The 54,546-nt window shown below is 70.5% G+C and carries 57 protein-coding genes, 2 tRNA genes and 1 pseudogene (1 of these 60 only partly in view); 27 read left to right on the top strand and 33 right to left on the bottom strand.

The genetic code is table 11. From position 1 onward, the window contains the following. On the top strand, positions 1-694 hold the 3' portion of the coding sequence (locus DP107_RS14430; RefSeq protein WP_144262840.1) for an aldo/keto reductase. 371 nt of this gene lie to the left of the window's left edge; the window shows 694 of its 1,065 coding nt (coding positions 372-1,065); its start codon lies beyond the left edge, outside the window; it ends in the stop codon at positions 692-694. A gap of 125 nt (positions 695-819) precedes the next feature. Here DP107_RS14430 and purQ read toward each other — a convergent pair whose 3' ends face one another. Together purQ and purS are read right to left on the bottom strand one after the other, a co-directional pair. After that, positions 820-1,497 (bottom strand): phosphoribosylformylglycinamidine synthase I, encoded by a 678-nt coding sequence (purQ, locus tag DP107_RS14425; RefSeq protein ID WP_144262839.1) that lies wholly within the window; start codon positions 1,495-1,497, stop codon positions 820-822. 52 nt (positions 1,498-1,549) lie between these two features. Beyond that, entirely contained in the window at positions 1,550-1,801 is a 252-nt protein-coding gene (gene purS, locus DP107_RS14420) for a phosphoribosylformylglycinamidine synthase subunit PurS (RefSeq protein ID WP_144262838.1), read from the bottom strand. Between the two features lie 141 nt (positions 1,802-1,942). Between purS and DP107_RS14415 the strand changes: the two genes are divergently transcribed. After that, a complete protein-coding gene (locus DP107_RS14415) occupies positions 1,943-2,923 on the top strand; it encodes a formyltetrahydrofolate deformylase (RefSeq protein WP_144262837.1) in 981 nt (326 codons plus the stop codon). Positions 2,924-2,941: 18 nt separating this feature from the next. Here DP107_RS14415 and DP107_RS14410 read toward each other — a convergent pair whose 3' ends face one another. Next, positions 2,942-4,048, bottom strand: coding sequence for a phosphoribosylaminoimidazolesuccinocarboxamide synthase (locus DP107_RS14410; RefSeq protein ID WP_144262836.1), 1,107 nt, complete (start codon positions 4,046-4,048; stop codon positions 2,942-2,944). A 108-nt stretch (positions 4,049-4,156) separates the two neighbouring features. Here DP107_RS14410 and DP107_RS14400 point away from each other — a divergent pair, with 108 nt between their 5' ends. From DP107_RS14400 to DP107_RS14345, 12 genes and pseudogenes are all read left to right on the top strand, one after another. After that, positions 4,157-4,801: a hypothetical protein gene (locus tag DP107_RS14400; protein ID WP_238330887.1), complete on the top strand. Its 645-nt coding sequence runs from the start codon at positions 4,157-4,159 to the stop codon at positions 4,799-4,801. An 87-nt stretch (positions 4,802-4,888) separates the two neighbouring features. Continuing rightward, complete coding sequence (locus tag DP107_RS14395) at positions 4,889-6,436, top strand: HPP family protein (RefSeq protein WP_144262835.1); 1,548 nt, start codon at positions 4,889-4,891, stop codon at positions 6,434-6,436. Between the two features lie 327 nt (positions 6,437-6,763). Further along, complete coding sequence (locus DP107_RS14390; protein ID WP_144262834.1) at positions 6,764-7,312, top strand: Lrp/AsnC family transcriptional regulator; 549 nt, start codon at positions 6,764-6,766, stop codon at positions 7,310-7,312. Then, on the top strand, positions 7,309-8,505 hold the full coding sequence (locus DP107_RS14385) for a pyridoxal phosphate-dependent aminotransferase (protein WP_185977329.1): 1,197 nt from the start codon (positions 7,309-7,311) through the stop codon (positions 8,503-8,505). The genes DP107_RS14390 and DP107_RS14385 overlap by 4 nt, the downstream gene beginning before the upstream one ends. A 168-nt stretch (positions 8,506-8,673) precedes the next feature. Beyond that, on the top strand, positions 8,674-11,037 hold the full coding sequence (locus DP107_RS14380) for a type II/IV secretion system ATPase subunit (protein ID WP_144262833.1): 2,364 nt from the start codon (positions 8,674-8,676) through the stop codon (positions 11,035-11,037). Then, complete coding sequence (locus DP107_RS14375; RefSeq protein WP_144262832.1) at positions 11,034-13,061, top strand: type II secretion system F family protein; 2,028 nt, start codon at positions 11,034-11,036, stop codon at positions 13,059-13,061. The genes DP107_RS14380 and DP107_RS14375 overlap by 4 nt, the downstream gene beginning before the upstream one ends. 76 nt (positions 13,062-13,137) lie before the next feature. Beyond that, positions 13,138-13,878: pseudogene (locus tag DP107_RS14370) on the top strand (DUF7287 family protein); the annotation flags it as partial. A 64-nt stretch (positions 13,879-13,942) separates the two neighbouring features. Continuing rightward, entirely contained in the window at positions 13,943-14,545 is a 603-nt protein-coding gene (locus DP107_RS14365) for a DUF7288 family protein (protein WP_144262830.1), read from the top strand. After that, a complete protein-coding gene (locus tag DP107_RS14360) occupies positions 14,542-15,903 on the top strand; it encodes a DUF7261 family protein (RefSeq protein WP_144262829.1) in 1,362 nt (453 codons plus the stop codon). Before DP107_RS14365 ends, DP107_RS14360 begins: the two co-directional genes overlap by 4 nt. A gap of 66 nt (positions 15,904-15,969) precedes the next feature. Further along, entirely contained in the window at positions 15,970-17,139 is a 1,170-nt protein-coding gene (locus tag DP107_RS14355) for a DUF7261 family protein (RefSeq protein WP_144262828.1), read from the top strand. Positions 17,140-17,145: 6 nt separating this feature from the next. Beyond that, entirely contained in the window at positions 17,146-17,601 is a 456-nt protein-coding gene (locus DP107_RS14350) for a DUF7266 family protein (RefSeq protein ID WP_144262827.1), read from the top strand. Between the two features lie 22 nt (positions 17,602-17,623). Further along, on the top strand, positions 17,624-18,448 hold the full coding sequence (locus DP107_RS14345) for a DUF7289 family protein (RefSeq protein WP_144262826.1): 825 nt from the start codon (positions 17,624-17,626) through the stop codon (positions 18,446-18,448). Positions 18,449-18,463: 15 nt separating this feature from the next. On the opposite strand, the gene DP107_RS14340 is transcribed toward DP107_RS14345, so the two are convergent. From DP107_RS14340 to DP107_RS21155, 6 genes are all read right to left on the bottom strand, one after another. Beyond that, on the bottom strand, positions 18,464-20,185 hold the full coding sequence (locus DP107_RS14340) for a DUF7289 family protein (RefSeq protein ID WP_144262825.1): 1,722 nt from the start codon (positions 20,183-20,185) through the stop codon (positions 18,464-18,466). A gap of 899 nt (positions 20,186-21,084) precedes the next feature. After that, positions 21,085-21,720 carry a hypothetical protein gene (locus tag DP107_RS14335; protein ID WP_144262824.1) on the bottom strand — a complete coding sequence of 212 codons (636 nt, stop codon included), beginning with the start codon at positions 21,718-21,720 and terminating at the stop codon, positions 21,085-21,087. Between the two features lie 61 nt (positions 21,721-21,781). Continuing rightward, complete coding sequence (locus tag DP107_RS14330) at positions 21,782-23,647, bottom strand: hybrid sensor histidine kinase/response regulator (protein WP_185977328.1); 1,866 nt, start codon at positions 23,645-23,647, stop codon at positions 21,782-21,784. 381 nt (positions 23,648-24,028) lie between these two features. Beyond that, positions 24,029-24,113: transfer RNA gene (locus DP107_RS14325), tRNA-Leu, on the bottom strand. Positions 24,114-24,259: 146 nt separating this feature from the next. After that, positions 24,260-24,601 (bottom strand): ferredoxin, encoded by a 342-nt coding sequence (locus DP107_RS14320; RefSeq protein WP_144262822.1) that lies wholly within the window; start codon positions 24,599-24,601, stop codon positions 24,260-24,262. Between the two features lie 51 nt (positions 24,602-24,652). Continuing rightward, a complete protein-coding gene (locus DP107_RS21155) occupies positions 24,653-24,778 on the bottom strand; it encodes a hypothetical protein (RefSeq protein WP_272949851.1) in 126 nt (41 codons plus the stop codon). 121 nt (positions 24,779-24,899) lie between these two features. On the opposite strand from DP107_RS21155, the gene DP107_RS14315 reads away from it, so the two are divergent. After that, positions 24,900-25,727, top strand: a complete 828-nt coding sequence (locus DP107_RS14315) for an MOSC domain-containing protein (RefSeq protein WP_144262821.1) — start codon at positions 24,900-24,902, stop codon at positions 25,725-25,727. A 189-nt stretch (positions 25,728-25,916) separates the two neighbouring features. Here DP107_RS14315 and DP107_RS14310 read toward each other — a convergent pair whose 3' ends face one another. The 3 genes from DP107_RS14310 to DP107_RS14300 are packed head-to-tail and all read right to left on the bottom strand — an operon-like array spanning position 25,917 to position 27,895. Further along, on the bottom strand, positions 25,917-26,411 hold the full coding sequence (locus DP107_RS14310) for a DUF5812 family protein (RefSeq protein WP_144262820.1): 495 nt from the start codon (positions 26,409-26,411) through the stop codon (positions 25,917-25,919). Positions 26,412-26,452: 41 nt separating this feature from the next. After that, positions 26,453-26,908: a hypothetical protein gene (locus tag DP107_RS14305; protein ID WP_144262819.1), complete on the bottom strand. Its 456-nt coding sequence runs from the start codon at positions 26,906-26,908 to the stop codon at positions 26,453-26,455. Between the two features lie 45 nt (positions 26,909-26,953). Then, positions 26,954-27,895 carry an MBL fold metallo-hydrolase gene (locus tag DP107_RS14300; protein WP_185977327.1) on the bottom strand — a complete coding sequence of 314 codons (942 nt, stop codon included), beginning with the start codon at positions 27,893-27,895 and terminating at the stop codon, positions 26,954-26,956. A gap of 27 nt (positions 27,896-27,922) precedes the next feature. Here DP107_RS14300 and DP107_RS14295 point away from each other — a divergent pair, with 27 nt between their 5' ends. Next, a complete protein-coding gene (locus DP107_RS14295; RefSeq protein WP_144262817.1) occupies positions 27,923-28,654 on the top strand; it encodes a phosphoglycolate phosphatase in 732 nt (243 codons plus the stop codon). A gap of 11 nt (positions 28,655-28,665) precedes the next feature. Here the strand turns inward: DP107_RS14295 and DP107_RS14290 are convergent, their stop codons facing one another. The 4 genes from DP107_RS14290 to DP107_RS14280 form a co-directional block, all read right to left on the bottom strand. After that, the gene (locus DP107_RS14290) at positions 28,666-28,968 is read right to left on the bottom strand and encodes a putative quinol monooxygenase (protein WP_144262816.1); all 303 of its coding nucleotides are present in this window, start codon (positions 28,966-28,968) and stop codon (positions 28,666-28,668) included. A gap of 68 nt (positions 28,969-29,036) precedes the next feature. Beyond that, entirely contained in the window at positions 29,037-29,234 is a 198-nt protein-coding gene (locus DP107_RS14285) for a hypothetical protein (protein ID WP_144262815.1), read from the bottom strand. A 110-nt stretch (positions 29,235-29,344) separates the two neighbouring features. After that, on the bottom strand, positions 29,345-29,497 hold the full coding sequence (locus tag DP107_RS20170) for a hypothetical protein (protein WP_185977326.1): 153 nt from the start codon (positions 29,495-29,497) through the stop codon (positions 29,345-29,347). A 68-nt stretch (positions 29,498-29,565) separates the two neighbouring features. Beyond that, the gene (locus DP107_RS14280; protein WP_144262814.1) at positions 29,566-30,282 is read right to left on the bottom strand and encodes a helix-turn-helix domain-containing protein; all 717 of its coding nucleotides are present in this window, start codon (positions 30,280-30,282) and stop codon (positions 29,566-29,568) included. 191 nt (positions 30,283-30,473) lie between these two features. On the opposite strand from DP107_RS14280, the gene katG reads away from it, so the two are divergent. After that, on the top strand, positions 30,474-32,630 hold the full coding sequence (katG, locus tag DP107_RS14275) for a catalase/peroxidase HPI (RefSeq protein WP_144262813.1): 2,157 nt from the start codon (positions 30,474-30,476) through the stop codon (positions 32,628-32,630). 137 nt (positions 32,631-32,767) lie between these two features. Here the strand turns inward: katG and DP107_RS14270 are convergent, their stop codons facing one another. From DP107_RS14270 to DP107_RS14240, 8 genes are all read right to left on the bottom strand, one after another. Next, complete coding sequence (locus tag DP107_RS14270) at positions 32,768-33,685, bottom strand: acyltransferase (protein ID WP_144262812.1); 918 nt, start codon at positions 33,683-33,685, stop codon at positions 32,768-32,770. Next, positions 33,682-33,825: a hypothetical protein gene (locus DP107_RS20165; RefSeq protein WP_185977325.1), complete on the bottom strand. Its 144-nt coding sequence runs from the start codon at positions 33,823-33,825 to the stop codon at positions 33,682-33,684. Before DP107_RS20165 ends, DP107_RS14270 begins: the two co-directional genes overlap by 4 nt. Before the next feature lie 314 nt (positions 33,826-34,139). Then, positions 34,140-34,214: transfer RNA gene (locus DP107_RS14265), tRNA-Ile, on the bottom strand. Positions 34,215-34,249: 35 nt separating this feature from the next. Continuing rightward, complete coding sequence (locus DP107_RS14260; RefSeq protein ID WP_144262811.1) at positions 34,250-36,313, bottom strand: purple acid phosphatase family protein; 2,064 nt, start codon at positions 36,311-36,313, stop codon at positions 34,250-34,252. Between the two features lie 54 nt (positions 36,314-36,367). After that, positions 36,368-38,341 carry an alkaline phosphatase D family protein gene (locus tag DP107_RS14255; protein ID WP_185977324.1) on the bottom strand — a complete coding sequence of 658 codons (1,974 nt, stop codon included), beginning with the start codon at positions 38,339-38,341 and terminating at the stop codon, positions 36,368-36,370. 215 nt (positions 38,342-38,556) lie between these two features. After that, the gene (locus DP107_RS14250; RefSeq protein WP_144262809.1) at positions 38,557-39,093 is read right to left on the bottom strand and encodes an FxsA family protein; all 537 of its coding nucleotides are present in this window, start codon (positions 39,091-39,093) and stop codon (positions 38,557-38,559) included. A 71-nt stretch (positions 39,094-39,164) separates the two neighbouring features. Continuing rightward, positions 39,165-39,521: a DsrE family protein gene (locus DP107_RS14245; RefSeq protein ID WP_144262808.1), complete on the bottom strand. Its 357-nt coding sequence runs from the start codon at positions 39,519-39,521 to the stop codon at positions 39,165-39,167. Between the two features lie 41 nt (positions 39,522-39,562). After that, positions 39,563-40,468, bottom strand: coding sequence for a DMT family transporter (locus DP107_RS14240; RefSeq protein WP_144262807.1), 906 nt, complete (start codon positions 40,466-40,468; stop codon positions 39,563-39,565). A 222-nt stretch (positions 40,469-40,690) separates the two neighbouring features. On the opposite strand from DP107_RS14240, the gene DP107_RS14235 reads away from it, so the two are divergent. Beyond that, positions 40,691-41,731: a nucleoside recognition protein gene (locus DP107_RS14235; RefSeq protein ID WP_144262806.1), complete on the top strand. Its 1,041-nt coding sequence runs from the start codon at positions 40,691-40,693 to the stop codon at positions 41,729-41,731. Between the two features lie 20 nt (positions 41,732-41,751). Here DP107_RS14235 and DP107_RS14230 read toward each other — a convergent pair whose 3' ends face one another. Further along, positions 41,752-42,057 carry a hypothetical protein gene (locus tag DP107_RS14230; protein ID WP_144262805.1) on the bottom strand — a complete coding sequence of 102 codons (306 nt, stop codon included), beginning with the start codon at positions 42,055-42,057 and terminating at the stop codon, positions 41,752-41,754. Between the two features lie 276 nt (positions 42,058-42,333). Between DP107_RS14230 and DP107_RS14225 the strand changes: the two genes are divergently transcribed. Then, positions 42,334-42,567, top strand: coding sequence for a hypothetical protein (locus DP107_RS14225; protein ID WP_144262804.1), 234 nt, complete (start codon positions 42,334-42,336; stop codon positions 42,565-42,567). A gap of 20 nt (positions 42,568-42,587) precedes the next feature. Here DP107_RS14225 and DP107_RS14220 read toward each other — a convergent pair whose 3' ends face one another. After that, a complete protein-coding gene (locus DP107_RS14220; protein ID WP_144262803.1) occupies positions 42,588-42,770 on the bottom strand; it encodes a hypothetical protein in 183 nt (60 codons plus the stop codon). Between the two features lie 416 nt (positions 42,771-43,186). Here DP107_RS14220 and DP107_RS14215 point away from each other — a divergent pair, with 416 nt between their 5' ends. Next, positions 43,187-43,420, top strand: coding sequence for a hypothetical protein (locus tag DP107_RS14215; RefSeq protein WP_144262802.1), 234 nt, complete (start codon positions 43,187-43,189; stop codon positions 43,418-43,420). A 24-nt stretch (positions 43,421-43,444) separates the two neighbouring features. Continuing rightward, on the top strand, positions 43,445-44,536 hold the full coding sequence (locus DP107_RS14210) for a molybdopterin-dependent oxidoreductase (protein WP_144262801.1): 1,092 nt from the start codon (positions 43,445-43,447) through the stop codon (positions 44,534-44,536). A gap of 16 nt (positions 44,537-44,552) precedes the next feature. On the opposite strand, the gene DP107_RS14205 is transcribed toward DP107_RS14210, so the two are convergent. Beyond that, a complete protein-coding gene (locus tag DP107_RS14205) occupies positions 44,553-46,076 on the bottom strand; it encodes a winged helix-turn-helix transcriptional regulator (RefSeq protein ID WP_144262800.1) in 1,524 nt (507 codons plus the stop codon). Positions 46,077-46,282: 206 nt separating this feature from the next. On the opposite strand from DP107_RS14205, the gene DP107_RS14200 reads away from it, so the two are divergent. Both DP107_RS14200 and surE read left to right on the top strand, forming a co-directional pair. Next, positions 46,283-46,894 (top strand): TetR/AcrR family transcriptional regulator, encoded by a 612-nt coding sequence (locus tag DP107_RS14200; RefSeq protein WP_185977323.1) that lies wholly within the window; start codon positions 46,283-46,285, stop codon positions 46,892-46,894. A gap of 78 nt (positions 46,895-46,972) precedes the next feature. Beyond that, positions 46,973-47,908 (top strand): 5'/3'-nucleotidase SurE, encoded by a 936-nt coding sequence (gene surE, locus DP107_RS14195; protein WP_144262798.1) that lies wholly within the window; start codon positions 46,973-46,975, stop codon positions 47,906-47,908. 125 nt (positions 47,909-48,033) lie between these two features. Here surE and DP107_RS14190 read toward each other — a convergent pair whose 3' ends face one another. Next, positions 48,034-48,474, bottom strand: a complete 441-nt coding sequence (locus DP107_RS14190; RefSeq protein ID WP_144262797.1) for a hypothetical protein — start codon at positions 48,472-48,474, stop codon at positions 48,034-48,036. A gap of 143 nt (positions 48,475-48,617) precedes the next feature. Here DP107_RS14190 and DP107_RS14185 point away from each other — a divergent pair, with 143 nt between their 5' ends. After that, a complete protein-coding gene (locus DP107_RS14185) occupies positions 48,618-49,361 on the top strand; it encodes a DUF429 domain-containing protein (RefSeq protein WP_144262796.1) in 744 nt (247 codons plus the stop codon). Positions 49,362-49,507: 146 nt separating this feature from the next. Here DP107_RS14185 and DP107_RS14180 read toward each other — a convergent pair whose 3' ends face one another. After that, a complete protein-coding gene (locus DP107_RS14180) occupies positions 49,508-49,702 on the bottom strand; it encodes a cold-shock protein (protein WP_144262795.1) in 195 nt (64 codons plus the stop codon). Positions 49,703-49,998: 296 nt separating this feature from the next. Here DP107_RS14180 and DP107_RS14175 point away from each other — a divergent pair, with 296 nt between their 5' ends. Continuing rightward, positions 49,999-50,514 (top strand): hypothetical protein, encoded by a 516-nt coding sequence (locus DP107_RS14175; RefSeq protein ID WP_144262794.1) that lies wholly within the window; start codon positions 49,999-50,001, stop codon positions 50,512-50,514. Between the two features lie 50 nt (positions 50,515-50,564). After that, positions 50,565-51,314, top strand: a complete 750-nt coding sequence (locus DP107_RS14170; protein WP_185977322.1) for an SDR family NAD(P)-dependent oxidoreductase — start codon at positions 50,565-50,567, stop codon at positions 51,312-51,314. A 59-nt stretch (positions 51,315-51,373) separates the two neighbouring features. On the opposite strand, the gene DP107_RS14165 is transcribed toward DP107_RS14170, so the two are convergent. After that, positions 51,374-52,267 carry a winged helix-turn-helix domain-containing protein gene (locus tag DP107_RS14165; protein WP_202877416.1) on the bottom strand — a complete coding sequence of 298 codons (894 nt, stop codon included), beginning with the start codon at positions 52,265-52,267 and terminating at the stop codon, positions 51,374-51,376. Positions 52,268-52,524: 257 nt separating this feature from the next. On the opposite strand from DP107_RS14165, the gene DP107_RS14160 reads away from it, so the two are divergent. Beyond that, positions 52,525-52,995 carry an amphi-Trp domain-containing protein gene (locus DP107_RS14160; RefSeq protein ID WP_238330886.1) on the top strand — a complete coding sequence of 157 codons (471 nt, stop codon included), beginning with the start codon at positions 52,525-52,527 and terminating at the stop codon, positions 52,993-52,995. Positions 52,996-53,042: 47 nt separating this feature from the next. On the opposite strand, the gene DP107_RS14155 is transcribed toward DP107_RS14160, so the two are convergent. From DP107_RS14155 to DP107_RS14145, 3 genes are all read right to left on the bottom strand, one after another. Continuing rightward, positions 53,043-53,321, bottom strand: coding sequence for a hypothetical protein (locus DP107_RS14155; protein WP_144262793.1), 279 nt, complete (start codon positions 53,319-53,321; stop codon positions 53,043-53,045). Beyond that, on the bottom strand, positions 53,314-53,562 hold the full coding sequence (locus tag DP107_RS14150) for a hypothetical protein (protein WP_144262792.1): 249 nt from the start codon (positions 53,560-53,562) through the stop codon (positions 53,314-53,316). The genes DP107_RS14155 and DP107_RS14150 overlap by 8 nt, the downstream gene beginning before the upstream one ends. A gap of 190 nt (positions 53,563-53,752) precedes the next feature. Next, a complete protein-coding gene (locus tag DP107_RS14145; protein WP_144262791.1) occupies positions 53,753-54,178 on the bottom strand; it encodes an acyl-CoA thioesterase in 426 nt (141 codons plus the stop codon). Positions 54,179-54,546: the final 368 nt, after the last annotated feature.

Genomic DNA, 54,546 nt, shown 5'->3' with positions numbered 1-54,546 from the left:
GCTCCTCCAGCTGCACAACGCCAACGCCGACGAGGTCGACGCCGACGTGCTGGAGTGGCTCGACGAGCAGCGCGAGCAGGGTCGCGTCGAGGCGGTCGGCTGGGCGCTGGGCCCCTCCATCGGCTGGCTCGCGGAGGGCGACGCCGCCGTCGCCCACGAGTTCGACGTCGTCCAGACCGTCTTCAACATGTTCGAGCAGACGCCCGGACGGCACTTCGTCGAGACCATCCGCGCCGAGAACGCCGACACGAGCCTGATGGCCCGGGTCCCCCACTCCTCGGGACTGCTGAACGAGCAGGTCACGCCGGAGACGGAACTCGAGGCCGGCGACCACCGCGGCCACCGCCCGACCGCGTGGTACGAGGCCGGCTGGGAGAAGGTCGAGAACGTCCGCTTCCTCGAGCGGGACGGCGCCCGGACGCTGGGCCAGGCGGCCATCCAGTGGCTGCTCTCGTTCGACGAGATGGCCTCCGTCACCCCGACCTTCCGCACCGAGGCCGACATCGACGAGTGGGCCGCCGCGCCCGACACCCCCGCGCTGGACGACGAGGAACTCCGGCGCGTCGAGGAACTCTCCGCCGAGAACTTCGGCGCCTCCCAGGACGACGGGATGGCCGCCGGGGACCTGCGGACCAGCGTCGGCGGCGATGACCTGCGGGACGCCGGCGTGCTGTCCAGCGCGGCCGGGGACTGAGACGGTCGCGCTCGATTACTCGGCTACGTTCCCGATTGCTCGACTGAGGCTCGCTGGGGGCTACTATCCGAACTATGAGCTACGTACAGGGTAGTCTCCCGAGATACTGGCAGTTCCGGCGGGAATCAGGCGAACGCCCGCAGCAGCCCCCGGCCGTCGGTCCCGCCGTGCAGGTCCGGGAGCGCAGCGCGCTCGGGGTGGGGCATCAGCACCGCGACGGTCTCGCGCTCGCCCAGCACCCCGGCGACCCCGCCCTTCGACCCGTTCGGGTTGGCCGCGTCGGTCACGGTCCCGTCAGCGTCGCAGTAGCGGAACAGCACGCGGTCCTCGGCGACGAGTCGCTCGTACCGGTCGTCCTCGGCCTCGAAGCGGCCCTCGCCGTGGGCGATGGGAAGGCGGACGACGTCGCCCTCGTCGAACGCGGCGGTGAAGGGTGTGTCCGCACGCTCGACCCGGCAGTGGACTTGCTCGCACTGGAAGCGGGCGCTCCGGTTGGTGGTGAACGCGCCCGGGGTCAGCCCGGACTCGGAGCCGATCTGCGCGCCGTTGCAGACGCCGAGGACGGGCGTGCCCTCGGCGGCGGCCTCGCGGACCTCCGTCATGACGGGCGAGCGCGCGGCCATCGCGCCGGCGCGGAGGTAGTCACCGTACGAGAAGCCGCCGGGGATGACGACGCCGGACGGGTCGGCGGGCAGGCCGTCCTCGTGCCAGGCGATCTCGGCGTCGACGCCGAGGTGCTCCAGGGCGCGGACGGCGTCGCGGTCGCAGTTCGAGCCACCGAACCTGATGACGGCGACGGTCACAGCGACCACCCCGTGTGGGCGTCGGGCGTCGCCGTCATCGTGGAGGCGACGGTCACTGCTCCTCGACCTCCACCGTGTAGTCGTGGATGGTGGGGTTGGCGAGCAGTCGCTCGGCCATCTCGTCGGCGCGGTCGGCGGCCGCCTCGGCGGAGTCGGCGTCGAGGTCGACCTCGAAGCGGTCCGCCGAGCGGAGGTCGCCCAACTCGAACCCGAGCCGTTCGAGCGCCTCCTGGGTGCGTTCGGCCTCGGGGTCCAGCACACCGCGCTTCAGCCGGACCGTCACGACGGCGGTGTAGGCGGTCATGTCTGAGGGCGGGTGGCGCCCGAACAAAACGGTTCTGTTCGGCGGAGCGGGGCGGGGGGACCGAATCCCGGAGCGGGCTACTTTTGCCGACCGGGGCGTTCGGAGGGGTATGAGCAGCCTCACGAGCGCGGCGGTGGTAGCGTGACCCGCCAGTACACGGAGATCGTCGTCGTCGGCGGCGACAAGAAGGGGCTCATCGCCCGGGTCACGTCGCTGCTGTTCGAGCGCGGCATCAACATCGAGGACCTCGACCAGGCGGTCCGTGACGGCGTCTTCCGGATGACGCTCCACGTCGACACGGACGAGATGATCGTCAAGGACGAGACGCTCCGGGACGACCTCCACGACCTCGGCGAGGAGCTCGGCGTCGACATCCAGGTGCGGTTCCCGAGCGACCGCCAGACCGACCGCGTGGCCGTGCTCGTGACGAAGGAGTCCCACTGCCTGGAGGCGCTGTTCGGCGCCCGCGAGGAGGGGGAACTCGACGCCGAGATCAGCGTCGTCATCGGGAACCACCCGGACCTGGAGCCGCTGGCGGCCGAGCGCGGCGTCGACTTCCACGACGTCGGCGACGAGAAGGGTGTCCCCGACGAGAACCGCCTCCTCGACCTGCTCGCCGAGTACGAGATCGACCTGGTGGTGTTGGCGCGGTACATGCGCATCCTCAGCCCGAACGTCGTGTTCCGGTACGAGAGCCGCATCATCAACGTCCACCCGTCGCTGCTGCCCGCCTTCCCCGGCGCCGAGGCCTACCGACAGGCCCGCGAGGAGGGCGTCCGCGTGGCCGGGGTCACGGCACACTACGTCACCACGGACCTCGACCAGGGGCCCGTCATCACCCAGCGCGCGTTCGACGCGCCCGCCGGCGCCGACGTGGAGACGCTGGAGCGCCGCGGCCAGCCACTCGAGGCCGAAGCGCTGGTCGAGGCCGTCCGCCTCCATCTGGACGACGCGGTGTCGGTCTACCACGGCCGGACGGAGTTCCGCGACGAGGTCGACCGGTCGCAGTACCAACTCGGCCTCCCGGACGAGGCCCAGTCGCTCCGACCGAGCGAACCCGTCGACGGGGACGGACTGGAGGAGTACGGCGCCGACGCGGAGGCGCCCGCCGAGGACGACTGAGCCCGTCCCAGGAGTCGATCAGATCCCTCGTGCGCGCTCGACGGCGTCGGCCAGCGACGGCGCGTCGAACAGGTCCCGGTCGAGATAGGCGTTCGCCCCCGCCGTGTAGAGGTCGCTCATCGCTTCGACCACGCCCTCGGGGAGCGGCTCGGGGTCGCGCTCACAGCGGTCGCGCCAGTCGGCCACGTCCTCGCGCTTGGCGCGCTCCTTTGCCTCGTCGACGGCCGCGACCCACTCGGGCTGCTCGCGCTTGTGGTACTGCCGGACGACTTCCTTGGAGACCTGCTGGCCGTCGTGGGAGAACCGGTTCTCGTCGAACGTGCCGACCACGTCGGCGACCCGAACCTCCCCGCTCACGGCGTCGCCGTTCGCTCGGGGCGTCTCCGACGCCCCGCTCTCGACGTAGATACACTCGATCTTCCCGTCCTCGTGTTTCAGCCCGGCCTCGTCGGCGCGCTCGGTGACGAGCCGGTTGACCTGGCGGGCGACCCGCTCCAGTTCGTCGATGTCGGCAGCGCCGGCGATACGGTCGGCCTCTGCGCGGTCGAGGTAGCGGTCGGACTCCTCGAACTTCGTCGAGAACTCGACGAGGGGTGTGGGCAGGTCGACCGGCTCGTCGGGCCACGACCCGGAGAGGCCGAACTCCGAGGGGTCAGCCCGGGACCGGAGCGACGACCCGACGGGGATCGTGTTCCGGAAGACGATCTCCAGCGGGACGACGTAGTTCCCGCCGGCCGCGTCGTGGAACGCGTCGTAGTCGTAGGTGCGACCCTCGTGGGGGAGGTCGGGTACCCGCGAGAGGTCGATGGCCATCTGGCGGGGTGGCTCGTCGGCCTCGGCCAGCGGGACGACCTCGCCGGCGCTGTCCACGGCTTCGCCGTTCGCTCGGGGCGTCCCCGACGCCCCGCTCACGACCCCGCGGTAGTGCGTGGGGACGCCCTCCGCCTCGAGCAGTTCGAAGTTGGCGGCCCCCATCGCGCAGAGCGAGGCGCCCTTGCCGGGGATGGGGTCGGGCATCTTCCCCCAGTCGAAGACGGAGTAGTCGTCCGTGAACGCGAACCGGCCGCGGCCGAGCGCGGACGGCGTCGCGGCCGCTTCGATGACGAACTCCTTGACGCTGGTCATGCCCGGCGGGTGGCGGGCGGCCGGCAAGGGGTTTCCCCTTCGGCGCCGGGCCGCGGGGTCCTCGCGACACCGGACGGCTTTTCGACCCACCAGCCGTATCAGAGGGTGATGACCGATCCCGAGGCGTCGCCGCCCGACGCGGCGGACGCAGGGACCGCCACGACAGGCGAGGCGGCCCCCGCGGGCGAGACGGAGTCGGCGGCCGACCCAGCGGCGGCGGAGTCGGGCCCGGCCGTGGCCGACGAGGACGCCTACTCCGGACTGCTCGGGACGTTCCCCTTCGCCTTCCGGCGGACCGAGTCGCGTCTCTGCAAGGCCTACGTCGCCATCGGCGGGCTGCTCGGGGCCGGTCTCGCCCTCTTTTTCACCATGGCGCTGGTAGTCCAGGTGTTCGCCACGCTCTCGGGGACCGGCGGGCTGTTCACCTTCTCCCGGGCGCTGTTCATCCTCGTCGGCCTGTTCGTCGTGGGGCCAGTGCTGGCACCAACCCTCCTCGTCGCGCGGCGGCACCGCCGGACCGGTAGCAACGCTGGCTACGACCGGCTGCTCGCGGCCTCCGGGTTCGGCTTCCTCGCGTCGCTGTACCTCCTCGCCGTTGGCGCCGCGTCGCCGGACCTCCGGGACCCGGCGACGGCCGCGGGCCCGCTCGAACCGCTGGTGGCGGCCCTCTACGCGCTCCCGCCGGCCGCCGCGCTGGTCTTCCCGCTGGCGGCGGCGGCCGCCATCGCCGCCGCGCACCGGTACGCGCGCTGAGGGGCGGGCGGCGGTCACGTCCCGGTCGCCCCGGCGGGCCGGGGGCCGGCGGAACGGTTTAACGCCTCGGGCTGCTCTTGCCGTTCGATGCAGGACGGGTTGCGGGGGCGGATCCGGTCGACCTGGCGCCGACTGCGGCGGCTGGAGCGCCGGGAGGTCCGGAGCTTCCGCGCCTGGCTGGAGCACACGAACAACCTCATCCACCTGTCGGCGCTGCTGTTCGTCCCGCTACTGATGGCGGCGGTCACCTTCCTCTCCGGGCAGGTCCGACAGCTCTCCTTCCTGCTGTTCCCGCCGCTGGCGGCCGGGGCCTACACGCTGTTCCATGATCCCGACGGGCAGTTCGCCTCGCCGCGCCGGTTCGTCGGCGGCCTCACCTTCGGCGCGGTGGCCGGGCTCGCGGCACTGAACGTCGCCGCCGCACTGCAGGGGACCGCCGCGAACGCCCTGCAGGTCACCCCCGGGAGCGCCGCGCTGGCGGTCCTCATCACCGGCGCGGGGACGTGGGCACTCGACCTCGAGGAGCCGGCGGCGTTCTCGACGGCGCTGCTGGTGCTTGTCACCCGGACCGACCGCCTGACCTACGTCCTGAGCGTCGCCACCTCTAGCCTGCTCGTCGCCGGCGTCTTCCTGCTGTGGCGCGAGCGGTTCTTCGAGCGCCGGGCGCGCTACCTCTACGCCTCGACCCGCGGCGACGACCGTGTCCTCGTCCCGGTTCGCGGCACCCACCCCGAGGAGACCGCCCACCTCGGCGCCCGTATCGCCGCCGCACACGAGGGAGCGAAGGTGGTACTGCTCGGGCTGATCGACCCCGGGGAGGCCGCCACGGCCGACGGGTCCTCGGGCGACCACGCCGAGGGGTCCGGTGAGGAGTCGGTCGCCGCCCTCGGCGGCGACGACGGCCCGACCCCCAGCCCGGACGGCGGCAACCCCCCCGACCACGTGACCGTCGAGCCCTCGGCCGAGACCGCCGCCGAGCAGCTCGCGACCGCGGCCTCGGCGATGGACCTGGAGTCGCGCGCCGCGGAGATAGAGGCGAGTTACGACGTCCCGACGGAAGTGCTGGTCGCCGAGAGCACGCCGGAGTCCCCCGGCACCGCCATCATCCAGGCCGCACACGACACGAGTTGCGACCTCATCGTCACCCCCTACGAGCCCGACGACGACCGACTGGCGCCGCACGTGCGTGAGCTGTTCGGCAGCGACACGGACACGCTGGTCCACCGATGTGCCGACCCCGATGCCCCCGACACGACGGCGTGGCGCGACGTGCTGGTGCCCGTCCGGCAGGCCGGCGACGTGGCACACAAGATGATCGACTTCGCCATCCGACTGGCCGGCGACCGAGGGCGGATTTCAGTCTGCCACTGCGTCGGGAGCGAGCGCGACCGGCCCGACGCCGAGCGGATGCTCGGCGATCTCGCCGAGACCGCGAACGGCGCCGTCGAAACCCGCGTCGCCCGCGGGGAGATCGTCGACTTCCTGACCAGCGCCGCCCCCAGCTACGACCTCATCATCATCGGTTCCTCGGCCGACCGCTCGGCCGCGTCACGGTTCATCTCGCGCCCGACGTTCGAGCGCGTGGACGAGCTCGACTGTGATTTCGCGATCCTGGACCGCAATTTCAAGCTGTAGGGGGTTATCGCTCGAAGGTTCCGATCGGGGCTGTGGAATGCGGTGTCGGTGGATAATCAGTCCCTCAGATGGAACGACAACGGCGACGCCGGAGCCCCCCGGCCGTGCTCCCGGCGGCCTCGGATGTGAGCCGAGCGCGGTGCGGCGACCACGGAGACGAGCACAGTGAGTCCCTCGGAGGCCGAGCGCCGGAGCGGAGACGTCTCCGTGGTCGCCGTTATCATAGGAGCGGGGTGGAAGCGGTCCCGGATCCGGCGGTTGGGACCCCACGCGCACACCTGCCACGGACTCGCAAGCGTTTAGTCCGCGCTGGCCCGGAGAGGAGACATGAGTGACCAGTCGGACGACACCGCGACCGACGGGGGCCACGACGATGCCGCGGCCCGCGCGGAACTGCTGGACCTCCTCTGTGAGAACGCCCGCTACGCCACGGCGGATCTGGCGCGGATGACCGGGCTCGACGCCGAAGCGGTCGAGGCGACCATCGCGGACCTGGAGGCATCGGGCGTGGTCCAGGGGTACGCCGCGGTCGTGGACTGGGAGCGGGCCGAGTCGGTCACGGAGTCCGAGCACGTCCACGCGCTGGTCGAACTGAACGTGTCGCTGGACCGCGAGACGGGGTACGAGGACATCGCCGACCGGCTGGCGCAGTTCCCGGAGGTGCAGGCGCTGCGGCTCGTTTCCGGCGACTACGACTTCGCGCTGGAGGTCGAGGAGGAGTCGATGGGGAAGGTGTCCCGCTTCGTCAGTGAGAAGGTGGCGCCGGTCCCCGAGATCACGCAGACGGTGACCCACTACGTGATGGACACGTACAAGGAGGCGGGCCATCGCTTCGAGGAGACCGGTGACGACGACCGGCTCTCGGTCACGCCATGAGCCTGGACGACCCGGGGGCCGAGACCGAGGCGGAGGAGCCGCTGACCCCCTCCCGGCGGGTGCAGGAGACGCCGCCGTCGGGCATCCGGCGCTTCTTCGAGCTGGCCGAGGAGATGGACGACGTCATCTCGCTGGGCGTCGGCGAGCCGGACTTCACGGCGCCGTGGAACGCCCGCGAGGCGGCCATCGCCTCGCTGGAGCGGGGCCGGACCTCCTACACCGCGAACCGGGGGATGCGGGAACTCCGCGAGCGTATCGCCGACGACGCCGAGCGGTGGAACCTCTCGTACGACCCCGACGAGGAGGTCATCGTCACGGCGGGCGCGAGCGAGGCCATCGACGCGGCCTTCCGGGCGCTGGTGAACCCGGGGGACCCGGTCGCGGTCGCGGAGCCGTGCTACGTCTCCTACGACCCGGGTGTCCGGTTCGCGGGCGGGGAGCCGCTGCCGGTGCCGACCCGCGCCGCGGACGAGTTCAAACTGACCCCGGAGGTGCTGCGCGAGGCCGGTGCCGAGGAGGCGGAGTTGCTGGTCTACTGCTACCCGAACAACCCGACCGGCGCGACGATGAGCATCGAGGAGCTGGCGCCGGTCGCGGAGTTCTGCCGGGAGCACGACATCGGCGTCCTCTCCGACGAGATCTACGCGGACCTCACCTACACCGAGGACCACGCCAGCATCGCCGCGCTGCCGGGGATGCGCGACCGGACGGTCGTCTTCAACGGGTTCTCGAAATCGTACGCCATGACGGGGCTACGGCTGGGCTACGCGATGGGGCCCGCTGGCGCCATCGAGGCGATGAACCGCATCCACCAGTACACGATGCTGTCGGCGCCGACGACGGCCCAGTACGCGGCCATCGAGGCGCTTGACTCCTGCGGTGACGAGGTGGCGGAGATGCGCAAGCAGTACGACCGCCGCCGCCAGTTCGTCCTCTCGCGGTTCGAGGAGATGGGGGTGGACTGCTTCGAGGCAACCGGCGCGTTCTACGTGTTCCCGGAGGTCCCCGACCCGTGGACGGACGCCTCGACCTTCGCCGAGGAGCTGCTCGAGGCCGAATCAGTCGCGATGGTCCCCGGCGACGCGTTCGGTTCCGGCGGGGACGGCCACCTGCGGGCCTCCTACGCGACGGGACTGGAGGAGCTGAAGCTGGCGATGAGCCGCCTGGAGCGGTTCGTCGAGGGGGCCCGCTGAGGCGGGTCAGCGGCCGTCGCGATTCCCGGCAAAATATGTCGGAGTACCGCCCGGTCGTCCAGTTCAGGGAAGCGGTCGGAGAGCGTCTGAGGCGGCTATAAACCGCCCCGGGCGGAGCCGGAAAAGTGGGCGTAATTTATACTCCTACTCGCGCCAACCCGTTTGGCAATGGCTATCGACGAGGCTGACGGCGGTGACCCGGAGGGGATGGAGGCCGCCGTCGATGACGTCGAGGGGGGGCCTGCAACGACCGGCCCGTACGGTTGGGAGGCGTTCAAAGAGGAGTACTACTACGACGGGAACGGGGCGCCGCCGACCGACAGGAACGGCGAGCGAATCCCGTTCGAGCCGGAGGAGCACCTCGGGTTCGACCCCGAGCGGACCGAGGGGCGGCTCGCCGCGGCCGGCGATGTCGGCGAGGCGCTCCACGGCATCATCGAGGACCGGACGGTCGACGTCCACGAGGACGTCGACGAGGACGCCTTCTTCTCCGACGCCGACGGCTCCTCGACGGTCGTCACCCGCTACGACCTGGAGAAGGCGGTCCCGCTGGTCAAGAAGTCCCACTTCCGCGAGGTGGACCGCTACTGGGTGAACAAGCCCTACGCCTTCGTCATCATCTTCCACTCCGAGAAGGAGAACGAGAAGAAGTACTACCCCATCGAGCCGCATCTCACGCCCATCGAGGCGGACCTGCGCGAGTTCCTCTCCTCGAAGCTGAAGACCGCTATCAAGTACTCCAGCGACGACGTCATCGTCGAGGGGGGTGAGGACGCCCGCGCGAACGTCATCGAGGACGAGACCCGCAACCTGCTGAAGCGGTACGACCTCTACGCGGCGGGTGCCGAGCCACGGCCGAACGGCAGCAGCGGTGGGGGCGTCGTCTCGAAGGTGAAGGGGATGCTCGGCGCGGGGGGCGACGCCGACGACGAGGGGACGCTCGTCCCCGCCCGCGAGGTGCGGGTCCGGCCGGAGCCAGCGGTCATCGAGGAGGACCCGGAGACGCTGAACCGCTACCAGATCGACAAGCTGCTCTACCTGCTGCGGCGGGACTTCATCGGCTTCGAGCGCATCGACGGTATCAAGCACGACATCAACGTCGAGGACATCTCCGTCGACGGCTACAACTCGCCGGTGTTCGTCTACCACTCCGACTACGAGCAGCTCATCTCCAACGTCTACCACGGGGAGGAGGAGCTGGACGACTTCGTCGTCAAGCTGGCCCAGCGGTCGGGGAAGGGCATCAGCAAGCGCCAGCCCCAGGTCGACGCGACGCTGCCGGACGGGTCGCGTGCCCAGCTCACCCTCGGCAAGGAGGTCTCCGACCACGGGACGAACTACACCATCCGGCAGTTCAAGAACGTCCCGTTCACGCCGGTCGACCTGATCAACTGGAACACCTTCTCGCTGGACGAGATGGCGTTCCTCTGGCTCTGCATCGAGAACCACAAGTCGCTCATCTTCGCCGGTGGAACGGCCTCGGGGAAGACGACCAGCCTGAACGCGGTCTCGCTGTTCATCCCCTCGAAGGCGAAGATCGTCTCCATCGAGGACACCCGCGAGGTCGAACTCCCCCAGCGTAACTGGATCGCCTCCGTGACGCGGCCCTCCTTCTCGGAGGGCGACAAGGGCGACGTCGACGAGTTCGACCTGCTGGAGGCGGCACTGCGGCAGCGGCCGGAGTATATCGTGATGGGCGAGATCCGTGGCGAGGAGGGCCGGACGCTGTTCCAGGTCATGTCGACGGGACACACCACCCTGACGACGTTCCACGCCGACTCCGTCGGCGAGGTCATCAAGCGGTTCACCACCGACCCTATCAACGTCTCGAAGACGATGTTCACGGCGCTGGACCTCGTCTCCATCCAGACCCAGACGCGGGTTCAGGGGCGGAAGGTCCGCCGGAACAAGTCCATCACCGAGATCAACCACTACGAGCCCGAGAACGACGAGATCAACGTCCAGGACGTCTACCAGTGGCAGGCCGAGACCGACACGTTCCTGCAGATGGGCGAGTCCAACACCCTGGAGAGCATCATGTTCGACCGCGGGTGGGACCAGGACCGGCTGAACGAGGAGATCTTCCAGCGGAAGGCCGTCCTGGCCTACCTCATCGAGAACGGGCTCAACACGTACACGCAGGTCGCGGCGACCCTGCAGGCGTTCATGAACGACCAGGAGACCATCCTGGGGCTGCTGGCGGGCGACCAGCTGGAGCGGTCGCTGGAGGACCTCCGGGAGATGGAGTCCGTCGAGATCGATATCGACCCGAACAAGGAGGAGATGGTCCCGCGGCCGGACGCGAGCGAGGAGATGCTGGAGGAGACCGGCGAGACGCTCCGGGACGCCGAGGAGATGCTTCGGGGCTACCAGGGCAGTGGGAGCGGCGACCTCGCCTCGGCGCTCGACCTGCCGGCCGATGCGGGTGGCGGCGAGCCGGCCGCGGCCGACGGCGGCGAGAGCGATGAGTTCGACTTCGGCGGCTTCGCCTTCGACAGTGACGACGAGGAAGCGGGGGGTGGATCCGAGTGAGTCTCGACACGGCGGGCGGCGCGGGCGCGGGCACGGGCGGTTCGTACGGCGAAGGCGGCACGCTGAGCGACCTGTTCTACCCGCTGTACGACCGGCTGTTCGACGACGACGGCGATTTCGTCTCGAACGTGGAGACGAAGCTGGCCGAGGCGCGGATGTCCGAGACCGTCGAGATCTACCTCTCCCGTTCGCTCGCGGTGGGGGTCGTCGTCGGGCTGGTCCTGTGGCTGCTGGGCGTGTTCACCGGCTGGTTCGTGTTCACGGTCCTGCTGAGCGACGTGCCCATCCTGCTGGGACTGCCGGTCGGGGAGTCGACGGCGGCGACGCTGAACGCGGTGAAGGTGCCGGCGTTCGTCCTCATCACCGGGGTCGTGATGGGGCTCATCGGGTTCGGCCTCGGCTTCGGGTCGATGGTCGCCCGCCCGTACATGACCGCCGGCGAACGCAAGCGCGAGATCAACGTCCTCCTCTCGGACTCGGTCTCGTTCATGTACGCCCTCTCCGTGGGCGGCCTGAACCAGCTCGAGATCCTCGAGGCGATGGCCAAGGCCGACGACACGTACGGCGAGGTGGCAAAGGAGTTCCAGTCCATCGTCCTCGAGACGGAGTACTTCGACACGGACTACCGGACCGCGGTCCGGAATCAGGCCCTGGAGACGCCCTCCGACGAACTGAGCCAGTTCCTCACGGATATGCTGTCCATCATCAACTCCGGCGGGGACATGGAGGGGTTCCTCCAGGACCAGAAGGAGAAGCAGATGCGGACCTCGAAGCAGGAGCAGGAGATGGTGCTGGAGACGCTGGAGCTGTTCGGCGAGATGTTCATGACGCTGTCGCTGTTCCCACTGTTGCTCATCATCATCCTCGTCATCATGTCGATGCTGGGCGAGGCCCAGGACTTCCTGCTGATGGGGACGGTGTACGGACTCATCCCGCTCATCGGCGCCGGCTTCCTCGTCCTCGTCTCGACGGTCGTCCAGGACGAGGTCGGCGACGGCTATCTCGAACCCGAGGACGCGGACGCGGCCGCCGAGAACTCCGCGATGTTCGACCTCGGCGTGGTCAACAACTACACCGGGGAGTACGGGCTGTTCGACCGCGTCAAGTCCCGCGAGGGCACCTACGAGCTGATGGAGATCGTGAAGGCGCCCCACCACTTCTTCCGCGACCACCCGCTGGCGGTGCTCGGCCTGACCCTGCCCATCTCGCTGGTCGTCCTGGCGTACACGGCACTGGCCGGGCTGGCGCCGACCTCCTGGGAGGGGCTCAAGGGCAACCCCATCCTCGGGACGTTCTTCTGGCTCTACGTCCCGTTGTACGTCAACTTCATTCCGCTGACGGTGTTCTACGAGTGGAACGTCCGGTCACGGCGGGCCATCACCGACAAGCTCTCCGACAACCTCCGGAAGCTCTCCAGCGCGAACGATACCGGGATGACGCTGCTGGAGTCGATCCAGGTCGTCTCGGACACGTCCTCGGGCAAGCTGGCCGACGAGTTCGAGACGATGTACGCGAAAGTGAACTACGGGACCAGCCTGAAGACCACCCTGGTCGAGTTCAACAACAAGTACCACATCCCGCGGCTGGCCCGGACGATGAAGCTCATCTCGAAGGCTCAGGAGGCCTCGTCGCAGATCACGCAGGTCCTCTCGACGGCGGCTCAGGCCTCCGAGAACCAGGACGACATCGAGCGGGACCGGAAATCCCGGACCCGGATGCAGACGGTCATCATCATCATGACCTACATGACGCTGCTGGGCGTGATGGCTATCCTCAAGGTGAAGTTCCTCGACGTGATGGCCGGCCTCGCACAGCAGGCCTCCGGCGGCGGTGGCAGCGGTGGCAGCTTCAGCGGCGGCGTGGACGTGGACCAGCTGAACATGCTGTTCTTCCACGCGGTCACCCTGCAGGCCATCATCAGCGGCTTCATCGCGGGCTACATGCGCGACGTGAGCCTCATGGCGGGACTGAAGTTCGCGGTCGTCCTGCCGACGTTCGCGCTGGTCACCTTCATGTTCCTCTGATGCGGGCCAGAGCCCCCCCGTTCGGCTCCGACCCGAGTCCGGGCCGGACGCCTCTGACGCCGGGCGCGACCGCGCCCAGACGACGCTCGATTTCGCCGTCGGCATGAGCATCTTCCTGCTCACGGTCGCGTTCGTCTTCACCTTCGCCCCCAACATCGCCGAACCGTTCTCCGACAGCGGCACGGAGAACACCGTCGTCGCGGATCGGGCCGCCAGCCAGCTCGTGGCGGGGACGCTCGCGGACCCTGACCGGCCGTACGTGCTGGACAAGGCGTGTACCATCGCCTTCTTCGCCCCGGAGAATCTCGACGGCGACCCGGACAACGACGCGGACCTGAACAGCTCGAACGACGACCAGCTGACGCGGGACCGGTTCGACATCTCCCGCGCCGACCTCTGGACGGACAGCGACTGCAACTTCGAGGTCGCCAACGGTTCCGGTGACTCGGACTACCTCCACGCGCGGCTCGGGGTCGCCGGAATCGCTGCGGACGGCAGCGTCGACCGGGCGCTCTCGCCCGGGTTACAGATCGAGATCAGGGGCGATGCCGACGACGATGGGACGCCGAACCTGCTCTGTCTCGAGGCGAACGAGGACCCGGACTCGAACCAGTACCCGAACGTCACCTCGACCATCGTCGAGTCGGCCGACGGGGCCTTCGATACCGGGGACGACTGTGGCGCCTCGGATGGCGACTACGACATCCCCTTCCAGGCCGGCGAGGACCCGCCCGAGGATAGCGGTTCGGTCGTCGTTGCCCGGCGGATCGTGACCATCGACGGGATCCGGGCGACCGTGTTCGTGAGAGTGTGGTAGCGATGGACGGTACGTATAACAACGCGACGGCCGTGGTGGCAACCGATATTCCGGTGGAACTCGCATGACCGACGACCGCGGCCAGGCACACACGCTGGAGGGAGTCATCGCGGCCATCCTGCTCCTGTCGAGCCTGACGTTCGCCCTGCAGGTGACGGCGGTGACGCCGCTGTCGGCGAGTACGTCCAGCCAGCATATCGAGAACCAGCAGCAGTCCGTCGCGGAGGGCGCGCTGACGGTCACCGCCGAGAACGACGACCTGAAGGACGCGGTGCTGTACTGGAACGAGTCGGGAGAGAACTTCCACGACGCGACGCGGGGGTTCTACGTGAGTGGCCCGCCCCCGAACGAGTTCGGTGAGACCCTCTCGATGGCGTACAGCGGGCGCGGCATCGCGTACAACGTCTACGTCTCCTACCAGACCACCACCGGCTCCTGGGTGGACCAGTCGATGCTCTACCGGGGTCGCCCGAGCGACAACGCCATCAGCGCGAGCCGGACGGTGACCATCTACGACGACGACTGTCTGGTCGATGCGGACAACACGACGGACACGGGGTCGTGTCTCGACGACCCCAGCGTCGCCGACAGCTTCTACGCCAACGACGTGTCGGACAGCGGCGTGTTCAACGTGGTCCGCGTCGAGGTGGTCGTGTGGCGCATGTGACCGGGCGCTCCCGGGGTCGCCTCCGGGGACGGGCACAGCTCCTTGTCGTCGGGGCGATACTGCTCGCCGTCGTCCTGGTGGGCCTGGCACTCGTGCTGAATTCGGCCATCTTCGCGGAGAACCTCGCGACCCGGCAGAGCGACGCCTCGGCCTCCGACGTCCGGGCCTTCCGGAGCGCGGCGGTCGCCGGGACCGGTGCGGCCATCGAGAGTTCGAACCGGGCGGCGGCCGGCGCCCCGTTCGCGCAGCTCCGTGACGACGAGTACCAGCCGCGTGTCGAGACCCTCTCCTCGCGGCTGGCGAGCCGGCGCGCACAGTCCGGGACGCTCGTCGGGGTGACGACGACCGACAGCCGGGCCGGGACGCAGCTGGTCGACGACGACGCGAGCGGTGATCTGCGCCCCCACGACGGGGGGGTGACGAACTGGACGATGGCGCCCGGGGCGCACGTGCGAGCGTTCGACCTGACCGTCACACCGGATCCGGGGACCACGCTGGGCGACCTGCTGACCGGTGGGAGCGGCGACGCGTTCGTCGTCACCCTGGACCCGGCGACGGCGCCGGCCCACGAGGTCGCCGTCTACGAGGACGGCGGCGTCCGGGTCGCCGTCAGCGAGGTCGGGTCGGACACCGTCGAGGAGTGCGACGTCTCCGGGGGGACCGTGAACCTCTCCCTGACGGGCCGGCCGACGGCCGACGGTGCCTACTGCGACGCGCTGGAGCGGGTCGCCACGACCACCGGCACATACGACGTGACGGTGACGAACGGTGACCTGGCGACCGGAACGTACCGCCTCGTGGTCGACCGGACGGACGGACCGACCGCCGCCGAGGCGGCGCTGGACGAGCAGGTCGACCGTCTCAACTACGGGACGGCCTGTGAGTCGAGCGACACCTACGCGAACGACACGGCCGACAGCCCGCACAGCGTGCCGGCAATCTACGCCGGGACGGTCGAGCTCCGGTACCAGGACGCCCAGGCCACGAGCCGGACGACCAGTCGGGTCGTGCCCTCGCAGGCCGGCGACGGCCTCACCACGCCGGTCGTGACGTCGCTCTCGGTGGCCGACGACTCCGCCGGCGATGAGGCCTCGCTCACGGTCGACTGGGCCGTCGAGGACCCGAACGGGGACCTGGATTCGGTCACGGTGGACGTCACGGACCGCAACGACAGCGACGGCCGGGCGGAGACGACCGGCGTCGCCGACGGGAGCGGCTCCGGCAGTCTGAACTTCACTGACGGCGGGGACTTCGGGGACGGGTACGAGGTGACGGTCACGGTGTCGGACGGGACGGACGAGCGGTCGCGAACGGTCCGTCATACCGCTGACGGCGACGACGCGGGGTGTCCGCCGTGAGCGACGGCCGCTTCGAGGCGCCGAAAGGTATACTCCACCCCACGCTAAATGACTGGACAGTCACGAATGCGAGACCGTACCACGGGAGGCGCCGACCGGGCGCAACTCATCCTCGTCGGCGCGCTCGCGCTCGCGGTCACACTCGTGGGTATCGCCCTCGTGCTGAACTCGGCCATCTTCGCGGAGAACCTCGCCACCCGCTCGAACCAGGGGGAGGCGGGGCAGGTGGACTCGTTCGAGCAGGCCGCGTCGCAGGGCGGTGCCGGCTCGGTCGCCTATCTGAACACGAACAACAGTTCACACTCCACGTACGGCGACCTTGAGGACGACTTCCGAACCACCATCGGGGCGTGGTCCGGACTCCAGATCCGCGACAGGGCCCGCAGGGGGCAGTACGTCGACGCGGAGTACGTCGAGGGCTCGATGGTGAACGGGACCCGCGTTATCCAGGACGATGGCGGGGAGTTCACGCCACGCGAGAGCCCGATACTGGACGACGTGGTCGACCTGGTCACCGATTCGAGCTGGGCTCTGACCCCACAGGCGTCCGACATCCGGGACTTCACCATGACGGTCCGGCGCGACGGGATCGGGGACGGGACCACGGTCTACGCCGAGGGCAACGTCCCGACCTTCCTCGGGAAGCTGACCACGTCGACCAGCCTGTCGGCCGACGACCCGAGACCGTTCACCGTAGTCTACGACGTCACCGACGACGGGTCGTACAACCACGCGGTCGCGGTATACCGGCCGGCCGACACGGACGGCGATCCGAACGACGTGAAGTTCACCTACTACAACACGAGCACCGGCTCGACGACGACTTGCGAGATCGACGACGCCCCGGCGACGTTCGACGTGGACGTCTCCGGCGCTGCCGTGGAGGGCGGGGAGGGAGCCTGCGAAGCGGTGTTCGACTTCCAGTCGGAGATGGCGGACCCGTCCCAGCTGATATTCGTCGAGAGCGAGGCCATCGAGGGCGGCTACCAGTTCATCGCGGCGGGGACGAAGGGGGAGTTCAGGAACGACTACGACAACAACCTGCTCGACTCGTTCGGCTCCTACGACTTCGAGTCGTACTACTACCGCCACTCCGACGGGCACGGCCAGAGCTACACCGAGGCCAGTCCGTACGTGGAGCCGGCCATCTACTCGGCGGAGGTCGGGCTCAACTACCGGTCCTCATCGGTCGGGTACAACACGACGGTCAGGGTCGCCCCCAACGAGCCGGAGTGATATGCCGTGCGTAGGCCGGACGACCGTGCGGTCTCCACGACGGTCGGCTACGCCCTGACGCTCGGCGTCGCGGCGCTGCTCATCACGGGCCTGCTCATCGCCGGCGGCGGGTTCCTCGAGGACCAGCGCGAGGTGACCACGGAGACGCAGCTGGAGGTCATCGGCGAGCAGGTCTCGGCGGACATCTCCTCGGCCGACCGGCTCTCGGCCTCCGACGCAGACGAGGTGAAAATCACCCGGAACCTCCCCGACTCCGTGACCGGCTCCCAGTACACCATCTCGGTGCGAACGAGCCCGCAGACCCATCTCGAACTCCGGTCGGTGGACCCGGAGGTCACCGTCCGGGTCGACGTGGCGGTCCAGGAGGCCTCCCTCGTCGCGACCGACATCGGTGGTGGGAACATCCAAGTGTCGTACAACCGAACGAGCGACGAGTTGGTGCTCCGAAATGCGGACGCGTGAGCCCGCGGCCGACGGGCGCGGTGTGAGCGAGGTCCTCAGCTTCGTCCTCGTCTTCTCGCTCATCGCGGCGACGGTGGCGCTGGTCTACGTCTCCGGCATCGGCGGCCTGGAATCCACCCGCTCGTCGGAGCGGGTCACCAACGCCGAGCGGGCGTTCGACGTGCTCCAGGACAACATCGCCGACATCCACCGGGAGGGCGCCCCCAGCCGAGCGACCGAGGTCAAACTCTCCGACGCGCAGATGACATACGGGGAGAGCACCCGGATCACCGTCCAGGTGGAGAACCTCAACGAGACGAACGCGTCGGTGTCGAACGTCTCGTCAGTCAGCATCGACCCGATCGTCTACGCGGCCGAAAGCGGCCCGGAACTGGTATACTCGAACGGGGCCGTGTTCCGACAGGACCGGAGCGGGACGGTGCTCAACACCCCTCCCGGGTTCCTGTTCACCGACGACGGCGGCGAACGGACCGCCATCGTCCCGACCGTCCAGACGCGCAACCGCGGCGTCGGGGGCGTCGGAAGTCAGGGGACGATCCTGGTCCGGACCCTGCTCGCGTCACAGGAGGTGGAGATCGCCGAGGACAACCCGTCGGCGCTGACCAGTCCGGATGCGAACCCCGACGGAAGCGGTGATGCCGAGTACAACGTGACCATCACCATCGAGACGGCCGGGCAGCGCCAGGGCGTCTGGCTCGACTACCTGAACGGGGAGATTCCCGACAGCCAGGACATCCGGAGCGGGGCCGGTGCCTGTGAACCGATCGGCGACACGACCGTCGAGTGCAGCATCGCCGTCGAGAACGTCTACTCCAGTCTGACCCGCATCGACGTCACCTACGACTGACCTGCGCCCGCCGCCTCAGTCGATGCGGACGACCACGTCGTTCTCCGTGATGTGCATGTACGTCACGAACGACGGGCCCCCGACGTAGCGCACGACGCCGTCGGACCCGGACTCGGAGACGGTGTCGCCGGACTTGTCATCGACCGTCAGGTCGAAGCCGGGGCCGAGGACCGAGAGGTAGTGGTTCACCACACGGTCGACGCTCTCGGTGTCGCCGTTCCCGGGCTCGTAGCTGTTCGTCTCCCAGCCGAACCCGTGGTCCGCCTGGTTCGCCGGGACGTACGGGTCCGTCACCGTATCGCTGCCGTCGATACCGAAATTGACGAGCGTGTTCATGCCGCTCTTGCCGACGTACTCGAGCGACGGGTCGCCGGGCTCGACTTCGTCGACGTTCCCGTCTCCATCCTCGTCGTCGACGAAGTCGGCCGTGATGACGATCTCGTCCGCGGTACCGTCCCCGTCGCGGTCCTCACACCGAGCCTCGAACACGTCGTCCCCGTGCCAGCCCTGGTATGTCGTGCCCCCGTCGTCCGAGTAGTAGACCGTCATGTCCGCCTTCAGGTCCGTTCCATCGCCGTCGTCGCATTTCTTGTCGTTCCCGCTTCCGCGCCGGAGATGCATCTCGAACCGTTCGCTGCCGTCGCTCACGTACATGGACCATTTCAGGTTGGAGAAGTCCGCGGCGTCCTGTGTGTCCGGCACCATGTCGATCTCGAACTCGCTCAGCGAGTGGTCCCCGATCCCTTGCAGGAAGAGCGAGGAGCCCTCGGGGGGCATACCGAACGGTCCGGAGAAGCCCGTCGATGCGAGCTCGACGGCCACGACGCCCTCGTCATCGCCGTCGCCCTGCGGGTCGCTGCTCCCGTCGACGAGTCCGTCCGGTGTGTCGCTGGTATCGACGGTGCCGTCCGTCCGGGCGCGGAAGTAGTCCGCCCAGGCCCGGTAGTACTCCGACTCGATGTAGACGACGACGGTCCCGTTGGTCGCCGGGTTGTCGTAGTAGCCGCCGTCGCCGTCGTTGTCGTCACCCTGTCCGCCGTAGGGGTCCCCGTTACCGTTGGCGTCGAAGCCGTCGTCGTCACCGTCGGTGTCCGGATAGCCGTCCTGCCGCGTCGAGTAGAGATCCCGCGAGTCGCCGGTCTGTGAAACCTGCAGGTCGACACGACCCGACCCGGCCTGGACGCCGTTGATCCCCGCCGGAAGCGCCGTCTCGTTGTTGACTCGAACGATCGGGAAGGTGAGCGTCGACCCGCGGTAGTGGAACTCCGGCGGCGACACCATCGTGCTCCCGGACTGGGTCCGTCGCCAGACACCGCCCGCCTGATATGCGATCTCCGTGTCGCTGCCCTCGTACTGGACGGTCCCCAGCGTCGATTCGTAGAGGACGTGGTCGTCGTCGTTCGGACCGTCGCTGACGCGGTTCCCGTCGCCGCCGGTCCCGCCGCTGAAGTTGGTATGTACGATCCTCACGTAGCCAGCGTCGGGGTCGACGGAATAGGTCCCGTCGGTCTGCCCGACACTGACCGTCTGGTCCCTGGAGTCCCCCAGCGCGACCCGCGCCGTCCGGGAGTCGAACTGGGTCATCGCCTGCTCGGCGGCACCCGCGCCCGAGGAGTCCTGGATGTCGGTGAGCGCGGTCGCTCCCAGCGCGACCACCGTGATGGTGCCGATGAGCGCGATGCCGACGACGAGGGCGTAGCCGACGGTGGCCTGGCCGCGCTGGGTGTGTCGGTGCATCGTCGGAGCCGATGGTCCCGGGGAGGATAAACTGCCCGGCCACTCCGGGTAGAACCGTCCAGCGGCGGGCTCGGGCTACCCGCCGGTCGCGGTGGTCGTCCCCTCGCAGGTGGTCCCGACAGTGGGCTCCTCGGCCACCGGCGGAGGATGTGGCCGGCGCTCCGTCCCCGCCTGACCGGTGTGAAGTCGGCAGTGAACGTCGTCGTTCCGCCGTCGCAGATCTCGGACATCTCGTCGAACTTCGGGGACGCCTCGCCCGGTGTCGTCACGGTCGCCTCCCCGCCGTCGGAGCGGGTCGCCCCGACGACCTCGCCGAGACGCAGCTGGAGGAACTCGTCGTCGATGTCGACGGTGGTGGGGTCCTCGTCGACCGGCCCGGGGAGCAGCCCCGTGACCTGCAGCCGGAGCGTCCCGACGTCACTGATGTCGCCCGGCTGGTCGCTCGCGCGAGCTTCCAGGGTCCCGGTGCTGCCCCCGCCGAGTGGGCAGCCGGCGAGTGCCGCCGCCACGGTCAGCCCGCCGTACGCGGTACGTTTTGCCGTTTCATACCCTGCGAGTTCGTCGGCGGGCCGACAGGAGGCCGCTGGCCGTCGCACACACCCCGGTCGATGCGGACTCGGCTCGGCTGTCGGGGGTCCGCGGATACCGATACTGTTCGGCCAACTACCGATGTAATGTCCTTTTCTGTGGTCAGGAGGCCATATATCTCCAGTATATCTGCAGTAAAGGGCATATTACTGGGACAGCTGAACCCTCGAACAGGTCGAGTTCATCATCCTGTGCCAGGATAGACGACGCGAACCTCGGGCTGAAGAATATCAGCCACACGCCGCCCGGCGGCGAGCCGGTCCGTCCGGGAGCGCGGTCGCGAGGCGGCCGACGGCTACCGCTTCTCGCGGTCAGTCGGGGTCCGAGTCCTCCTCACGCCCCACCAGCAGCCCGTCGCCCAGCCGGACCGGCCGCGAGAGCGCCGGGTCGCCGCGGGCCAGCAGGCCGAGCACGACGAGTCCGGCCAGTTCGAGCGTGACGGAGACGACGCCCAGCAACGTCCGGCCGCTCCCGGGCGTACCGGACCCGGCGGCACTCAGGGTCTCCAGCAGGGGGTCGACGTAGTGCGAGGCCAGCGTGGCCACGAGCCCGCCGTGGCTGTGCGTCGTCTCGGCGGGGGCGCCGCCGGCAAGTACCGTCCCGTGGTCGAACACGGTGTGCCAGGCGAGCCAGCCGACGAGATAGCCCGCGAGTATCGCCATCCCCAGCAGGTACGCCCGCCGGAGGTCGAGGCGACCGCGCGCGGTTGCGGCCATCCCTGCGAGGATGGCGACCCCGGAGACGGTGAACAGGAGCGTCCGCGGGCGCTCGAAGACGTACTCCGTGAGGTAGAGTGTCAGCAGCCCGTTCGCGAGGATCTCCAGGAAGCCGGCCAGCCCCACGACCAGGTGAACCACGGCGACCGCGCCGACGAGCTGGACCGCCAGGAAGCGGAGCCTCCGGGCCCCCGACTCCGACAGGCTCCAGCCCGGCGCGGCGAGTTCCATACGCCGACTCGAACTCGGACGCACAAGAGCGGCGCGGTCGCCCGCTCGCCGCCCGCCGGCCTCACCCGTCGGTGTGGATGTGGAACCGCGCGCCGCCGGACTCGCTCTCGCCGGCGGTCGCGGTCCAGCCGTGGGCCTCGGCGACGGCGTCGACGATGGCCAGGCCGAACCCGGTGCTGGCCGCCGTCGAGTGGCCCCGCTCGAACACCCGGTCGCGCTCGTCGGACGGGATGCCGGACCCGTCGTCGGTCACCGCGAAGCCGTCCTCGGTCCCGACGACGCTCACCGTGAGTTCATCCTCCGGGCCGTGTTCGACGGCGTCGTCGACCTCCGGCCCACTGCTCGTCGAGCCGTGTTCGACGGCGTTCTCCAGGAGGTTGGCGAGCAGCTGCTGGAACCGGGTCGGGTCCGCCCGGACGCAGCCTGGGTCGGCAACCGCCAGGGTCGCGCCGTCCGTATCGAGCGTGCTCCAGACCTCGCGGACGGCCTCGTCGACGGCCACCGGCCGCCGGTCGCCGACCGTCTCCCCCTGCTCGGCCAGGGTGAGGAGGTCCTCCGTCAGCGAGGTCATCCGACCGACGGCGGTCTCGATGGCCTCCAGCTGGGGGATGAGCTCCTCGCCGCTCGCGCCGTCGGCGGCGCGCTCGCGGGCCAGTTCGGCGTGGCCGCTCACCACCCCCAGCGGGTTCCGCAGGTCGTGGCCGACGATCTCGGCGAACGCCTCCAGTCGCTCGTTCTGTGCCCTCAGCTCCTGCTCGCGGGCCCGGCGCTCCGTGATGTCCCGGACCACGCCGACGGTGCCGGCGAACCGCTCGTCGTCCGCGGTCGACTGTAGCGTCAGGTTCAGCTCCCGCGGCACCTCCGCCCCGTCGGCGTTGCGGGCCATCACCTCGACGGTCACTGACCCGGCCGCCCCGTCGACGAGCGACTGGATGGCCGACTCGACCGTCGCCAGCCCCTCATCGGTCATCACGTGGCCGGCGTACTGGCCGAGCAGCTCGTCGCGGCCGTACCCCGTCAGCGCCGTCATCCGCTCGTTGACCATCTCGAAGCATCCCTCGGCGTCGAGCGCGTAGATGCCGTCGCCCATCGCCCCCACCAGCTGCCGGTAGCGCTCCAGCTCGCGCTCGTACGCCCGGCGCTCGGTCACGTCCCGAAGCATCACCTGGACCGCCCGGTCCCCGCCGTACTCGACCGCGCCACCGGCGACCCGGGCGTGCTTGCTGTTCCCGTCGACGTCGACGTACTCCTCGACCAGCGAGTCGACCGCCGTCTCGTCGGCGAGGAGCTTCCCGACCCGCTCGCGGACCACTTCCCGGTCGTCAGTCGCGAGGTAGTCGAGCGGGTCCGTTCCGACCAGCTCCCCGGGGTCCTCGGCCGAGAGGAACTCCGCAGCGGCCTCGTTGGCGAACAGGATCTCGTCCCCCCGGTGGACGACGATCGGGACGGGCGCGGTCTCGATGAGCCGCCGGTAGCGCTCCTCGCTGCGGGCCAGGCGCCACTCCGTGTGGTGCTTCTCGACGACGGTCGCGATGCGCTCGGCCAGCAGCTCGTACTCGCTTGCGTCGTCGGGCTTCTCGAAGTAGTCGGTCGCGCCGGCCGAGAACGCGTCGCTGGCGACCGACTCACTGCCCTTGCCCGTGAACAGGATGAAGGGGATGTCGGGGAAGGCGTCGCGGACGTCCTCGAGCAGTTCGATACCGGTCAGCTCCGGCATGACGTAGTCACAGAGGACGCAGTCGAACGTCCCCTCGTCCAGCCGGTCGAGCGCGGTGGCCGGGTCCGTCACCGTCGTCACCGCGAGCGCCTCGTCGCACCGCTCGAGGAACTGCTTCGCGACCTCGGCGAACGCCGGGTCGTCCTCGACGTGGAGCACGTCCACCTCGGCCACCGATGCCGTGACCGCCCCCTCACTGGTATCTGCCATAGCCCACCTCGAAGGATATGCCGTACCTGACGTTATCAAGCTTTGGCCGGGACCGACCCCCGTTCCGCGGCGTTGCGTCCGGGAGAGCCGGTCTCCGACCGGATCCGTTCCCCCGGCCCGGACGGGTGCCGAACCCATCGTCGATCCGCACTCACGGCTCACTAGCGGTCGCCGGAGTGCGGGGGAAGGGATTCGAACCACGGTCGCTCCGCTTCGCGCCACTCCCTGTTTCGAACCCTCCGCCCGCACTCACGGCTCACTAGCGGTCGCCGGAGTGCGGGGGAAGGGATTCGAACCGTCATCACTTCGCTCGCGCTGCTCGCTCGTGACGGGGCTCGAATCCTACGGTCAGCACTCACGGCTCACTAGCGGTCGCCGGAGTGCGGGGGAAGGGATTCGAACCCTCGAACCACTACTGGAGCGGATCTTAAGTCCGCCGCCTTTGTCCGGACTCGGCCACCCCCGCGCATCACGAGGTGGGCCCGGGCAGCGTTTGTCGGTTTCGGTCGGCCGGGCGGGCGGTGCCGTCCGGGGAATTATCGGGAAACGGACGCAGTAATCGGCAGAACGTGGGTGTTGTGGGGATACACCGCGTGTCCGCGCCGTATCGGCCTACCAGTCGACGGACAGCGTCCCGTCGCCGTGAGGGTCGGGGGCGATCTCCTCGTTCGTCCGCCGGTCCACGACGTGGATGACCCCCACGTCCTTCTTAGCCGGACAGACCTCCGCGGCCCTGATGTTGTGGTCCAGTTCGGACTCCCCGAAGAAGTACGTCTTCGGCTTCGCGATGCCGGAGGTGAGGTCCATCTCCCAGTTCGCCGAGACCTCGGCGCATTTGCCCGCGGCGATGCACTTGTTGGCCTCGAAGATGATCTTGTACGGCTTCGCCTCGACCGGGGGGGCGTCAGACTCGCCGATCTCGGCCGGGTTGACCGGCTCCTCCGCGTCGCTCATACCCCGTGTTCGGGGTGCGACGGCTAAGTGGTGTCGGTGGGAGGCCGTCGGCTACCCGGTCCCGGTGCCCCGGAGGAACGCCAGCCCCAGGCCGAACGCCGTCCCGAGGAACAACAGCAGTATGAGCGCGAGGCCGACGAGCCGACGCTTGAACCGGTCCGTTCCCTGTCTCGCCATGTGGCATCGTACCACCGATAGGGGCAAAAGTCCCCCGTACCGTTCACGCACTATCCGGTGCCGTGGCTGGCGGCCGCCGGACCCGAACCGTTCAAGCGACGCCGCCCCCACTCTCCCGTTGATGGCCGACACGTCACGGGGCGCCGACCCGCGCGTCGACCGGCTCCGGGTCTACCCGGTGAAATCGCTGGACCCGTACGAACCCGAGCGGGCCACGGTGCTCTCCGGGGGCGGTCTCTCGCTCGACCGCGAGTTCGCCCTCCTCGACACCGACGGGGAGTACGTCAACGGCAAGAACGAGCGCGCGGTCCACCGGTTGCGGTCGGCGTTCGAGCCGCCGGCCACGGTCCGGCTCCACCCGAACGGGGCCCCCGACGAGGCGCGGACGTTCGACCTCGACGACGGCTCCGAGCGGGCAGCCGCCGAGGCGTGGTTGACGGAGTTCTTCGGCTACACGGTCCGGGTCGAGCGCGACGACCGCGGCGGCTTCCCGGACGACACCCATGCCCACGGGCCGACGGTCGTCTCGACGGCCACGGTCGAGCGGGTCGCGGACTGGTTCGACCTGTCCGTCGGGAACGCGCGGCGTCGGCTCCGCGCCAACATCGAGGTCGGCGGCGTCCCGGCGTTCTGGGAGGACCGCTGCTACCCCAGCGACGACCGCGACCACGTCGTCGGGCTCCGGGTCGGCGACGCGACGTTCGAGGGGGTCAACCCCTGCCAGCGCTGTGTCGTCCCGTCGCGGGACCCGGACACGGGCGCCGAGATCGACGGCTTCACCGAACGGTTCATCGAGCGCCGCGCCGCCGAGAAGCCGCCGTGGGCCGGCGACGCCTGGTTCGACCACGAGTTCCGGCTGATGGTCAACACGCGCGTCCCGGCGGCGACCGTCGGGAGCGAGGTGGCCGTCGGCGACGCGGTCGCGGTCATAGACGAGCGGCCGCGGTGACCCGGGTGGCCGGCGGCGCCGCTCGCGGGATGGTATCGTGGCAGCACTACGGCGACGCCCGGTCGGGACCGCGACGGTCCGTCCAAAGGCGGGCGCCGCCGGTTACTGCCGACCCGGCTCTACAGCGGACCCGCGTATAACCCGTCCGGAAGCGTCCCGCGCGGGGTTCGGCGCCGCGGTCGCCCCCCGCTACGGCAGGTAGCGAACGCTGAGCACGCCCGCGTCGTCGTCGAACCGGAGTTCCACCCGACGGGCGCCGACGCGGGCCGCGACGGTCCGGGTCGCCTCGTCGGCGGCCACCTCCTCGGCGGCGGCCTCGACGCTACCGGGGTCGAGCGTGAGCACGTGGAGTTCGCCCTCCCCGGCACGCTCGCGGCGGGTGACCTCGCCGACCGGCTGGCCGTCGGCGATCTCATAGGCCAGCTCCGTCGGCGGCTCCGGGCTGCGCCCGATGTCCAGGGTGTGGCGCTCCTCGATACCGACGACGCGCCAGGTCACCTCCATCGGCGGCTCCGGCTCGATGGTTGCGGTCACCACGTCGTCGGCCGTCAGGTCGGGGTTGGACGCCAACGTGTGGACCTGGCCGCCGTCGACGGCCTTCAGCACCGCGCTGTCCTCGTCGGCGTGGCTGACCACGAACCGGTCCGTCCGCGACGCCGGGTCGGGGTCGGCGGTGTCGTCCATATCCGACGCTGGGCGCTCGCGACGGTTCACGGTTTCGCGATTCAGAGCCGACGCCGGACGGCCTCGACGAACGCGGCGGCCGCCTCGTCGTCGGGGAGCCGCCAGTCGGTCGTCGTGTCGGGCCCCGTCGCCCCCTGGAACTGGTAGTACGGCTCCCTCGAGCGGAGCCACCGGACGAAGCCTGCGAGGGCGGTGAGCCCGAGCCCCCCCGAGAGCGCCGACGCCGGGACGACGTCGACGTTCGCGAGTCCCATCAGGAGCGCGGGGACGAGCGTCGCCAGCAGCACCGCCGTCAGTGCGCCGACCAGATAGCGGACGTCGCGGCCGGCGACCAGGCTGACCCGCTCGATCTCGTCGTACGCGAGCGTGTCCGGGGCCTCGTCCGGCACCGCCGCCGGAACCCGGAGCACCCGGCGGTCCGTGCAACACCACACCCAGTCGCCCTGGTACCGGGCCTGGACGGACTCGTCACCGTGGAGGTGCGTCTCGACGGACACGGCCGACGGGACTCGGCCCGGCAGTATAAATCCGTCCGGGGCGGCTCAGTCCTCGCGCTCGCGCAGGTAGCGGATGACGCCGGCCACGTCCCGATAGGCGGTCGGCGTCTGCCAGCGCTCCCCGAGGGCGGCGAGCACCTCGCCGGCCCCGTCGTGGTCCGCCCGGAGGGCGTCGATGCGCTCGACGTACTCCGGGAGCACGTCGGCGTACGCGGCGAGTTCGTCGGCGGCGGCCCCGCGCTCGCCGGGACCGAAATGGCCGTAGCAGTTGACCGCCGGGTCCAGGGCTTGCAGCCGCTCGACCGTCGCCAGGTTCGCCTCCAGATCGAACGACGGCGGCGGCGTGCTCGGCAACACCCGGTTCTCGTAGTACATCCCCGCGGCGTCCAGCGAGAACAGCGCCCCCGACGAGCGGTCGATGGCCGCGTAGTGGTGGGGGGCGTGGCCCGGCGCGTCGACGAACCCCAGGGTTCGGTCGGCCACCTTGAGCGTCTCGCCGCCGGCGACTGACACACAGCGGTCGGCCGGTACCGGGTCCGGGTCGCCGTAGGCGTCGGGCATCCCCACGGCCTCGTCCGTGCTCTCCTTCAGCCGCGCCAGCCGGTCCGGGTCGGTGAGGTAGGGATGGCCCCGCTCGTGGACGTAGATGTCGGCCGCCGGGCAGGCCGCGGCCAACTCCCCCGCGCCGCCCGCGTGGTCGAGATGGACGTGGGTGACCAGTATCGCCTGGACGTCGCCCGGGGCGACGTCGAGCGTCGCCATCGCCGCGCGGATCCGGTCGACCGTGTCGGCCGCCCCGCAGTCGACCAGCACCGGCGCCTCGCCCGCGATGACGTACGAGGAGAGCGCGGTCGGCTGCCCGTGCAGCAGGTGGTCGACCGCGTAGGTGTCCGGACAGCCCGGTACGGCGATCGGGTCGGGGCCGTCGTCGTCCGTGCTGTGGTCGGTGGTCCCGTCCGCCGCGTCGTCCGCGTGCCGGTCTGCCATACACCCCATACGGAAGGCGGGGGCTTCATGCTCCCGGCAGGCGGACGGGCGAACGTGCTCCCGCCGCTGGCCGTCGACATCGACGGAACGTTGACCGACGACCGCCGGGCGCTCGACGCCCGGGTCATCCCCGCGCTCCGCGAGTGGGCCGCCGAGGCGCCCGTGGTCGTCGCCACGGGGAAGGCGCTGCCGTACCCGGTGGCGCTGTGCGAGTTCCTGGCGACGCCCGTCCGCGTCATCGCGGAGAACGGGGGTGCGGTCTACATCGACCGCGGGGACGCGGGTGACGGCGACCTGCGGTTCACCGGCGACCGGGAGGCCGCGGCCGCGGTCGCCCGCGACTACGAGGCGGAGGGGTACGACGTGGGCTGGGGGCGGACCGACTTCGTCAACCGGTGGCGGGAGACGGAGTTCGCAGTGGCCCACGACTCACCGCTGGAGCCGCTGGAGCGGATCGCCGCCGACCACGGGATGAGCGTGGTCGACACGGGCTTTGCCTACCACGTCAAATCACCCGACGTCGACAAGGGGCAGGGGCTCCGCGCCGCGGCCCGGGTCCTCGACCGTGACCCCGCGGAGTTCGTCGCGGTCGGCGATTCGGAGAACGACGCGGAGCTGCTGGCGCTGGTCGGGCGGTCGTTCGCGGTCGCGAACGCGGACGCCGCGGCACGGACCGCGGCGGATACGGTCTGCGAGGCCGGGTACGGCGACGGGTTCCTGGAAGCGGTCGAGACCGTCCGGACCGAGTTCGCCGACTGAGGCCCCGTGGCCTACATCATGCGGGACTTCTCGCTGACGTCGAACCGGTGGAGTTCGACGTCGCCGGCGACGAACTCCGGGATGCGGCCCTGGAACGCCTCGAAGTGGTCGCTCCCCATGTGGGACTGGACGGCCGCGTCGTCCTCGTACTGCTCGAAGACCCGGAGCGTCGCGTCGTCCTCGATGTCGAGCGCGACGCGATAGTCGATGACGCCGTCCTCCTCGCGGGAGCGCTCGGCGAGTTCGGTCGCGGCCTCGACGGCGGTCTCGTGACTGTCCGGGTCGATGGGGATGCTCGCGTTGAGTACGATCACACCGGCCGGTCGTCTGCCCCTGGCAAAAAGATACCCCGGACGTGCCGCGGTCCCCGTCCCTCGCCCGGTCAGTCGCTCGCGCCGGCCTCCTCCGCGGTCGCCCCGGCGCGGGACGTGCCCCCCGTCCCGGGTGACCCCTGCGAGCGGCTGACGTGCTCGGCCTCGAAGTGCGCCACCGCGGCCTGGAAGCGCGAGCTCTCGGCGGGCACCTGGACCTCGCTATCACAGTGCTGACACGCGATCACGTCGCCCGCAGTGTCGGCCATGCTCTGCATAGCGACGAGACACGCAAAGCGGCGTTGCCGGTACCGCCCGGGGGCTTATATCAGCAGGACGCGCGGAACGCTGCTCGGACCCCGACGACGGAGTGCCCGCGTCAGTCCCCGGTGTCCGGGTCGCCGGCCTCGCCCCGGATGTGCTCGGCCTGGAAGTGCCTCGTGAACGCCCGGAACCGTGACTGGCCCGGTGTCACCTCGACGGCGGCGCCACAGTAGTGACACGGGACCGTCTCGCCGCTGCCCTCGTCCATGCTACTCGGTGGCACGGGGCGGTCAAAACGGCACTGCCGGGGGGAGCCAGCGGTATTAATCAGGGACGCTATCCCCTGCCGACGAACGTGGAGACCACGGCGTCCTCCGCGTTGCGGAGGCGGTACTGGAGCGTCGACCGTGGGACGTCGAGGCGGTCGCTCAGCTCCTGCACCGTCGTCCGCCGGGGGCGCTCGTAGTAGCCGGCCTCGGCGGCCGCCTCCAGCGCCGCCCGCCCCTCGGGGGAGAGCGCCGCGTCGATCCGCTCGCTGGCACCCCATCGCCCGGCCGCGGAGAGGTGGCTCACCTCTAGCGACAGCCCCGGCCGAAGGTCGGCCGCGATGGCGTCGTACAGTTCGCCGACCGAGCGCTCGCTCCGGTAGAGCACCTTCCAGCGGTAGGCGTCGCCCGAACGGCGGGCCTCGAACGCGACGCCGTCGCCGACGTGCTCGTGGACCACGCGCGGGACGAAGTGGCAGGCACTCACCCCTTCCCGGTAGGTGTAGACGGTCAGCCCGTCCGCGCGCCGGTCGAGGACCTGGTACTCCCGGCTCGTATCGCAGCCGCGGTGGTCCAGGCACTCGTTGCAGCGACTCTCGTCGGTGAAGACGGGTTCGACCGCGTCGATCGCCTCGGGCGGCCCCCGGATGTGGTCCACCCGCCACATCGTCTCCGCCGTGGCCGTGCACTCCGTCGTCCGGGCGGTGAGCCGGGGATGCGCCCTGAACACGTCCATCAGGGCGCTTGCCCCCTCGTCGAACCGGACGACGAACTCGAACTCGCGCATACGTCCCTCTCGGGGTGCAGCGACATGTTACTTGTCATGTGCCAACCTCATGTCCCCGTTGGCCCACGGAGGTCGACAGTGGTAGCCATTCACGCGGTTATGGGCCGCGAGCGGTGGTACCGGAAGCGGTTAGCATACGCCAACCCAAGCTACTTATCGGCCGGGACACTTCATCCAATCACGATCCATCGATGGCAGAAAACTCCCCTCCGACGAAGCGAGGCAGCCGCGACTGGTGGCCGGACCAGCTCGACGTGAGCATCCTCGACCAGAACGCCCGACAGACCGACCCGCTGGGCGAGGCGTTCGACTACGGCGAGGCGTTCGAGTCGCTCGAGCTCGAGGAGGTCAAGGCCGACATCGAGGAGGTCATCACGACCCCGCAGGACTGGTGGCCCGCTGACTACGACCACTACGGGCCCTTCATGATCCGGATGGCCTGGCACAGTGCCGGGACCTACCGCGCCAACGACGGCCGCGGCGGCGCGGCCGCCGGGCGACAGCGGTTCGCTCCCATCAACAGCTGGCCCGACAACGCGAACCTCGACAAGGCTCGCCGGCTGCTCTGGCCGGTCAAGCAGAAGTACGGCCGCAACCTCTCCTGGGCCGACCTGATGATCCTGGCCGGTAACGTCGCCGTCGAATCGATGGGGTTCCAGACCTTCGGCTTCGCCGGCGGTCGCGAGGACGCCTTCGAACCTGACGAGGCGGTCGACTGGGGGCCGGAGACGGAGCTCGAGACCAACGAGCGCTTCGAGGAGCCCGGCGAGATCAAGGGGGGCCTCGGCGCGTCCGTGATGGGGCTCATCTACGTGAACCCGGAGGGCCCGGACGGCCAGCCGGACCCGATGGCCTCGGCGAAGAACATCCGGCAGACGTTCAGCCGGATGGCGATGGACGACAAGCAGACAGCCGCGCTCATCGCCGGCGGGCACACGTTCGGGAAGGTCCACGGCGCCGACGACCCGGAGGAGGCCCACGACTCCGAGCCCAACGCGGCCCCCATCGAGGCGCAGGGCCTGGGCTGGCAGGACGGCGAGACCGCCGCCGAGGAGGGCGTCACCACCAGCGGCATCGAGGGTCCCTGGACCTCGTCGCCGACGGAGTGGGACATGGGTTACGTCAACAACCTGCTCGACTACGAGTGGGAGCCCGAGAAGGGTCCCGGCGGCGCCTGGCAGTGGACCCCCAAGGACGGGGAGCTCGAGGGCGCCGCGCCGGACGCCCTGGACCCCGACGAGTCGGTGACGCCGATGATGCTCACCACCGACATCGCCCTCAAGCGGGACCCCGAGTACCGCGAGATCATGGAGACGTTCCAGGAGAACCCGATGGCGTTCGGGATGGCCTTCGCCAAGGCCTGGTACAAGCTGACCCATCGTGACATGGGCCCGCCGTCCCGCTTCCTCGGCCCTGAGGTTCCCGAGGAGACCATGGTGTGGCAGGACCCCGTCCCGGACGTTGACCACGGGCTGGTCGGCGAGACGGAGGTCGACGCGCTGAAGGCCGAGATCCTCGACTCGGGGCTCTCGACCCAGCAGCTCGTCAAGACCGCGTGGGCGTCGGCGTCGACATACCGCGACAGTGACAAGCGCGGCGGCGCCAACGGCGCGCGAATCCGCCTGGAGCCCCAGCGGGGCTGGGCGGTCAACGAGCCGGCCGAGTTGGAGAGCGTCCTGGCAACCTACGAGGAGATCCAGCGTGAGTTCAACGAGTCGCGCTCCGACGGCACGCGTGTCTCGCTGGCCGACCTCATCGTCCTCGGCGGGAACGCGGCCGTCGAGGCGGCCGCCGCCGAGGCCGGCTACGACGTGACGGTCCCGTTCGAGCCCGGCCGCACGGACGCCACCCAGGAGCAGACCGACGTCGACTCCTTCGAGGCGCTCAAGCCGGCGGTCGACGGCTTCCGCAACTACCTCGGTGACCACGACCACGACCGCGCCGCCGAGGAGCTGCTGGTCGACGAGGCCGAACTGCTGAACCTGACGGCCGACGAGATGACCGTCCTGGTCGGGGGGATGCGGGCCCTCGGCGCGACCTACGGGGAGTCCAACCACGGCGTCCTCACCGACCGGCCGGGGACACTGACCAACGACTTCTTCGTGAACCTGCTGGACATGGACACGGAGTGGGCCCCCGCCGGCAACGGCGTCTACGAGGGTCGTGACCGCGAGACGGCCGAGTCCCGATGGACGGCCACCCGCTTCGACCTCATCTTCGGCTCCCACGCCCGGCTCCGCGCCATCGCCGAGGTGTACGGCGCCGACGACGGCGAGGAGCAGTTCGTTCAGGACTTCGTCGACGCCTGGACCAAGGTGATGCGGCTCGACCGGTTCGACTTGGAGTAAGCCCGCTGCGCCGGTTCCCCCCCGGCACGCCGCTTTCACACCGTCGACTGCCCGTCGTCACGAGCGCTCCCTGTGTGTGGTTACGGGACGCGCATCACCAGTGCGAATCGGGGTCGCGGCCCCTGTGGCGGGAGTGTTCAGTCGGAGTTCGACCCGGAGCGTCCCGGCGGCGTCAGGTCGCGGCCGAACTCGTCGACGGACTCGAACTCGCCGGTCACCTCGTCGTCCAGCTGTCGCTCCACGCTCCGGCGCTCCAGCGGCCCCGGCTCGCGAGCGACGGTCTCCCAGCCCGGCTTCACCTTCACGCTCTCGGCGGGCGACCCGACGGCGACGTGGTGGTCCGGCACGTCACCCCTGACCATCGCGCCGGCCCCGACCATCGCGTTCCGGCCGACGCGACAGCCGGCGTTCACCATCGAATCGTAGCCCAACCGCGCGTCGTCGTCGATGACCGTGCGGTAGTTGGTCACGTCCGACTGGTCGACGACGTCGTGGCTGTGAGTGTGCAGGTGGGTGCGGTCGGCGATGGAGACGCGGTCGCCGATGACCAGCTCGCCGCGGTCGTCGAGCAGCACGTCGTTGTGGACGACCACGTTGTCGCCCATGACGATGTTGTGGCCACACTGGATCTTGATGCCGCCGAACAGTCGACAGCTCTCACCGACCTCCTCGAACAGGTGCGAGGCGAGCATCCGGCGGAACGGCAGCGCGAACGCGATGTTGTTCGCCAGCGGTGACTCGTCGAACCCGCGCCAGAGGTAGTTCAGGTACTTGGCCTCCCGGAGCTCCTCGGGGTCCTGCTCGGCCCAGTGTTCGGACTCCGTGAGCGCGTTCCGCGGGTCGTAGCTGGCGGCCCGGACCGTGGCGATGGGCTCCTCGGACCGACCCGTGAGGTAGCGCTCGTACGCAGCCCGGTCGCCGTGGAGCATGGCCAGTAGTTCGCCTACGACGGCTCCGGTCGGCTCGTCGGCGGAGAGCCGTTCGTCGGCGAACGCCACCGCCTCGTCGATACGGGCCTGGACCTCCGGCGGGAGCTCGACGTGACGCTTCGTCATCGGTCCTCCCCCGTGGACGCGCCGCACGCGACGCAGACGCTCGTCCGCCGGGTGGGGTCCCACGAGAGCGACCCCTCCGTGCAGTGGTCACAGGGCATGTACGAGGCCGACCGAACGCCAGTGTTGGTTGGGGCGGACATCTTATCACGTATCTCACGCGATTCCCGTATAAAGATTGGCAGAAAGGTACTGAAAACTGTATAAGGTGTTCAATCGCATTATTCGATTCCGATTCGAACTGCATCCGTCAACTCGGAGCCGCGGCGAACTGGTGCTGCGGAGATCGCCGTCGACCCCCCGACGGTCGGCCCCAGCGCTGGACCCGCCTCTCGGCGTAGCCGTAGCTCGGCGTTCACGATTCGGCACGTCCCCGGGAGAACGGCCGCTCCGCTGTTCGGTGTCCCGTCCGAGATGAATTGGCTGGGGAGGTCAGCGCCTCGGGCGAGGCCCGGTATGGGCCAAACCGGATTTGAACCGGTGACCTCCCGGTTATCAGCCGAGCGCTCATACCTGACTGAGCTATTGGCCCAAGTAGGCGCAACCGCCAGTACTGCCGTCGTTCGTTTAAGGATTACCTTTCCGTACGTCGTGCGCCGGGTCGGCCCCCGACCCGACGACGTACTCGGTGCTCCCCGTCCCGGGCACCGTCGTCCAGTCCCGGTCGGCGCCGCGTCCCCGGCGGGCCGCCCCGACCGGGCCGAAGGAGTACGCACCCGTCTCGTCGGCGTCGGCCGGTGCCTCGACGAAGTAGTCCGCCTCGACGACCCCGTCGTCGTCACCACCGGCCACGTCCAGGTAGACGTACTGCCGCCCGTCGGGTGCGGTGGCCGGCTCGTCGCCGTGGGGCGACCGGATATCGCCGCCGACCACGTCCCATGCCGCGGGGACGCGGTCCCGGACCGTGACGGGGGCGCTGGCGTCGACCGCGAGCTCGACGTGGTTCGTCGCCCCCCCGGTGAAGGCCTGGCCGTCGTCAGACCGGCTGCCGGACACCGTCAGTTCGGGTGGCGACGACCCGCTGCCGTCGGGCAGTTCGAGGTCGACCTGCCTCGGTCGGCCGTCGTCGGTTTTCTCGATGCGGAACGCGTCCCGGACCGCGACCGCCGGGTTGTCGAGGCTGGGGTCGAAACCAGCGGGGAGCGAGCCGTCGTCGTCCGTCACCGTGTCCAGCGGCGGGTGAGCGATATACCGGACCTCGATGGCCTCGTCGTCGATGTCCAGCCGCGTGACGCCGTAGAACGACTCGAAGGCCGTATCGATGTACAGCTCGTCGGCGCCGAGCTCGTAGTGGCTGACACCACCGGTCCCGTTGACGACGAAGGTCGTCCCGATGTCGGCGTCCTCGAAGGGGAGGTCCAGATCCGCGGCGGCCTCCGCCGGCGGCGGGGCCTGCTCGTCCGGCCGGTCGCGGGGGCGTCGGCGCTCGGAGTAGGTCAGCAGGTCCTCGGTGTGCCGGATGGGCTTGCTCCGCTCCCAGACGTGGTTGTCACCGTGGAGCACGAGGTCGACGTCGTACTCGTCGAAGATGGGGCCCCACCGCTTCTGGAGGTCCCGCCGGGGCTCGTGGTCCGGCGAGGTGGTCCAGAGCGGGCCGTGGAACTGGACGATCTTCCACTTGACGTCCTCCCGGGCCTCGGCCCGGGCCAGGGCCGACCGCATGTACGCCTCCTGGAGCTCCCCGTAGGTGCGGCCCGCCTCGGTCTCGCAGCGGGGGTCGTACAGCGGGACGAACTCCTCGGCCCGCGCCAGGTCGCCACAGGCGTCGGCGGTGGTGTTCAGCCCCATGATGAACGTGTTACCGTAGACGACGTCCCACCAGCGGCGCTTGGAGACGGGGTCGATGACGGGGTCCACGACCGGCATCGCCGCGTTGAGCCGACGGTCGTACTGGATCATCCCGGTCCCCACCTCTGCCTCGTGGTTGCCGGGGACGGTCATGAATGGCGTCCCCGCGTAGTAGTCCTCGTGGGTCTCGAAGTACAGGTCCCAGGTCGAGGGGTTCCCGTTGGAGTAGGAGATATCGCCCGACAGCAGTTGCATGACCGGGTCCTGCCGCTCGGCCAGCGCCATCGCCAGCTCCGGGTTGGCGTCGTCCGGTCGCTGGAACGGGTTCTCCGGGTCCGCGACGCCGTGGTCGGCGACGTGCGCGACGGTGAACCCGTCCGCGGCGACCTCCGGACCGACGGGTGCCGTCCGCGCGGCGTAGCGCTCGCTCGTCGTCCCGTTCAGTTCGACCTCGTAGGCGTACTCCGTGTCGGCCGCCAGCCCGGTCAGCGTGGCCGTGTACGCCACCGCGTCCCGGCCGGGGACGGGGCGGCCGCTCGGCGTGGCCGTCGTGTCCAGGTCGGCCGTCCCGGGGTCGCCGTCCGAGGGGCCGTACCGGATGGTCGCGCTGCCGGCCGCGCCGGTGAACGCGACGGCGAGGGTGCTGCTCGGCTCGGCGCCGTAGGCGACGTGGATGCCCCGTGGACCGTCCCCCGGCGCGGCCTCCGCGGCGCCCGCCGCGCTCGCGATGACGGGCGCTGCGCCCAGCGCCGCGCTCCCGCGGAGCATACCCCGTCGAGAGAGGCCACCGTCCTGCTCGTCCGTGTCGGCCCCGCCTGTCGTGGTCGTGTCGTCGTCGGTCATGGCCGGATCCGTCGTGTGGTCGCGTCGTGGTCGCTCCTCGTCCGGTCGGTCACGTCAGACCCCCCCGTCGACGTCGGAGGCGCGCTCGACGGGGTCGGGGATACCGGTCCCGTCGCCGTCCGCCCGGGTAGTCGTGCTGCCGTCATCGTCCGGGTCGGTATCCCGCCCGGCGACCGACGCGGCGACCAGGTCGCCAACCGTCTCGTCCAGCGGCGGCGAGCGGAACTCCTGGAGCTCGTACTCGCCGGCCGGGACGCGGTAGGCCCGGAGGAGTCGCTTGTCGGCGTCGGCCGAGTCGTCGGCCCGGTCGACCTCGTACGCCGTGTAGGTCAGCGCGGACCGGGTCATGTCGACCACGGTGTAGCCCCAGCGCGAGGAGTTGAACCACTCGATGTGGGGGTTCTGTGCCTGGACGGACTCGTCGATAGCGTCCTCCGTCTCGTCGGCCGGGAGGCCGCCCGCGGCGCCGAGGTTGTCGCTGGTGACACCGGGCGTCATGAACTCGACGCCGACGCGCTCGCCGCCGGCGTACTCGGACTGTTCGGGGTCCTTGTAATCCTGTTTCAGGTAGCCGGCGATGTACGTGTGCATGTCGCCGGTGAGAGTGACGTAGTTCTCCACCTCGTCGCGGGCCAGTCGGCCCATCAGGAGATCGCGTTCGGCCTCGTAGCCGTCCCAGGCGTCGTAGTTGAGGTAGACGCTGGCGGGGCCGGCCCCCGTCGTCCGCAGTGCCGCACACAGCACCTCGTTGCCGTGGAGCTTCCACTGCGCGTCCGTCCCCGTGACGCCGTCCGTGTTCGGCAGGCCGTCGGGGTTGGGACCCCCGTCGAGGAACCAGCGGTACTGCTCGGTCCCCAGCATCGTCCGGTCGAGGGCGTCCTGGTCCCGGGACGGGGGGACCGCGACGTCACGGCGCTCGCCGTCCGGACCCTCGGGCGGTCGCGACCGGTAGAGCCGCTCGTCGGTCATGAACAGCTCCGTCAGGTCGCCGAACCTGAACGAGCGGTAGAGGCCGAAGTAGTCCTGGGCGGTGTTGTCGGGGCCGTAGTCCTCACCGGGGTCGTCGTAATCGACCCGCAGCGGGAGGTACTCCAGCATCCCCGCGATGCCGCTGGCGTACAGCTCCCGCATCCGCCCGAAGTCGCCGCCGAAAGGGTGGCTCCGCGTGTCCGGCGCGTCGGCCTCGTCGTTCCACCAGCGGTTGTTGACGACCTCGTGGTCGTCCCAAGTGTGGATGAACGTGTGGCGCTCCATCGCGGCCTGCAGGAGGTCGTCGGCCCGGTAGGTGCGGTGGAGCGCCCGGAAGTCGGCCAGCGTGTGTGCCACCGACTTCCCGCTCGGGAGCTGGATGTCCCGGCCGGGCTGGCTCCCCTCGCCGGCGTACTCGTAGAGGAAGTCCCCCAGCGAGACGTGGTAGTCGACGTCCTCCTCGGCGATGCGGGCGAAGCCGCCGTAGTAGCCGTGCTCGTAGCGGTTGCACGAGGAGACCGCCAGCGACAGCCGGTCGGGGCTGGCGTCCGGTGCCGGCAGCGTCCGGAGCCGCCCGACCGGGCTCGCTGCCCGGTCGCCGTAGACGAAGCGGTAGAAGTAGAACCGGTCCGCGTCGAGTTCGCCGTCCAGGTCGGCGCTGACCGTGTAGTCGTGTGCCGCGACCGGGGTCGACACGGTGTAGGTCGTCCCCCCCGCGAAGTCGGCCGCGTCGTTCGGCGTCGCACGGTCCGGCGCCGGCGTCACCTGCAGGAACAGGTCGTCGTCGGTGAGCGCCCCCAGCTCCGGGTCCAGCCGCGTCCAGACGACGGCCCCGCTCGGCGTCGGGTCGCCGCTCGCGACCGACTGCGGGAAGGCGCCTCCGCTCCCGACGGCCGACGGCGTCGGCTCCGCGTCGGTTTCGGTCGGGGACTCCGGTTCCGCCACCGCGCCGGTGCTCAGTAGCGTTGCCGCGGCCGCGCCCGCGGATGTCGCTCCGGCCGCCTTCAGCACTCCCCGTCGTGTCGTGCGATGCTCGCCACCAACTGTCGGGTCCGTCATCGGGAGAACACAGCGATTTTCGGAGGTTAAGACTTCTAGCGAAAGCATCCAAAAATATAGACGGGTGGCCGAGAACGTCCGGGGAATAGCCGAAGGACGTAACGGACTGTCAGAGGGAGACCTATCGAGAACCAATACCGATACGTAGTGGCACGTACGGGCGGAGCTGAACGGGGTATCAGTCGGCCGGCAGGGGATACGGCAGGCGCGAGCAGTCAGTCCTGCGGCGTGTCGCCTCCGGGTGGGCCCTCCCCCTCGCCGGGCCCCTCGTCCCGGTCGTCGGCGTCGTCGAAGCGGTAGTCGGACTCGTCCATCTCGACCTCCGTCCGGGGGGCACCGCCCTCGTAGACGGCGCCGGTGGCGATGCCGCCCGTCTTGGCGTCGAGGTACGGCCCCACGACGAACTTCCGGAGGCCGACCCGGAACGGGTAGCGCGTCGGCGGCAGCACCAGCACCAGCCCGAGGACGTCGGTCAGGAACCCCGGCGTGAGGAAGAGCCCGGCGGCCACGAGGATGAGCGCGCCGTCCAGCAGCTCGTCGCCCGGGAGGTCGCCCCCGGCGAGGCTCCGCTGGATCTTCCGGACGGTGTGGCGTCCCTCGGCCCGGACCAGCAGCAGTCCGACCAGCGACGTGACCACCACCACGAGCACGCCCTGGACGACGGTCAGGGGCCCGACCGCCACCAGCCCGACCAGGAGCAGGAAGTCCAGCACCGGGACCAGCAACAGCACGGCCACGAGACGCAGGTCCATACCCCCGGTAGCCAGCCCTGCCTGAAAACCCTGAGCCTTCGCACACGCCGGGAGACCCGTCGCCCGCGGCCTCAGTACGTGATGACCTCGTAGTCGTCGCGGACGAGCGAGATGACGCTCGTGTAGTCGTCCCGGGTGCGGAGGATCCGGACCCCCTCCGCCTCGCCCACCTCGTCGGCCACGCCGAGGTTGCGCGCGCAGTCCTCGCAGGCCGCGATGTCGGCCACCTCGCGGTAGAGCGAGTGGAACTCGTGGTCGGGGTCCTCGAGCTGCGGTATCCACCTGACCCCGGCGCCGTCGAAGACCAGTCGGACGTTGTCGGTGACGCTCTCCGAGAGGGAGACGGCCGCGTCGAGCCCGTTGTACAGCCTCGCGTGATCGGCCTCGGTTTCCAGTCCCGCCATGATGATGATCGCCACGTCGGCCATACCGGGTCCCGGTGGTCGAACCCTGTTAATCGTTCTCCCGGTCAGCCGGCGGCGATGAGCGCGACGCCGCCGACCGCCAGCAGCGCGGCCAGCAGCCGCCGGCCGAAGCCCCGCTCCCGGAGGAGCAGGCCGCCCAGCACGACCGCCACGACGGCCTGCGTGTTGACCACCGGGGAGACGATGCTGGCCGGGGCCGCGTCGAACGCGAGGACGGTGAGGTGGATGCCGACGGCGAACACGCCGGAGAGCCCGACGAGTCCCGGGACCGACGCCCGGAGCCCGCTCCCCGCGAGCCGGGGGAGCGCGACGGGGAGCGCGACCAGCGAGACGCCGACGAGCGTGGCCAGCGCGAGCGCCTGCGGCACCAGGTCGGTCGTCGTGAGCGCCGCGCGGGTACCGACGTCCGCGACCGCGAACAGGACTGCGCCAGCGAGCGCAAGGCGGGCCGGGGTGTAGCCGGCCGCCCGCCGGAACGGCGCCAGGACACCGCCGCCCTCGTAGTTGGCGACGTAGATGGCCAGGGTCGCGACCAGCACGCCCGCGACCGCCGGCGGGCCGAGCCGCTCGCCCAGCAGCAGCAGCTCCAGTGGGAGGACGAAGACGGGGACGAGCTTGTTCAGCGGCGCGACGTAGGAGATCTCGCCGAGTTTGAACGCCCGGACCGAGACCAGCGACGCGGCACCGGCTGCCGCGCCGACGCCCGCGACGAGCAGCCAGTCCCCGGCCGCGAGGGTCGCCGGCAGCAGCGGCTCACCGGCGGGCCAGGTGACGGCGGCGATGACGGCGTACCAGCCGAGCGCGCCGAGTTCGTTCGCGGCGACGTAGACCGTCGCGGGGAGGCCGGCGAACGCCTGCTTGTAGGCGAAGAGGTAGCCGCCGAAGACGAGCGCCGCGGTGACCGCCAGCGCGACGCCCGCGGGGAGGGCCGGGAGCCCGGGACCGAGCACGCTATCGGGTCCGCGCGGGTGACAGGTAGCCCCTGCGGTTCCTGGCGCCTATCAGCCACCGCGGCGGTCCCGCGGTCGCCGGGACCGGCCACACGCTCGAGGGGACGCCCCGGATCCCCTGGCGGGCGCTCGCCTCCCGCACGCTGCCGGTCATCGGGGGTCGCGGGACGCGGCGCCCGCGATGGGTCAGCGACTTGTCGCTCCGGGCCCTTCATCCGGTCGATGGCACCGTCGCTCTCGGCGGGACTCCTCGTGGACGTGCTGGCCACGGTCCTGCCCCGGGTCGCGAAGATCGGCCTGTTCATCGGCCTGGGGGTGGCGCTGGCCGACCTGCTGGTCTCGTTCGGCCTGCTCGAGAAGGTGACGGGCCTCTCCCGTCGGCTCACCGGGCCCGCGAACCTCCCGGACGAGGCCGGTACCGCCATCGTCACCACCGCCGCCTCCACGACCGCCGGCTACGGGATGCTCGCGGAGTACCGCGACGAGGGCCGCATGGACGACCGCGCGACGCTCGTCGCCGTCACGATCAACACGTTCTTCGGGTTCGTCCAACACGTCCCGACGTTCTACGCGCCAGTGCTGGTCCCCATCCTCGGCCTCCGGGTCGGCCTGGCGTACGTCGCGGCGCGGGCGCTGGTGGCGCTGGTTATCACCCTGACCGGCGTCGCCGCGGGGGCACTGTTGTTGGACGCACCGACGGGGCCGCCCGCAACGGCAGGGGCCGATCCGACGGACGCCGGCGAGACAGTCGAGCCGGACGGGGGCGACCCGGTGGCCACGACGGAGCCGCCGGAATCGACCCGCGCCCGGCTGCTGGGGGCCGCACGGACGGGGGCGGAGAAGGTGCGTGATGTCCTGCCACGGCTGGCGCTGGTCTACGCGCTCGTGGTGCTCGCCACCCGGTTCTACGACCCGGCGAACCTGACATCGCTGGCCGGACCGCTCTCGACGGCCACCGGCCTCCCCGGCGCCGCGGTGCCGGTCATCGCCGTCTTCGCGCTGGACACGACCAACGGGGCGCTGGTGCTGGCGCCGCTCGTCCGGGACGGCACCTTCGGCGCCCGGGCGGCGGTCGCGACGATGCTCATCGGCGGCATCGTCTCCTTCGCCGTCTCCACGTTCAAGCGCTCCATCCCGTTCCAGTACGGCATCTGGGGCGCCGAATTCGGCTCAAAGGTGGTCGTCGTGAACACGGCGCTGAAGCTGGTCTGGATCGCCCTGGCCGTGACGGTGGTGCTGTACGCGCCACTACCGATCCCGTAGATAGCGGACGTGGGACGGTCCTACTGCGGACTGCGGTAGCGCCGGTCGACCTTCTCGACGTGGCCGAAGTACGAGAGGACGTCCAGCATGTCGCCGACCTGCTCGCTGGAGTAGCGGTTGTGGAGGCCGGCGTACTCGGCGATCTTCGACTGCTGGTTGCCGCGCCCGTTGGTCCGCTGGGTCGCGTCCTCGACGGCTTCGATGAGCTCGGCGAACACGTCGGTCGTCTCCTCGAACCGGGGGTCGTTCGGGCCGATGACGCCCTCGTTCTTCAGCGCGTTCCCGATCTCGTCCATGGACTCGCCCTCGATCGTGAACTTTGCCATAGACGATGATAGACGCGCACCTTAAATAAATATTTCGCTGCTTGCGAGGATACCTGGGCGGTTCGGGCGATACGCCCCCGATTTGGGAGTAACGCTCCCGACCGTCGACCGGTGGGGCGGGTGTGGCGCCGCCACACGCGGACAGTAACAGGAACTTTCATTATGGTTCGGCTTGTCGACACCGGTAGATGCTCACCATCGTACGTGTACGGGTCCGATAAGCCCCCTCCTCCTGGCCGACCGTACCGACGACGACCACCTCACCGCCCCCGACACATGAGCACCCAACGCACACGCACCCGCGACACGACGAACTCGAACCAGACGACCACCACCCCGACCGAACCCCGCGCCGGCCAGCGGACGGCGACCGAGCGCGACCCCTGGACCGTCACCGAGACGGAGGACCCGTTCGCGACGGCGAGGGCCCCGCGGACGTTCGACCCCTTCTCCACCCGCCGGCTCCGCAACTGCTGTGACGACCGGAACGCCGCGCAGCTCGAGGAGTGACCGGTCGACCCGGAACGCGGCTACCCGAACAGGAACCGGTGGAACGATACCAGCCGCCGGTAGGCAACCAGCGATAGCCCGCCGAGGAACGCGCTGACACCGACCCCGTTCAGCAGCAGAAACCACTCGTTGGCGTCGGAGACGGGGCCGTCGCCGAAGCAGTAGTCCACCGCCATCATCGACGTGAGCGTGACCCCCTCCATATCGGCGGGCGACCCCGGGCACCCGGCCATGGGTGGATGTAGCGATGCCGAGACGACGACCGCCAGTCCTGTCGCTGCTACGCACAGCCCGAAGAGGCGTCTGAGTCCCATTCCCGTTTCCCCCGGTTTGGGAACGAACTGCACACTACATAATTCCATCGGCCCGATCGGCAAACCGAACCGGCCCGGAGGCGACGACCGGTTGTCCGCCGGTCGCTCCAGCGTCCCAGTCGGCAGTGGCGCCACCGGCATCACCGTCTCCCCGTCCAGCGCGTCGGTGTCCGGGCCCGCCCGAACTCCCAGTCCTCGTCCCCGTCGGTGGTCGTGCCGCCGGCGGGCGGTGCCGCCCTCGCTCGGCCCACGCGCGTCGGTTCCGCACCGGCTGCGGCAGGTAGTTCGACAGGTCGGTCGTCGTGATGCCGACCGGCGCCCCCGGGCCGTCGCGGACGACCAGCGACCCGATGGCCGCGTCAGGAAGCGTCGCCGTCACCTCCTGGGCGGTCGCGTCGGGGCCGGTCGTCCGCACGACGCCGGTCATCACGTCCCGGACGGTCGGGCCGACGACGTACCCGAGCGGCCGCCCGCCCCTCGCACCGGGGGCGCGTGGTGGCGGCTCGGCGCCGACCGGGCACGAGCGCCCGGGGGGCTAAGTCGCTGCGTCGCGTACCACCGGTGTGTCCAGCGGTGACCGCTTCGCCCGGCTCGCGACGCTCGCCCCGTCCTCGGAGCTGGTCGACTGGTCGCTGTTCGTCTCGGTGGTCGTCCTCCTGACGACCGGGCTGGCGACGGGGTTCGCCGGCGGCCTCGGCGACGCCTGGCTGTTCGTCGTCCACGGGGTTGCGGGGCTGTCACTGGTCGTTCTGGTCGCAGTGAAGCTCTACCGGGTCCGCGCGCGGATCCGGGCCGGCATCCGGGCCCGCTCGGGGACGGTCGGACTGTCGGTACTGCTGGCGGGTCTCGTGCTCGGGACGCTCGGGACCGGCCTCTGGTTCGTCTTCGGTGGCCCGCTCTACCTCGGCGGACTGGCGCTGCTCGTGCTCCACGTCCTGCTGGGGGTGGCCATCGTCCCGGTCCTGTGGCTCCACCTGCGCGACCGGCTGCACGCGCCGACCGCCGCGCTCGAGGGGGCCGACCGCCGGGACGCGCTCCGGTACGCGGGGCTGGTCGGGGCCGGGGCCGTCGCGTGGCGGAGCCAGCGGACGGTCAACCGGCTGCTCGGGACCGACAGCGCGGGCCGCCGGTTCACCGGCTCCCGCGAGCGCGGCAGTGACGACGGCAACCGCTTCCCGGTCACGATGTGGGTCGCCGACGACCCCGAGCCCGTCGACCCGGGGACGTGGTCGCTCTCGGTCGGCGGTGCGGTGACCGACCCGTTCACGCTCGACCACGACGACCTGTCGGCCGACGGCCGGCGGCGGGCCGTCATCGACTGCACCAGCGGCTGGTACTCCGAGCACGAGTGGGCCGGCGTCCCCGTGGCCGACCTGCTCGAGCGCGCGGGACCGACGGGGGACGCCCGCTGGGTCCAGTTCCGCTCGGTCACGGGCTACCGGTGGTCGCTCCCCGTCGAGGAGGCCCGCGGCGCGCTGCTGGCGACCGCGGTGGACGACGAGCGACTCTCGCATGGCCACGGCTTCCCGCTCCGGCTGGTCGCACCGGGGCGCCGCGGCTTCCAGTGGGTCAAGTGGGTCGAGTCCGTCCGGGTCACCCGCCGGCGCGAACTCGGGGAGTGGGTCGCCATCTTCGCCAGCGGGCTGTCGGAGTAGCCGGACGCGAGCCCGGTCAGTCCGCCCCCGCGCCGGAGGCGGCGTCGGTGCCGGGGTCGGAGTCCAGACGCCGCTCGGCGGCGTGCGGGCGGCGCTCGGTCTCCGGGTCCAGCGCTGCCCGGGCCGGCTCGGAGAGCTTGTTCTCGACGGCCCGGCCGGCCCGCTCGCGGACGACGATGTCGTCCTCCTCCAGCCTCTGGAGGTGGTGGGTCACGGTCGAGGGCGAGCGGTCGACCTCGTCGGCGAGCCCGCTGACGGAGGTCGGCTCCAGCCGGACCAGTGCGTCGAGGATGTCGGCGGTGGCCTCGTCGGCCATGGCGGCAGCCAGCTCGAGGTCGTCCGTCCCGGCGGGGTAGAACCGCTCGCAGTTGCGGACCCGGGCGGTCGCGACCAGCCCCTCCCGCCGGAGCACCTTCACGTGGTGGCGCGCGGTCGAGAGGTTGATCTCCGCCCGGTCGCTGACCGCGGTGATGGGGTCGCCGGGCTGGTCGCTGATGGCCTCGTAGACGTCCCGGCGGGCGTCCAGCTCCAGCGGGTCGGAGTCGTCGTACCGGGAGTAGCGGAAGACCGACAGCATCCGGGCCAGCCGGGAGAGGGGCCCCTCGCCGGCTCGCGCGGCCGCGGCCCGGAGCGCCGTCGTGCCGGTGCCGGTCCCGCCGAGGGCGGACCCCTGACGGACGGCGATGCCCGCGGCGCCCAGCAGCAGCGCGGCCAGCGCTCCGCCGGCCGCGGTGTCGCCGTCGACCGGGAGGTCCTCGAGACCGAGCAGCGTCAGTAGGCCCTCCACCCCGCTCGCGGTCGCAGTATCAGGGGTGTCGTCCCCACCGGTGTCGGCGCTCCCACCGGTGCCGACGTCGTCGCTCGCGCCCTCGTCCGTCGCGCCATCGCGGGCGGCGAACTCGGCGGCGACCGCGCCGTCGTCGGAGCCACCGGACAGGGCCGTCGCCGAGTCGCTCTCCGCCGTATCGGTGTCCGTCGACGCGAGGAGATCGCCGCCCCCCGTCAGCGCCGCGGTCGTGTCGCCGGCCGTGCCGACGAGGTCCGTGGTCACCGTCCCGGTCGCGCCGATGAGCGAGGTCGTCCGCTCGGTGGTGAACTCGCCGAGCTCGGCAGTCGTGTCGGCGACGGCCGTCGTCAGGTTGCCGTCCGCCGTCGTGTCCTCGACCGCCGACCCGGTCTCCTCGGTGGTTTCGGCCACCTCGTCGGTCACCGTGTCGGTGGTGTCGTCGACGGTATCCCCGGTGGTGTCCGTCGTGTCCTCCGTAGTGTCGGCGGTGTCGGTGGTGTCGTCGACGGTGTCCTCGGCGGTATCCGTCGTGTCCTCCGTGGTGTCGGTGGTGTCGTCGACGGTCTCGTTTGTCGTATCGGTGGTGTCGTCGACCGTGTCGCTTGTCTCGTTCAGCAGGCCGTCGTCGTCCTCCAGCGTGGCCGCGTCGCTGGCCGCCATCGCGGGCGCGCCGGCGACGGCTCCGAGCAGGAGCCACGCGGCGACGGCCGCGACCAGGGCTGTGGACGCCCCGGTCCGGTCGCTAGAGGACATGCGATTGGTACAAGAGCACGCTCAGCGGACTTAAATTGCCGGGTGTAACTGGGCATGGAACCGCTGATGCGACTGGATGCGCATACAACCCCGAGGCCGGCGGTGCCGTCGCCCCGGTCGTTTGGACGATTTCGCCACAATCCCCTTTCCGTCTCGTACTGTTTGTTCGGTCAAGTGGAAACACCATGTCCACGCAGGACTCAGATATGACCGGACAGACCGCCGAGGACGGCGAGGCCGACCGACCGACAGAGGAGGGGACCAGAGCGGAGATCATGGACGCGACGTACGAGGCGCTTCGCAAGCACGGCTACGCCGAGCTGACCATCCAGACCATCGCCGACGAGTTCCCGAAGTCGAAGTCGCTGCTGTACTACCACTACGATGCCAAGGACGACCTGCTGGTCGACTTCGTCGACTGGCTGGTCGAGGAGTTCGCGGCTGAGGTGGGCGCCGACCCCGCCGACGGGGCGGAGGAGCGCCTGCGGAGCGCGTTCGAGATGCTCGTCCCGGTGGAGCCGACCGAAACGGAGGACGACGTCCGGCTCTCGCTGCTCGAACTCCGGATGCGGGCGCCCCGCGACGAGCGGTTCGCCCGCCGGTTCGAGGCACTCGACGAGCGGGTCCAGAAGGAGTTCGCCGCTGCCGTCCGCGCGGGTATCGCCCGGGACCGGTTCCGTGACGCCGACCCCGAGTTCGTCGCGGAGACGCTCTACTCGCTGGCGACCGGGACCACGGTCCGCCGACTGACCACCGACCGCGACAGCGCGACGGCCCATCGCGCGCTGGACGACGTCATCGAACGGCTCCGCGCCTGACGGCCCGCGGCTCCCGGAGCGCCACAACCCGGCGACTGAGCCGGCGGGTTCAATACCGCCCCGCTCCCCGGTCCTGTCGTGGACGCGCCCGCATCCGACTCCGCTGAAGCCGACGACCGGCCGCACCTCCTCCTGACGAACGACGACGGCATCGACAGCCCCGGCCTCGAGGCGCTCCGGGGGACGCTCGCGGACCGCGCGCGGGTGACCGTCGTCGCGCCGACGACGGACCACAGCGGTGTCGGGCGGCAGCGTTCGGACGCCGTCGAGGTGACCCGTCGCGGCCCGGACACGTACGCCGTCGACGGGACGCCGGCGGACTGCGCGGCCTTCGGGCTCCGGGGGCTGGACGACCGGCCGGACCTGGTGGTCTCGGGCTGCAACGTCGGCCCCAACTTCGACGCCTACATCCTCGGCCACTCCGGCACCGTCGCCGCGGCCGTCGAGGCCGCCTTCCTCGGGACACCCGCAGTCGCCGTCTCCGCGTACGACCCGACGGGGTTCCTGCCGGACCCGGACGACCCCGCGGACTACGCGCTGCCCGCGGCAGCGACCGAGCATCTCGTGACCAGCGCGCTGGAGACCGCCGTCTTCGAGGGGTTCGCCGGCTTCGGCGCCGCCGAGGCGACCGACGGCGAGGTGGACGGGCCGGACACCACCACCGACCGCGTCGGCTTCCTCAACGTGAACGCCCCCGCCATCGCCCCGGAAGCCGGCGTCGAGATGCGCGTCACGCAACCGTTGACCGACTACGACACCCGCATCGAGCGCGACGGCGACCGGTTCCGGTTCCGGAACACGTTCTGGGCCTCCGCCGGCGTCGAGGCGGACCTCGGGCTGGACAACCCGCCGGACCTCCCGGCCCACGACCCCGCGGACTACCCCGAGGCGTCCGACCGGCACGCCATCCTCGCGGGCGACGTGTCGGTGACACCGCTGACGGCCCCCCACGGCGTCAGCAGCCACGAGGCCCTCGACGCCCTGGCCGCCGACTGGCGGTTCGACGGGAACTGAGGTCCCGGCCGGGAGTCCATCGTATCCGAGATATCGCTCACTTCTCGGGATCATCGCCGGGTTCCAGGCCGTAGATGGCGAGTACAACGCGAACCCCGGCTAACGCCCCGGCGACCCCGGTCGTCTCACAACCGCCGGGACTCGGCGACGGCGTCGATGAGCGCCCCGAACCGGACGGCCGCCCGGCGCGACCAGCGCCAGCAGCACCGGGCGGCGAGGAACCCACACAGCCCGGCCAGGCTAACCCCCACGTTGGACGCGAGCACCGTCGTGGCCGTCCAGGTGATGTGGTCCCGGAACAGTTCCATCGCGAACACGCGGGTCGCGAGCCGGGCCAGCAGCAGGCAGGCGACGGTCCCCAGCAGCAGCCGCCGGTAGCCATAGGCCAGCCGCATGTCCGTGGGGTCGGGCGGAAACGTCCGCGTGGAGCCGACCCGCCGCCGGAACAGCCGGCGACAGCGCCCACGCAGCCGACGTCCAAGCCGGCGAACCCGCAGCAGCCGGCGCCCGAGCCGGCCGCTGTAGCCGGCCGCGAGCGGCTCCGGGGGCTCGGAACGGGGCGGCATGGCGCGAGCACCGCGTTGGATGGCACGGCATATCAACCCGCGTCAGACGGGCGTCCCACGCCGCGCGGGGTCGGCCGGCCGCCGTCCGACGCGCGGCCGACGCCGACGGAGGGTTTTCGTCGGGGGACGACCGACCGGGAGGTATGACCGGGCCCCGCTCGCTCTACGTCGGCGCGGTGCCGAGCGACGGCGAGGGCTGGTTCGCGGCCGCGCTCGACGGCGACGGGTTCGCCAGTGCTGGCGCCCACGCGGGGATGGGGGCCTGCTGGACCCACCACGAGGAGCGTGCGGCGCGCATCCTGGTCGGTGCCCCGATCGGGTCCGCGGGTGCGGCGGGGGCGCGCGAGTGCGACGAGCGGGCGCGAGTCGCCCTCGGCGAGCGCGGGCACGTCGTGGCCGACCCGCCCGTCCGCGAGGCTGCGCGCAAGCGGCGCTACCCGGCCGCCGCCCGGGTCCACGAGCGGGTGACCGGGCGCGACCTCTCCGAGCGGGCGTTCGAGCTGGCCGACGCCGCCGCCGCGCTGGACGACCTCCTCGGCGAGGTGCCCGAGGCCCGCGGCCTGGTGGCCGAGTCACATCCGGAGGTCTGCTTCACCGCGTTCGCGGGCGCGCCGCCGGAGCACGCGCGGTCGACCGCCGGCGGCTACGCCGAGCGGATGCGCGCGCTGGCGGAGTTCGACCGCGACGCCCCGCCCGCGGTCCAGTCCGCCGCGGCGGCCGCCGGCGACGCCCGCGTCACCGTCCACGACGTGCTGGACGCGCTCGCGCTGGCCTACACCGCCCGACCGGGCACAGGCGAACTCCGGTCGCTCCCCCCGGACCCGCCGACCGACGAGGAGGGACTCCCGATGGCTATCCACTACCGCGCCCCCGAGCCGCTCGACTGAGCCGTGGTCCGCCGGTCGCCGACGAACCCGACCGCTCGTGACCGTTCAGCGGCGGCTATGCGGCGAGCGCGGCCCCGAACCGCGGCGCCGCCGCTTGCGAGGTGAAAATACGGAGAAGGTGTACTACGGTGCGACGGAGTCGCCGTTCAGACGCGGCGCGGGTTCTGCGCGCGCGGCCCCTTGTCGGTCTCGACGATCTCGAACTCGAGCTCCTCGCCCTCCTCGAGATCAGGTCCCTCGACGTCGTCCATGTGGACGAACACGTCGTCGTCCGCTTCGTCAGTCTCGATGAAACCGTAGCCGCCGGTGTCGTTGAAGAAATCAACTTGTCCAGTTGCCATACCCCAAGACGGGGGCAGGCGACGTATAACCCTTCCGAGACGGGAAAGACCACGATAGCGGCTCACACGGGCGGTGGCGTCGGCCGCGCGCGGCCCGCGCTTACGGCCGCCCTCCGTCGATATCGCCCGGGACATGCCGCGCCGGCTGCCGCCATCCGTCGGGTGTGCCCGCGTCGCCAGCCCGGTCGCGGCCCCCACGCGACCCACGGTGCCGGGGCGGCCCGGACATCGCACGCGGCCGTGACCCGGTGCCGGAGACCGCATCGCTTTCCTCCCCGCCGGGCACAGTGACGGTCGTGCTCCGCAGGTTCCGCGAGAACGGCCCGGCGCTGCTGGTCCCCGCCGCGTGGCTGGTCGTCATCGCCGCGCACGTCGGCCGGGTGACCACCCGGACGCTGCTCATCGCCCACGGCGTGATGACGGTCCTGCTCGTCGCGTTCGCGACGCTCTCGTACAGCGATATGCGTGACGGCGTCCTCTCCGTCTGGTGGACGGTCGTCGCCGCGGGCGTGCCGCTCACCGCCGCCGGACTGGTCGGTCTCGCCGTCCCCACCATCGGGCAGGTGGGGCTCGTCCTGGCCGTCGGCGGCTGGATGGTGCTGCCCGGCGTGGCGCTCGCCGAGACCGGACGCGAGATGGACGCCACCGATGCCCCGTACGTCTACCTCGCGGCGGGCGGGCTCTCGCTCGTGGGCGCCGCCGTCTACGCCGCCGGCCTGTTCGGCGGCGGTTCGCGCGCGCTCGTCGCCGGCCTCGCCCTCGTCGGCGTCGGGCAGACCGCGGGCATCCTCGACGCGGTGGTGCGGTACTGACCCCGACTCGCCGGCGCAGTTTGATACGCCCGCCGGCCGTCGGTTCGTCCATGCGTTCGTTGACACGCGACCTGACGGGAGAGGTAGCCGTCGTGACCGGTGCGTCCTCGGGAATCGGCGCCGCGACCGCCCGGGCGCTGGCCGACGAGGGGATGTCGGTGGCGCTGGCGGCCCGGCGCGCGGAGCGACTGGAGTCGCTGGCCGCCGACGTCGCGGACGGGCCCGGCGAGGCGCTGGCCGTTCCGACCGACGTGACCGACCGTGCGGCCGTCGACGCCCTCATCGAGGGGACCGTCGACGCGTTCGGCGACCTCGACGTGTTCGTGAACAACGCCGGCGTGATGCTGCTCCAGCAGGTGGCCGACGCCGACCCGGACGACTGGGAGACGATGGTCGACGTGAACCTCTCCGCGCTGATGTACGCCAGCAAGGCCGCGCTCCCGCACCTGCGCGGCGGTGGCGACCTCGTGCAGGTCTCCTCCGTCGCGGGCCGGACCACCAGCGAGACCGCGGCCGGCTACAACGCCACCAAATGGGGCGTCAACGGCTTCACCGACGCCCTCCGGAAGGAGGAGACCGGGAACGGCGTCCGGACGACGGTCATCGAACCGGGGGCCGTGGAGACGGAGCTCCAGGAGCATATCCCCGATGAGGAGGTGAAACGGCGCATCGAGGGGTGGGTCGAGTCGATGGACGCGCTCCGGCCCGAGGACATCGCCGCCGGCGTGCTCTACGCGGTCGGCCAGCCCCGCCACGTCAGCGTCAACGAGCTCATGATACGGCCGACGGACCAGCCGTAGTCCCGGCCGGCCCCTCCGACCGCTGTCCCGCCGCTTCCGGGGGTACGCGGCTCTCCCGGTCACTCCACGTCGGACACGACCCGCTGCTCGACCAGTCCGAGGGTCTCATCGACGACGAGCTCCAGGCGGTCGCCGTCGCAGGTCGTCTCCAGGGCGACCTCCCAGGGGTCCCGCGAGCGGACGGTCACGTCCCGGTCGGTCATGGCGAACTCGAGTTCCCAGTGGGGCGCGCTGGTCACGTCCAGCCCGCGCCCGTGGAAGAAGCAGACGACGAGCGGCCGGTACAGGAGCGCCAGCCCGACGCTCATGAAGTGCCGGTTGCCGCAGTAGCCGCAGGTGTGTCGGACGAAGAGGTCGAACCGTTCGGCCCCCTCCGACCAGGCCGACTCGCCGGGGATGAACTCGCGGTCGACGCCGTGGACGCAGACGGGACAGACCCCGCGGGCGAACGCCAGCATGGTGTGGCGGTTGTACTGGTCGATCCGGGCGAGCAGCTCCTCGCGGGCGACGCCCTCGACGGCGCTGGGCGGCGCCATCGTGTGCGAGTAGACGTGCTCGCACCCCGGACACCGGAGATGGAAGATGCCGTCCTCGTAGCTGGCCTCGACCGTCGACCCGCAGAAGTAGCAGTCGAACCCGGCCTCGAACGGCTCGACGGTGGCCGTCCGGCTGAAGGTCCCCGCACGGATGGTCCGGTAGAGGGTGACCCCGGCGGGCCGCATCTCGTAGCCGTCGTCCGTGTGCCGGACGAACTGTCCGACCAGCTGTTGGAGGTGGTAGTTGAACTGGCCGCTGTCCAGATCCGGGTCGACCCGCGACCGCAGCTCCGAGAAGGAGAGCCCCGCCCACGGCTCCTCCCCCAGCACCCGGAGGATCTCCGCACGCGTCTCGTTGCCCACGAGCGCGAAGGCGTCGGCGGGCGCCCGCTGGTCCATCGGCGCGTCACCAGCCATGCTCCGACCTCCATCGGCCGGGCGCTAATGCCTTGGGACCGCCCCGGGGCGTGCAGGTCCCCCGCGACGCAGCCCCAGCCCAGGCGAATCGGTATCTGTCTCCTCAGCTGACGGGCTCGACCGTCCGGGCGTGCCCCGATAGCACCTCCCGGTTCCTGTGTGGAGTGCGATAGACGAGCGGTAGAGGCGCCGTCTTCGCCGGCGTCGGCGGCATCGCCGGCCCGACCGAGCTCGCGGTCGGGACGGGCGACCGGCGGATGCCGGTCGACACCGACCGGGCGCTGCTCGACGTGGTCGGCACCCGTGCCGGCTCGTTCGCGGTCGGCGACGACGGGGCCACCTCTGAGCGTCGGTGGGGGGCCGCTCCCCAACGTGGTGCTTTCCTCCTTGGGGACCGTACCGTCGTTCGCATGTCCACCGAACAGCAGGACACCGACACGGCGTCAGAGGACCGAACGGTCATCCACCAGGGGCGCGACTTCGAGCAGGAGTACCGCCTGAGCGCCGCCGATGTCGGCGCGTTTCTCGTCCGACTGGGCGAGCAGCTACAGGACGCGGACGAACTCACCGTCGTCGACGAGAGCGGCGACGAGGCCTGGGAACTCCCCTTCGCCTTCGGTGAACCCGTCGAGCTGGAGATCGAATACGAGGGGATGGACGAGCCGGAGCTAGAGATCGAAGTCGAGATTCCGGGTCGGGTCGGCGACGAGGCACCGGAGATCCGATAAGCTGACCCGGAACGGGCCGTCTGAGTCGCGGCTGGCGACCGGACGACTCAGACGCCGCCCGTATCGAAATACCCGACGATGTCGAGTATCGCGCCCATCATGAAGCTGATGATAGCGACGACGACGACGAGCGCCGTCATCAGGAGCGAGATCGGCTTCGGCAGGGTGAACTGGAAGACGGCGATGAACACGCAGGTGACGACGCCGACGACGAGCAGGAACGACCCGGCGTTCGGGTCCTCGCCGGTGAGGAACTCGATGCTCTTGAGGAAGGCCGGCTGCTCCGGTTCCGCCCCCGCCTCCTCCTCCTCGACCGCGTCACTCATCGGCGACGGTGTTGGCGACCTGGTTCCGTGCGACCGCACCCTGGACGATCTGGACGAGATGGGCAACCCACAGTCCGGCGGTGAACCCGAACAGCGCGGCGACGAGGACCGCCTTGACGAGCAGTTCGAGGGGCGAGACGGCCGCAGCCAGACAGAGCCCGCCGAACAGGAACATCATGCCGTACTGGATGCGGGTGTCGAGATCGAGCCGCTCGACGGCCTCTATCGGGTTCGTGCTCATTGGAGTTCGTACCCGAGGTAATGTTGCGCTCCGTTTAATACCTCGGAACGGGGCTGACTGGACGGGGCGGCTGTGATGGCGAACGCTCGCCGACGTGGCGTGGACGGGACCATCAGGAGCGTGGAGAGCTGTGATGTCGGTTCCCCGCTGTCGGTGTCGGTAGCGGCGTCCGACGGGTCGCGGTTCGGGCTCAGCCATCGGCCCCGGCCGTGGTCCCGTCCCCGCGCTCACGGACACACTCACGGACCCGGTCGGGAAGCGGGGTTGGCTCGAACTGACCATCGACGAGCACGAAACGCACCTCACCGGATGCGGCCCGCTGACCGTCCTCGTCCCGGACGGTAAACTCGACGGTCAGCGAGGTCTCACCGGCAGTCACTGTGGTCTCGACCCGTGCGGTCCCGCCGGCCCGCAACGGCCGCTCGAAGGTCGCCGTGGCGTCGACGGCCGGCAGCGTGTGGCCGTCCCGACGGAGCGTCTCCATGAGGTGGTCGTCGGCCGGCCGGAAGTAGTCGTTCAGCCCGACGACCACGAAGTGGAAGAACCGGGGGAAGTAGATGAGTCCGCCGGCGTCGGTGTCACCCCAGGTCACCTGCACCGTCGTTTCACAGGGCATGCTCCGACTATCCGCCCGTGAGTCGTAACTGTTGGCCCGACGCGGGCGCCGCTCCCGCCAGGGGACATCAGCCCCGTTCCTCACGGAGGACCGCCCCCGTCAGCCGGGGGGAGCGGACGGACACGACGGCCGAACCCCGCGCGCCCGACCGGCAGTACCCCGGTCTGTCCGAGCCGCCCGACGGGCAGCACGCCCCGAGGCCGGCCCGACCGGGACGGGCATCCGCCACATCCGGTGCGACGGGCGGGAACCGCTACCGGCCCACGTCGGAACGTCCGATAGCACTTCGGTCCGTCGCCGATTCCCGTCGCTGTCCGATCGATGCGGAGCGAACCGCGGCAGGATGCCGCCTCCCCGATTTGAACGGA

This window comes from Haloglomus irregulare, from assembly GCF_007421925.1.
GTDB classification, from domain to species: domain Archaea; phylum Halobacteriota; class Halobacteria; order Halobacteriales; family Haloarculaceae; genus Haloglomus; species Haloglomus irregulare.
The sequence above is the reverse complement of the archived record's forward strand: the minus strand, read 5'-3'. Positions and strand labels throughout refer to the sequence as shown.

What these genes read in the sequence shown, in the direction of transcription:
- DP107_RS14310 (WP_144262820.1), bottom strand. Translation starts at nt 26,411, where the DNA reads ATGGACGACACCGCCGACCCCGACCCGGCGTCGCGGACGGACCGGTTC.
- DP107_RS14250 (WP_144262809.1), bottom strand. Translation starts at nt 39,093, where the DNA reads ATGGACCTGCGTCTCGTGGCCGTGCTGTTGCTGGTCCCGGTGCTGGAC.
- DP107_RS14395 (WP_144262835.1), top strand. Translation starts at nt 4,889, where the DNA reads ATGCAGGACGGGTTGCGGGGGCGGATCCGGTCGACCTGGCGCCGACTG.
- DP107_RS14295 (WP_144262817.1), top strand. Translation starts at nt 27,923, where the DNA reads ATGCTCCCGGCAGGCGGACGGGCGAACGTGCTCCCGCCGCTGGCCGTC.
- DP107_RS14410 (WP_144262836.1), bottom strand. Translation starts at nt 4,048, where the DNA reads ATGACCAGCGTCAAGGAGTTCGTCATCGAAGCGGCCGCGACGCCGTCC.
- DP107_RS14340 (WP_144262825.1), bottom strand. Translation starts at nt 20,185, where the DNA reads ATGCACCGACACACCCAGCGCGGCCAGGCCACCGTCGGCTACGCCCTC.
- DP107_RS14235 (WP_144262806.1), top strand. Translation starts at nt 40,691, where the DNA reads ATGGCACCGTCGCTCTCGGCGGGACTCCTCGTGGACGTGCTGGCCACG.
- DP107_RS21155 (WP_272949851.1), bottom strand. Translation starts at nt 24,778, where the DNA reads ATGGCGAGACAGGGAACGGACCGGTTCAAGCGTCGGCTCGTCGGCCTC.
- DP107_RS14285 (WP_144262815.1), bottom strand. Translation starts at nt 29,234, where the DNA reads ATGGCCGACACTGCGGGCGACGTGATCGCGTGTCAGCACTGTGATAGC.
- DP107_RS14145 (WP_144262791.1), bottom strand. Translation starts at nt 54,178, where the DNA reads ATGCCCTGTGAAACGACGGTGCAGGTGACCTGGGGTGACACCGACGCC.
- DP107_RS14330 (WP_185977328.1), bottom strand. Translation starts at nt 23,647, where the DNA reads ATGGCAGATACCAGTGAGGGGGCGGTCACGGCATCGGTGGCCGAGGTG.
- DP107_RS14155 (WP_144262793.1), bottom strand. Translation starts at nt 53,321, where the DNA reads ATGAGTGACGCGGTCGAGGAGGAGGAGGCGGGGGCGGAACCGGAGCAG.
- DP107_RS20165 (WP_185977325.1), bottom strand. Translation starts at nt 33,825, where the DNA reads ATGTCCGCCCCAACCAACACTGGCGTTCGGTCGGCCTCGTACATGCCC.
- DP107_RS14400 (WP_238330887.1), top strand. Translation starts at nt 4,157, where the DNA reads ATGACCGATCCCGAGGCGTCGCCGCCCGACGCGGCGGACGCAGGGACC.
- DP107_RS14245 (WP_144262808.1), bottom strand. Translation starts at nt 39,521, where the DNA reads ATGGCCGACGTGGCGATCATCATCATGGCGGGACTGGAAACCGAGGCC.
- DP107_RS14385 (WP_185977329.1), top strand. Translation starts at nt 7,309, where the DNA reads ATGAGCCTGGACGACCCGGGGGCCGAGACCGAGGCGGAGGAGCCGCTG.
- DP107_RS14300 (WP_185977327.1), bottom strand. Translation starts at nt 27,895, where the DNA reads ATGGCAGACCGGCACGCGGACGACGCGGCGGACGGGACCACCGACCAC.
- DP107_RS14165 (WP_202877416.1), bottom strand. Translation starts at nt 52,267, where the DNA reads ATGGCTGGTGACGCGCCGATGGACCAGCGGGCGCCCGCCGACGCCTTC.
- DP107_RS14380 (WP_144262833.1), top strand. Translation starts at nt 8,674, where the DNA reads ATGGCTATCGACGAGGCTGACGGCGGTGACCCGGAGGGGATGGAGGCC.
- DP107_RS14170 (WP_185977322.1), top strand. Translation starts at nt 50,565, where the DNA reads ATGCGTTCGTTGACACGCGACCTGACGGGAGAGGTAGCCGTCGTGACC.
- DP107_RS14365 (WP_144262830.1), top strand. Translation starts at nt 13,943, where the DNA reads ATGACCGACGACCGCGGCCAGGCACACACGCTGGAGGGAGTCATCGCG.
- DP107_RS14280 (WP_144262814.1), bottom strand. Translation starts at nt 30,282, where the DNA reads ATGCGCGAGTTCGAGTTCGTCGTCCGGTTCGACGAGGGGGCAAGCGCC.
- DP107_RS14255 (WP_185977324.1), bottom strand. Translation starts at nt 38,341, where the DNA reads ATGACGGACCCGACAGTTGGTGGCGAGCATCGCACGACACGACGGGGA.
- DP107_RS14160 (WP_238330886.1), top strand. Translation starts at nt 52,525, where the DNA reads ATGCCGGTCGACACCGACCGGGCGCTGCTCGACGTGGTCGGCACCCGT.
- DP107_RS14205 (WP_144262800.1), bottom strand. Translation starts at nt 46,076, where the DNA reads ATGTCCTCTAGCGACCGGACCGGGGCGTCCACAGCCCTGGTCGCGGCC.
- DP107_RS14390 (WP_144262834.1), top strand. Translation starts at nt 6,764, where the DNA reads ATGAGTGACCAGTCGGACGACACCGCGACCGACGGGGGCCACGACGAT.
- DP107_RS14270 (WP_144262812.1), bottom strand. Translation starts at nt 33,685, where the DNA reads ATGACGAAGCGTCACGTCGAGCTCCCGCCGGAGGTCCAGGCCCGTATC.
- DP107_RS14215 (WP_144262802.1), top strand. Translation starts at nt 43,187, where the DNA reads ATGCCGACCGGCGCCCCCGGGCCGTCGCGGACGACCAGCGACCCGATG.
- DP107_RS14260 (WP_144262811.1), bottom strand. Translation starts at nt 36,313, where the DNA reads ATGACCGACGACGACACGACCACGACAGGCGGGGCCGACACGGACGAG.
- DP107_RS14230 (WP_144262805.1), bottom strand. Translation starts at nt 42,057, where the DNA reads ATGGCAAAGTTCACGATCGAGGGCGAGTCCATGGACGAGATCGGGAAC.
- DP107_RS14180 (WP_144262795.1), bottom strand. Translation starts at nt 49,702, where the DNA reads ATGGCAACTGGACAAGTTGATTTCTTCAACGACACCGGCGGCTACGGT.
- DP107_RS14185 (WP_144262796.1), top strand. Translation starts at nt 48,618, where the DNA reads ATGACCGGGCCCCGCTCGCTCTACGTCGGCGCGGTGCCGAGCGACGGC.
- DP107_RS20170 (WP_185977326.1), bottom strand. Translation starts at nt 29,497, where the DNA reads ATGGACGAGGGCAGCGGCGAGACGGTCCCGTGTCACTACTGTGGCGCC.
- purS (WP_144262838.1), bottom strand. Translation starts at nt 1,801, where the DNA reads ATGACCGCCTACACCGCCGTCGTGACGGTCCGGCTGAAGCGCGGTGTG.
- DP107_RS14190 (WP_144262797.1), bottom strand. Translation starts at nt 48,474, where the DNA reads ATGCCGCCCCGTTCCGAGCCCCCGGAGCCGCTCGCGGCCGGCTACAGC.
- DP107_RS14200 (WP_185977323.1), top strand. Translation starts at nt 46,283, where the DNA reads ATGACCGGACAGACCGCCGAGGACGGCGAGGCCGACCGACCGACAGAG.
- DP107_RS14315 (WP_144262821.1), top strand. Translation starts at nt 24,900, where the DNA reads ATGGCCGACACGTCACGGGGCGCCGACCCGCGCGTCGACCGGCTCCGG.
- katG (WP_144262813.1), top strand. Translation starts at nt 30,474, where the DNA reads ATGGCAGAAAACTCCCCTCCGACGAAGCGAGGCAGCCGCGACTGGTGG.
- DP107_RS14335 (WP_144262824.1), bottom strand. Translation starts at nt 21,720, where the DNA reads ATGGAACTCGCCGCGCCGGGCTGGAGCCTGTCGGAGTCGGGGGCCCGG.
- DP107_RS14150 (WP_144262792.1), bottom strand. Translation starts at nt 53,562, where the DNA reads ATGAGCACGAACCCGATAGAGGCCGTCGAGCGGCTCGATCTCGACACC.
- DP107_RS14220 (WP_144262803.1), bottom strand. Translation starts at nt 42,770, where the DNA reads ATGGAGGGGGTCACGCTCACGTCGATGATGGCGGTGGACTACTGCTTC.
- DP107_RS14320 (WP_144262822.1), bottom strand. Translation starts at nt 24,601, where the DNA reads ATGAGCGACGCGGAGGAGCCGGTCAACCCGGCCGAGATCGGCGAGTCT.
- DP107_RS14225 (WP_144262804.1), top strand. Translation starts at nt 42,334, where the DNA reads ATGAGCACCCAACGCACACGCACCCGCGACACGACGAACTCGAACCAG.
- DP107_RS14355 (WP_144262828.1), top strand. Translation starts at nt 15,970, where the DNA reads ATGCGAGACCGTACCACGGGAGGCGCCGACCGGGCGCAACTCATCCTC.